General features: G+C 72.7%; 51 protein-coding genes and 1 pseudogene (2 of these 52 only partly in view). 27 read left to right on the top strand and 25 right to left on the bottom strand.

What is annotated here, in order from left to right:
- The 3 genes in view from fdh to nrfD are tightly spaced (each overlapping or abutting the next) and all read left to right on the top strand, a layout consistent with a single transcriptional unit that may run on beyond the window.
- Window positions 1-1381 carry the final stretch of a formate dehydrogenase gene (gene fdh, locus AMY39116_RS0312445; protein ID WP_157358526.1) on the top strand. 1892 nt of this gene lie to the left of the window's left edge, so the window shows 1381 of its 3273 coding nt (coding positions 1893-3273); its start codon lies beyond the left edge, outside the window; the stop codon is at window positions 1379-1381.
- A complete protein-coding gene (locus tag AMY39116_RS0312440; protein WP_020417985.1) occupies window positions 1378-2283 on the top strand; it encodes a 4Fe-4S dicluster domain-containing protein in 906 nt (301 codons plus the stop codon). Before fdh ends, AMY39116_RS0312440 begins: the two co-directional genes overlap by 4 nt.
- Entirely contained in the window at window positions 2280-3221 is a 942-nt protein-coding gene (nrfD, locus tag AMY39116_RS0312435; RefSeq protein WP_020417984.1) for an NrfD/PsrC family molybdoenzyme membrane anchor subunit, read from the top strand. Before AMY39116_RS0312440 ends, nrfD begins: the two co-directional genes overlap by 4 nt.
- On the opposite strand, the gene AMY39116_RS0312430 is transcribed toward nrfD, so the two are convergent.
- Window positions 3199-4020 (bottom strand): MBL fold metallo-hydrolase, encoded by an 822-nt coding sequence (locus tag AMY39116_RS0312430; protein ID WP_020417983.1) that lies wholly within the window; start codon window positions 4018-4020, stop codon window positions 3199-3201. The genes nrfD and AMY39116_RS0312430 overlap by 23 nt on opposite strands.
- A gap of 81 nt (window positions 4021-4101) precedes the next feature.
- Here AMY39116_RS0312430 and AMY39116_RS0312425 point away from each other — a divergent pair, with 81 nt between their 5' ends.
- A complete protein-coding gene (locus tag AMY39116_RS0312425) occupies window positions 4102-4713 on the top strand; it encodes a hypothetical protein (protein ID WP_020417982.1) in 612 nt (203 codons plus the stop codon).
- A gap of 467 nt (window positions 4714-5180) precedes the next feature.
- Here AMY39116_RS0312425 and AMY39116_RS47110 read toward each other — a convergent pair whose 3' ends face one another.
- Window positions 5181-6122 (bottom strand): globin domain-containing protein, encoded by a 942-nt coding sequence (locus AMY39116_RS47110; RefSeq protein ID WP_027935857.1) that lies wholly within the window; start codon window positions 6120-6122, stop codon window positions 5181-5183.
- A gap of 166 nt (window positions 6123-6288) precedes the next feature.
- Entirely contained in the window at window positions 6289-8142 is a 1854-nt protein-coding gene (locus tag AMY39116_RS0312415) for a glycoside hydrolase family 3 protein (protein WP_020417981.1), read from the bottom strand.
- 132 nt (window positions 8143-8274) lie between these two features.
- Here AMY39116_RS0312415 and AMY39116_RS0312410 point away from each other — a divergent pair, with 132 nt between their 5' ends.
- On the top strand, window positions 8275-8799 hold the full coding sequence (locus AMY39116_RS0312410) for a hypothetical protein (protein ID WP_020417980.1): 525 nt from the start codon (window positions 8275-8277) through the stop codon (window positions 8797-8799).
- Here the strand turns inward: AMY39116_RS0312410 and AMY39116_RS0312405 are convergent.
- A complete protein-coding gene (locus AMY39116_RS0312405) occupies window positions 8790-9890 on the bottom strand; it encodes a CaiB/BaiF CoA-transferase family protein (RefSeq protein WP_020417979.1) in 1101 nt (366 codons plus the stop codon). The genes AMY39116_RS0312410 and AMY39116_RS0312405 overlap by 10 nt on opposite strands.
- A gap of 169 nt (window positions 9891-10059) precedes the next feature.
- On the opposite strand from AMY39116_RS0312405, the gene AMY39116_RS0312400 reads away from it, so the two are divergent.
- Window positions 10060-10737, top strand: a complete 678-nt coding sequence (locus AMY39116_RS0312400; RefSeq protein WP_157358525.1) for a hypothetical protein — start codon at window positions 10060-10062, stop codon at window positions 10735-10737.
- A gap of 424 nt (window positions 10738-11161) precedes the next feature.
- Here the strand turns inward: AMY39116_RS0312400 and AMY39116_RS0312395 are convergent, their stop codons facing one another.
- The 3 genes from AMY39116_RS0312395 to AMY39116_RS0312385 are packed head-to-tail and all read right to left on the bottom strand — an operon-like array spanning window position 11162 to window position 12746.
- Window positions 11162-11560 carry a ChaB family protein gene (locus AMY39116_RS0312395; RefSeq protein ID WP_020417978.1) on the bottom strand — a complete coding sequence of 133 codons (399 nt, stop codon included), beginning with the start codon at window positions 11558-11560 and terminating at the stop codon, window positions 11162-11164.
- A 58-nt stretch (window positions 11561-11618) separates the two neighbouring features.
- A complete protein-coding gene (locus tag AMY39116_RS0312390; RefSeq protein WP_020417977.1) occupies window positions 11619-11891 on the bottom strand; it encodes a hypothetical protein in 273 nt (90 codons plus the stop codon).
- 9 nt (window positions 11892-11900) lie between these two features.
- On the bottom strand, window positions 11901-12746 hold the full coding sequence (locus AMY39116_RS0312385) for an SDR family oxidoreductase (RefSeq protein WP_027935854.1): 846 nt from the start codon (window positions 12744-12746) through the stop codon (window positions 11901-11903).
- A gap of 97 nt (window positions 12747-12843) precedes the next feature.
- On the opposite strand from AMY39116_RS0312385, the gene AMY39116_RS0312380 reads away from it, so the two are divergent.
- Window positions 12844-13914 (top strand): NAD-dependent epimerase/dehydratase family protein, encoded by a 1071-nt coding sequence (locus tag AMY39116_RS0312380; protein WP_020417975.1) that lies wholly within the window; start codon window positions 12844-12846, stop codon window positions 13912-13914.
- 1 nt (window position 13915) lies between these two features.
- On the opposite strand, the gene AMY39116_RS0312375 is transcribed toward AMY39116_RS0312380, so the two are convergent.
- The gene (locus tag AMY39116_RS0312375; protein WP_020417974.1) at window positions 13916-14674 is read right to left on the bottom strand and encodes an aminoglycoside adenylyltransferase family protein; all 759 of its coding nucleotides are present in this window, start codon (window positions 14672-14674) and stop codon (window positions 13916-13918) included.
- A gap of 24 nt (window positions 14675-14698) precedes the next feature.
- On the opposite strand from AMY39116_RS0312375, the gene AMY39116_RS0312370 reads away from it, so the two are divergent.
- Window positions 14699-16009 (top strand): M20/M25/M40 family metallo-hydrolase, encoded by a 1311-nt coding sequence (locus tag AMY39116_RS0312370; RefSeq protein WP_020417973.1) that lies wholly within the window; start codon window positions 14699-14701, stop codon window positions 16007-16009.
- Window positions 16006-16506 (top strand): helix-hairpin-helix domain-containing protein, encoded by a 501-nt coding sequence (locus AMY39116_RS0312365; RefSeq protein WP_020417972.1) that lies wholly within the window; start codon window positions 16006-16008, stop codon window positions 16504-16506. Before AMY39116_RS0312370 ends, AMY39116_RS0312365 begins: the two co-directional genes overlap by 4 nt.
- Here the strand turns inward: AMY39116_RS0312365 and AMY39116_RS0312360 are convergent.
- From AMY39116_RS0312360 to AMY39116_RS0312345, 4 genes are all read right to left on the bottom strand, one after another.
- Window positions 16503-16814 carry a superinfection immunity protein gene (locus AMY39116_RS0312360; protein WP_051123519.1) on the bottom strand — a complete coding sequence of 104 codons (312 nt, stop codon included), beginning with the start codon at window positions 16812-16814 and terminating at the stop codon, window positions 16503-16505. The genes AMY39116_RS0312365 and AMY39116_RS0312360 overlap by 4 nt on opposite strands.
- A gap of 127 nt (window positions 16815-16941) precedes the next feature.
- Window positions 16942-17163: a DUF5703 family protein gene (locus AMY39116_RS0312355; protein WP_017982338.1), complete on the bottom strand. Its 222-nt coding sequence runs from the start codon at window positions 17161-17163 to the stop codon at window positions 16942-16944.
- Window positions 17160-18167, bottom strand: coding sequence for a YncE family protein (locus AMY39116_RS0312350; protein ID WP_020417970.1), 1008 nt, complete (start codon window positions 18165-18167; stop codon window positions 17160-17162). Before AMY39116_RS0312350 ends, AMY39116_RS0312355 begins: the two co-directional genes overlap by 4 nt.
- Before the next feature lie 80 nt (window positions 18168-18247).
- Window positions 18248-19210 carry an aldo/keto reductase gene (locus AMY39116_RS0312345; protein ID WP_027935852.1) on the bottom strand — a complete coding sequence of 321 codons (963 nt, stop codon included), beginning with the start codon at window positions 19208-19210 and terminating at the stop codon, window positions 18248-18250.
- Window positions 19211-19548: 338 nt separating this feature from the next.
- Here AMY39116_RS0312345 and AMY39116_RS0312340 point away from each other — a divergent pair, with 338 nt between their 5' ends.
- The 5 genes from AMY39116_RS0312340 to AMY39116_RS0312320 are packed head-to-tail and all read left to right on the top strand — an operon-like array spanning window position 19549 to window position 24726.
- Complete coding sequence (locus tag AMY39116_RS0312340; protein ID WP_020417968.1) at window positions 19549-20385, top strand: undecaprenyl-diphosphate phosphatase; 837 nt, start codon at window positions 19549-19551, stop codon at window positions 20383-20385.
- Window positions 20386-20394: 9 nt separating this feature from the next.
- Window positions 20395-21111 (top strand): histidine phosphatase family protein, encoded by a 717-nt coding sequence (locus AMY39116_RS0312335; protein ID WP_027935851.1) that lies wholly within the window; start codon window positions 20395-20397, stop codon window positions 21109-21111.
- On the top strand, window positions 21108-23153 hold the full coding sequence (locus AMY39116_RS44670; RefSeq protein ID WP_020417966.1) for a M3 family metallopeptidase: 2046 nt from the start codon (window positions 21108-21110) through the stop codon (window positions 23151-23153). The genes AMY39116_RS0312335 and AMY39116_RS44670 overlap by 4 nt, the downstream gene beginning before the upstream one ends.
- A complete protein-coding gene (locus AMY39116_RS0312325) occupies window positions 23153-23878 on the top strand; it encodes a trans-aconitate 2-methyltransferase (protein ID WP_020417965.1) in 726 nt (241 codons plus the stop codon). Before AMY39116_RS44670 ends, AMY39116_RS0312325 begins: the two co-directional genes overlap by 1 nt.
- A complete protein-coding gene (locus tag AMY39116_RS0312320; RefSeq protein ID WP_020417964.1) occupies window positions 23875-24726 on the top strand; it encodes a class I SAM-dependent methyltransferase in 852 nt (283 codons plus the stop codon). Before AMY39116_RS0312325 ends, AMY39116_RS0312320 begins: the two co-directional genes overlap by 4 nt.
- 65 nt (window positions 24727-24791) lie before the next feature.
- On the opposite strand, the gene AMY39116_RS0312315 is transcribed toward AMY39116_RS0312320, so the two are convergent.
- Complete coding sequence (locus AMY39116_RS0312315) at window positions 24792-26240, bottom strand: amidase (RefSeq protein WP_020417963.1); 1449 nt, start codon at window positions 26238-26240, stop codon at window positions 24792-24794.
- A 116-nt stretch (window positions 26241-26356) separates the two neighbouring features.
- Here AMY39116_RS0312315 and AMY39116_RS0312310 point away from each other — a divergent pair, with 116 nt between their 5' ends.
- Genes AMY39116_RS0312310 through AMY39116_RS0312300 form a run of 3 tightly spaced genes read left to right on the top strand, consistent with a single transcriptional unit; the run spans window position 26357 to window position 28549 of the window.
- A complete protein-coding gene (locus AMY39116_RS0312310; protein WP_020417962.1) occupies window positions 26357-26815 on the top strand; it encodes a MarR family winged helix-turn-helix transcriptional regulator in 459 nt (152 codons plus the stop codon).
- Between the two features lie 19 nt (window positions 26816-26834).
- Window positions 26835-28223 (top strand): MFS transporter, encoded by a 1389-nt coding sequence (locus AMY39116_RS0312305; RefSeq protein ID WP_020417961.1) that lies wholly within the window; start codon window positions 26835-26837, stop codon window positions 28221-28223.
- A 32-nt stretch (window positions 28224-28255) separates the two neighbouring features.
- The gene (locus AMY39116_RS0312300; protein ID WP_020417960.1) at window positions 28256-28549 is read left to right on the top strand and encodes a DUF1330 domain-containing protein; all 294 of its coding nucleotides are present in this window, start codon (window positions 28256-28258) and stop codon (window positions 28547-28549) included.
- Between the two features lie 7 nt (window positions 28550-28556).
- Here AMY39116_RS0312300 and AMY39116_RS0312295 read toward each other — a convergent pair whose 3' ends face one another.
- The 6 genes from AMY39116_RS0312295 to AMY39116_RS0312270 form a co-directional block, all read right to left on the bottom strand.
- The gene (locus AMY39116_RS0312295) at window positions 28557-28883 is read right to left on the bottom strand and encodes a YciI family protein (protein ID WP_020417959.1); all 327 of its coding nucleotides are present in this window, start codon (window positions 28881-28883) and stop codon (window positions 28557-28559) included.
- Window positions 28884-28906: 23 nt separating this feature from the next.
- Window positions 28907-29353 (bottom strand): pyridoxamine 5'-phosphate oxidase, encoded by a 447-nt coding sequence (locus tag AMY39116_RS0312290; RefSeq protein WP_027935849.1) that lies wholly within the window; start codon window positions 29351-29353, stop codon window positions 28907-28909.
- A 69-nt stretch (window positions 29354-29422) separates the two neighbouring features.
- The gene (locus AMY39116_RS0312285; protein ID WP_020417957.1) at window positions 29423-30412 is read right to left on the bottom strand and encodes a malate dehydrogenase; all 990 of its coding nucleotides are present in this window, start codon (window positions 30410-30412) and stop codon (window positions 29423-29425) included.
- A complete protein-coding gene (locus AMY39116_RS0312280; RefSeq protein ID WP_020417956.1) occupies window positions 30409-32571 on the bottom strand; it encodes an FUSC family protein in 2163 nt (720 codons plus the stop codon). Before AMY39116_RS0312280 ends, AMY39116_RS0312285 begins: the two co-directional genes overlap by 4 nt.
- Window positions 32568-35663 carry a GH92 family glycosyl hydrolase gene (locus AMY39116_RS0312275; RefSeq protein WP_020417955.1) on the bottom strand — a complete coding sequence of 1032 codons (3096 nt, stop codon included), beginning with the start codon at window positions 35661-35663 and terminating at the stop codon, window positions 32568-32570. The genes AMY39116_RS0312280 and AMY39116_RS0312275 overlap by 4 nt, the downstream gene beginning before the upstream one ends.
- Before the next feature lie 256 nt (window positions 35664-35919).
- Window positions 35920-39735 carry a GH92 family glycosyl hydrolase gene (locus AMY39116_RS0312270; RefSeq protein WP_020417954.1) on the bottom strand — a complete coding sequence of 1272 codons (3816 nt, stop codon included), beginning with the start codon at window positions 39733-39735 and terminating at the stop codon, window positions 35920-35922.
- Between the two features lie 189 nt (window positions 39736-39924).
- On the opposite strand from AMY39116_RS0312270, the gene AMY39116_RS0312265 reads away from it, so the two are divergent.
- From AMY39116_RS0312265 to AMY39116_RS0312255, 3 genes are read left to right on the top strand one after another with little or no spacing between them, the layout of a single operon-like run.
- Window positions 39925-40476 carry a TetR/AcrR family transcriptional regulator gene (locus tag AMY39116_RS0312265; RefSeq protein WP_020417953.1) on the top strand — a complete coding sequence of 184 codons (552 nt, stop codon included), beginning with the start codon at window positions 39925-39927 and terminating at the stop codon, window positions 40474-40476.
- A 38-nt stretch (window positions 40477-40514) separates the two neighbouring features.
- The gene (locus AMY39116_RS0312260; RefSeq protein WP_020417952.1) at window positions 40515-41186 is read left to right on the top strand and encodes a HEAT repeat domain-containing protein; all 672 of its coding nucleotides are present in this window, start codon (window positions 40515-40517) and stop codon (window positions 41184-41186) included.
- Window positions 41180-42166: a HEAT repeat domain-containing protein gene (locus AMY39116_RS0312255; RefSeq protein WP_020417951.1), complete on the top strand. Its 987-nt coding sequence runs from the start codon at window positions 41180-41182 to the stop codon at window positions 42164-42166. Before AMY39116_RS0312260 ends, AMY39116_RS0312255 begins: the two co-directional genes overlap by 7 nt.
- 7 nt (window positions 42167-42173) lie before the next feature.
- Here AMY39116_RS0312255 and AMY39116_RS0312250 read toward each other — a convergent pair whose 3' ends face one another.
- Both AMY39116_RS0312250 and AMY39116_RS0312245 read right to left on the bottom strand, forming a co-directional pair.
- Window positions 42174-43463, bottom strand: coding sequence for a M20/M25/M40 family metallo-hydrolase (locus AMY39116_RS0312250; protein WP_020417950.1), 1290 nt, complete (start codon window positions 43461-43463; stop codon window positions 42174-42176).
- Window positions 43456-44283, bottom strand: coding sequence for a M55 family metallopeptidase (locus AMY39116_RS0312245; RefSeq protein WP_020417949.1), 828 nt, complete (start codon window positions 44281-44283; stop codon window positions 43456-43458). The genes AMY39116_RS0312250 and AMY39116_RS0312245 overlap by 8 nt, the downstream gene beginning before the upstream one ends.
- Before the next feature lie 115 nt (window positions 44284-44398).
- Between AMY39116_RS0312245 and AMY39116_RS0312240 the strand changes: the two genes are divergently transcribed.
- The 6 genes and pseudogenes from AMY39116_RS0312240 to AMY39116_RS42710 form a co-directional block, all read left to right on the top strand.
- Window positions 44399-46204, top strand: a complete 1806-nt coding sequence (locus AMY39116_RS0312240) for an ABC transporter substrate-binding protein (protein ID WP_235716111.1) — start codon at window positions 44399-44401, stop codon at window positions 46202-46204.
- Window positions 46205-46206: 2 nt separating this feature from the next.
- Window positions 46207-47223, top strand: a complete 1017-nt coding sequence (locus AMY39116_RS0312235) for an ABC transporter permease (RefSeq protein WP_020417947.1) — start codon at window positions 46207-46209, stop codon at window positions 47221-47223.
- On the top strand, window positions 47220-48116 hold the full coding sequence (locus tag AMY39116_RS0312230; protein ID WP_020417946.1) for an ABC transporter permease: 897 nt from the start codon (window positions 47220-47222) through the stop codon (window positions 48114-48116). The genes AMY39116_RS0312235 and AMY39116_RS0312230 overlap by 4 nt, the downstream gene beginning before the upstream one ends.
- A complete protein-coding gene (locus tag AMY39116_RS0312225; protein ID WP_020417945.1) occupies window positions 48113-49729 on the top strand; it encodes an ABC transporter ATP-binding protein in 1617 nt (538 codons plus the stop codon). The genes AMY39116_RS0312230 and AMY39116_RS0312225 overlap by 4 nt, the downstream gene beginning before the upstream one ends.
- Before the next feature lie 74 nt (window positions 49730-49803).
- Window positions 49804-51357, top strand: a complete 1554-nt coding sequence (gene mptB, locus AMY39116_RS0312220; protein WP_020417944.1) for a polyprenol phosphomannose-dependent alpha 1,6 mannosyltransferase MptB — start codon at window positions 49804-49806, stop codon at window positions 51355-51357.
- Window positions 51358-51448: 91 nt separating this feature from the next.
- Window positions 51449-52258: pseudogene (locus AMY39116_RS42710) on the top strand (IS481 family transposase); the annotation flags it as partial.
- A 5-nt stretch (window positions 52259-52263) separates the two neighbouring features.
- Here AMY39116_RS42710 and AMY39116_RS0312210 read toward each other — a convergent pair.
- The 4 genes from AMY39116_RS0312210 to AMY39116_RS0312195 are packed head-to-tail and all read right to left on the bottom strand — an operon-like array spanning window position 52264 to window position 55837.
- The gene (locus AMY39116_RS0312210; RefSeq protein ID WP_020417942.1) at window positions 52264-52626 is read right to left on the bottom strand and encodes a hypothetical protein; all 363 of its coding nucleotides are present in this window, start codon (window positions 52624-52626) and stop codon (window positions 52264-52266) included.
- Window positions 52627-52654: 28 nt separating this feature from the next.
- Entirely contained in the window at window positions 52655-53071 is a 417-nt protein-coding gene (locus AMY39116_RS0312205; RefSeq protein WP_027935848.1) for a TIGR03668 family PPOX class F420-dependent oxidoreductase, read from the bottom strand.
- Entirely contained in the window at window positions 53061-53918 is an 858-nt protein-coding gene (locus tag AMY39116_RS0312200; protein ID WP_020417940.1) for an LD-carboxypeptidase, read from the bottom strand. The genes AMY39116_RS0312205 and AMY39116_RS0312200 overlap by 11 nt, the downstream gene beginning before the upstream one ends.
- Window positions 53915-55837 (bottom strand): prolyl oligopeptidase family serine peptidase, encoded by a 1923-nt coding sequence (locus AMY39116_RS0312195; RefSeq protein ID WP_020417939.1) that lies wholly within the window; start codon window positions 55835-55837, stop codon window positions 53915-53917. Before AMY39116_RS0312195 ends, AMY39116_RS0312200 begins: the two co-directional genes overlap by 4 nt.
- A gap of 76 nt (window positions 55838-55913) precedes the next feature.
- On the opposite strand from AMY39116_RS0312195, the gene AMY39116_RS0312190 reads away from it, so the two are divergent.
- Window positions 55914-56237, top strand: the 5' portion of a protein-coding gene (locus AMY39116_RS0312190) for a DUF3090 domain-containing protein (protein ID WP_020417938.1). Its footprint extends 255 nt past the window's final position; the window shows 324 of its 579 coding nt (coding positions 1-324); its start codon is at window positions 55914-55916; the stop codon falls past the right edge of the window.

Genomic DNA, 56237 nt, shown 5'->3' with positions numbered 1-56237 from the left:
CGAGGTGTTCTTCTTCCCGGCGGCCTCGCACGTGGAGAAGTCCGGCACGTTCACCCAGACGCAGCGGATGCTGCAGTGGCGGGACAAGGCGGTCGAGCCGAGGGGCGACCAGCGCAGCGAGCTGTGGTTCTTCTACCACCTCGGCCGGATCCTGAAGGAGAAGCTGGCGACCTCGGCCGACGAGCGGGACCGGCCGCTGCGGGAGCTGTGGTGGGACTACCGGATGGAGCACGGCGACGAGCCCTCCGGCGAGGACGTGCTGCGGCGGATCAACGGCGTCGACCTGACCACTGATCGCGCGCTGAACGGCTACCTGGAGCTCAAGGCCGACGGCAGCACGGCGTGCGGGTGCTGGATCTACAGCGGCGTGTACGCCGATGAGGTGAACCAGGCGGCGCGCCGCAAGCCGCACGACGAGCAGGGCCCGTATGAGTCGGAGTGGGGCTGGACGTGGCCGCTGAACCGGCGGGTGCTCTACAACCGGGCCTCGGCGGACCCGCAGGGCCGGCCGTGGAGCGAGCGCAAGAAGCTGGTGTGGTGGGACGCGGACAAGGGCGAGTGGACCGGGCACGACGTGCCGGACTTCGAGAAGACGAAGCCGCCGGACTTCCGGCCGGAGCCGGGCGCGTCGGGTCCGGACGCGTTGCACGGGGACGACCCGTTCATCATGCAGGCCGACGGCAAGGCGTGGCTGTTCGCGCCGAACGGGGTGCTGGACGGGCCGCTGCCCACGCACTACGAGCCGCACGAGTCGCCGGTGCGCAACCCGCTGTACGGGCAGCAGGGCAACCCGGCGCGCAAGGTGTACGGGCGGGTGGACAACCCGTCGAACCCGTCGCCGCCGGAGGCGCACGGTGAGGTGTTCCCGTTCGTGTTCACCGCGGCGCGGCTGACCGAGCACCACACCGCGGGCGGGATGAGCCGTCAGCTGCCGTACCTGGCGGAGTTGCAGCCGGCGTTGTTCGTGGAGGTTTCGCCGGAGCTGGCGGCCGAGCGCGGGCTGGCGCACCTGGACTGGGCGCACGTGGTGACGAGCCGGGCGGCGGTGGAAGCGCGGGTGTTCGTGACCGAGCGGATGCGGCCGCTGCGGATCGAGGACCGGGTGGTGCACCAGATCTGGATGCCCTACCACTGGGGGCACACCGGGCTGGTGGACGGCGACGTGGTCAACGACCTGCTGGGCGTGGTGCTGGATCCGAACGTGTTCATCCAGGAGAGCAAGGTGGCCACCTGCGACATCCGGCCGGGGCGGCGTCCGCGCGGCCCGGCGCTGCTGGCCTACGTGGAGGAGTACCGCAGGCGGGCGGGGATCACGGTGGAGACCGGGACGCGGATCGCCACGGCGCGTCCGGACAGCGCGCACACGGAGGAGCGGTCATGAGCAACAGCTTCTACGGCCCGCTGGAGGACGTGGCGGGCGATGCCGGGTACTCCGGGCACCCGCCGCGGATGGGGTTCTTCACCGACACCTCGGTGTGCATCGGCTGCAAGGCGTGCGAGGTGGCGTGCAAGGAGTGGAACGGGGTGCCCGACGACGGGTTCGACCTGCTGGGCATGTCGTTCGACAACACCGGGATGCTGGGCGCGAACTCGTGGCGGCACGTGGCGTTCGTGGAGCAGGAGCGGCCGGGGGCGGTGTCGCCGGAGCCGGTGGACCTGGGGTTGCCCTCGTTCGACCTGCCCGGGGCGGGCAGCGGCGCGGAGGCCCGGACGGATTTCCGGTGGCTGATGAGCTCGGACGTGTGCAAGCACTGCACGCACGCCGGGTGCCTGGACGTGTGCCCCACCGGGGCGTTGTTCCGCACCGAGTTCGGTTCGGTGGTGGTGCAGCCGGACATCTGCAACGGGTGCGGCTACTGCGTGTCCGGTTGCCCGTACGGGGTGATCGACCGGCGTGAGGACGACGGCAGGGCGTGGAAGTGCACGCTGTGCTACGACCGGTTGCGGGACGGGCTGGAGCCGGCGTGCGCGAAGGCGTGCCCGACCGATTCGATCCAGTTCGGGCAGCTGGACGAGCTGCGGGAGCGGGCGGCGCGGCGGGTGGACGCGCTGCACGAGGCCGGGGTGACCGAGGCGCGGCTGTACGGGGAGAGCCCGGACGACGGTGTGGGCGGCGACGGCGCGTTCTTCCTGTTGCTGGACGAGCCCGAGGTGTACGGTCTGCCGCCGGATCCGGTGGTGCCGACGCGGGATGCGGGGTCGATGTGGAAGTTCGCCGGCATGGCCGCCTCGGCGCTGGCGGCCGCCGCGGTGTCGGTGTTCTTCGGACGGGGCAGGGGATGAAGGAGCAGGTCGCGGTGCCCAAGGCCGAGTTCCGGTCCTACTACGGGCGGCCGGTGCTCAAGCCGCCGGTGTGGGAGTGGAAGATCCCGGCCTACCTGTTCACCGGCGGGTTGTCGGCCGGGTCGGCGATGCTCGGCGCGGGGGCGGACCTGACCGGCCGCCCGGTGCTGCGGCGGGCGAGCCGCGCCGGGGCGCTGGGCGCGCTGGTGGCGAGCATGTACCTGCTGGTGGCTGATCTGGGGCGGCCGGAGCGGTTCCTGCACATGCTGCGGGTGGCCAAGCCCAGTTCGCCGATGAGCGTGGGCACCTGGATCCTGGTCGCCTACGGGCCGGGGGCGGGGGTGGCCGGGGCGGCGGAGCTGGTGCCGCGGCGGTGGCGGGGCACATGGCCCGGCCGTCTGCTGGGCCGGCTGGCGCGGCCTGCGGGGTTGTCGGCGGCGGCGATCGCGCCCGGGGTGGCCTCGTACACGGCGGTGCTGTTGTCGCAGACCGCGGTGCCCGCCTGGCACTCGGCGCACCGCCAGCTGCCGTTCGTGTTCACCGGGTCGGCCGCGGCCAGCGGCGCCGGGTGGGGCATGGTGTGGGCGCCGGTCGCCGAGGCGGGGCCGGCGCGACGGCTGGCGGTGCTCGGCGCGGCGGCGGAGCTGGTGGCGTCGAAGGTGGTCGACCAGCGCCTCGGGCTGGTTTCGCAGGCCTACACCACCGGCAAGGCGCACCGGCTGCGGAAGTGGTCGGAGTACCTGACGCTGGGCGGCGCGGCCGGTGCACTGGCCGGGCGGCGCAGCCGGGCCGTGCAGGTGGTGTCCGGGCTGGCGCTGCTGGCCGGCAGCGCGTTGCAGCGGTTCGGGGTGTTCGAGGCCGGTGTGGAGTCCACGAAGGACCCGCGGTACGTGGTGGAGCCGCAGCGGGACGCGATCAACCGGGTGAGCGGGCGCTGAGCAGGTTCGCCAGCGAGAAGGACTCGCCGCGGGCGAGCAGCCGCACGTCGGTGGCCGGGTGGCGGCGTGCGGCCTCGGCGAGGAAGTTCGACACCGGCGAGGTGAACTTGCCGTAGTCGTCGAAGTGCACCGGCACCACGTGGGTGGGGTTCATCAGCTCCAGCATCCGGCCGCCCTGCCGGTCGTCCATGGTGACCAGCACGCCGAGGACGCGGGTGCCGCCCAGGTGCAGCACGGCCAGGTCGATTTCGGGGTAGCGGCGGCGGATCCCGGTCAGCTCGTCGTGGATGATCGTGTCGCCGCTGACGTAGATCCGCAGCGTGGCCGCGCCGGGGTGCGGGGTGTACTCCCAGATGCTGCCCATGACCGGCGGCAGGATCCGGTTCAGCGGGCCGCGCGAGTGGCGTGCGGGGACGGCGGTGACGGTGAGCTGGGCGTCGCCGTCGCGGAAGGTGTCGCCGCCCCAGGTGGGTAGGGCGACGGTGGCCTGGAAGCCGCGTTTGGCCAGCCTGCGGGCGGCGTGCTCGGTGGTCAGGATCGGCACGTCGGCGGGCAGGTCCCGGCGGGCGACCCGGTCGAAGTGGTCGCCGTGCAGGTGGGACAGCACGACCCCGTCCAGCGGGGGCAGGTCGGCGACCTGCGCGGCCGGTTCGGTGCGGCGCCGGGACACCAGGCCCTGCCCGAAGTGGGACCACTGGCCGCGGTGCAGGAAGTTCGGGTCGGTCAGCACCGTGAACGGCCCCAGCCGGACCAGGGTGGTGGCGGTGCCGATGAAGGTGAGCGAGTCGGCGGGGAACATCAACGGCCCTTCCGGTCGGTGTCCGGTACGGCTACCCACCACGGGGCGGATGATTCGCGCGCGGCTGGGTAGCCGCCCGGTATGGCACCTCCCGTCGTGCGACCCGTGTTCGGCGCGCTGGCCCGGCTGCGGCACGCGCGCGTGTTCCACCCGCGCGGTGTCCTGCTGCGCGGCACGCTGGAGACCCTGACCCCCGGTGAGCTGCCGCTGCCGCCCTGCGGGCCGGTGGTGGCGCGACTGTCCAAAGGGGCCGGTCTGCCCGGCGGGATGCCCGACATCCTCGGGCTGGCGCTGCGCATCCCGACCGACGACGGGCCGTGGGACCTGACCCTGGCCAGCGCGAGCGCGCGGGTGCTGCTGAGGCCGGCGACGGGGTGGCGGCGGACGGTGTTCAGCAGCCTCGTGCCCTACCGGGTAGCCGCCGGGCTGCGGTGGATCCTCGCCGAGGTGGACGGCCCGGACGGCGCCGCGCTCGACAACGTGGACGCGGTGACGGTCACCTGCTCGGCGGCGAAGCTCACCGGCCCGGCCACCCCGGTCGCGCGGATCGCACTGGACACCCCCCTCGGCGACGGCGAGCGCCCCAGCTTCGACCCAATGCTGCACAGCCCACCCGGCGCGCGGCTCTACCCGGAGTGGCTGTCCCGCCTGCGGGAGCCCGCCTACCAGGGCAGCCGCGCCGGCCGCCGCTGATCCTTGCTCCGCAGAACGCTTCGCCACCCGACCCGGCCAGCCCTGCCCAGGTGCCGCGACCGCGCCGCGCCCATGGTTCCGGCGCGCCAGGATCAACCGGATCCCGCGTGCTCTTCCCGGGATCAGCCGGTTTCCCGCATGCGGAACGCGGCCTCGGCAACCCGCAGCGGCATGCCGAGCGAGTGGCCACCGCTAGGCGGTGCTCCGCACGCCGCTCAACGGACTCCGCTGTGGCGCTGCGACCGCGTTGCGCCGGGCAGTGCGCCCGATGTTGCGGCGCGCGAGGATCAGCCGGGTTTCCGCACGCGGAAGGCGGCTTCGCGGCCCGCAGCGGCATCCTGAGCGCACGGCCACCGCCAGGCGGTTCTTCGCTGGGCGCTCTGCCACTCAACGGACCCCGGCCTGGCCGCACTCGCGTCGCGTCGGGCGTCGTGCCTTGGCGTTCCGGCGCTGTCTCCTGTCCAGGATCAGCCGGTTTCCCGCATGCGGAACGCGGCTTCGGCGACCCGCAGCGGCATGCCGAGCGCGTGGCTGTAGGTGCGCGTCCACGCCAGGCGACGCTCCATCTCCTCGCCCTGCACCGTGCACCGCGAGCCCATCGCCGCCCGGTACGCCTCGCCGGCGGCGTGCGCGGCGGCTTCGGCCTGGCGGTGCGCCTGCGCGGCCAGCCGCCGTCGCCGGGTCTCGGCGCTCGTCAGGATCTCCTCGGCCAGCAGCTGCGCCCGCGTCAGCAACGCGACCGCCTGCTCGTCCACCGTCGGCACGCCGTCGGACGCGTCGCGGGCCCGCAGCCGCGCGACCTCCGCGCGCAGGCGCGTCGCCTCGCGGTCGCGGGTGGCCAGCTCGTCGGCCAGCCGCCGCTGGAAGTCGTGCACCTCGCCGCGGTCGAAACCCCGCCGGTGCCAGGGCGCGCGCCGGAACGGGCGGGCCCGCACGCGGTCCGCGGTCAGCCCGTGCTGCGGACCGGTTCCGGTGTCCGGCGGCGGGAGCAGCACGCTCTGCCGTCCGCGGCCGCGCACCTCGGCGTTGGTCATCACCTCGGCGACGACCGCGTAGGCGCTGGTCCAGTCCGCGGCCAGCTCCGGCGTCCACCGCTCGCCGAGGAAGTGCTCGAGCGTGGCCAGCAGCGCCTGCCCGACCAGCGGGTAGTGCTCCGGGCGCACCCCGGCCTCGCGGTGCGCCCGGCCCAGCCCGCGCAGGTAGGGGACCGCGGCGTCAAGGTCGTCCACGTGGGTGACGATCTGCCCGAGCCCGAAGACGAAGCGCTTTCGCTGCGGCGCGAGCGACACCGGGAACAGGTCCCGCAGTGACGGGCGGAGCAGGAACAGCGTGGCGTAGAACCGGAGCGGGACCTCGTCACCGCGCTCGGCGACGGTGGTCCAGCTCGCCCGTAGCCGGGGGATGTCCACGGCGGTTAGCGCGCCTCTCCGGCGATGACCGGGCGGCGCCGGTCGGTGCAGGCCATTTCGCGCTGGTCCTTCCCTTGACGAATGGCAGGAGCCTAGGACCGGCCATTCGCCAAGGGAAGGGTTTCCAGCAGTGGAAAATAGGTTTCAGGAATCGTGGCGGAACCGGTCAGCCCCGGCGGTAGCGCAGCCCGTACCCGTAGGGGAACAGCGGGTCCTGCCCGTCGCCGACGTTGATCGGCTGCTGCGCGGCGCTGCGCATCCACGTCACCGGCAGCTTCCCGGTCGGGTTGTAGTCGCCGAACAGCACGTCGGCGACGCCGCCGCCTTCGGTGCCCGGCAGCCACGACGCCAGCAGCGCGCCCCAGCCGGGCAGTTCGGCGGCGATGTCCAGCGGACGGCCGGACACCAGCACGACCACCACCGGCACCCCGGAATCCTTGAGTCGCTGCAGGGTCGCCAGGTCCTCGGCGTCCAGCCCCATGCCCGCCGGCCGGTCGCCCATGAACTCCGCGTACGGCGTCTCGCCGACCACCGCGACCGCGACGTCGTAGCTGTCGTCGATGCCGACGCCGTCCCGGTTGTAGGTGACCGCGCTGGAGCGCGCCTTGTCGCGGATCCCTTGCAGGATCGTGGTTCCCGGCGTGATCGGCCCGCTCGAGCCCTGCCAGGTGATCGTCCAGCCGCCGCTCTGGTTGCCGATGTCGTCGGCGTTCTTGCCCGCCACGAAGATCTTCTGCCCGTTCTTGCCGAGCGGCAGCACGCCGCCGTCGTTCTTGAGCAGCACCTGCGACTCGCGCACCGCCTGTCGCGCCAGCGCCCGGTGCTCGGCGCTGCCCACGGTGGGGGTGTAGCGCCGGTCGGTGAAGGGCCGCTCGAACAGCCCGAGCTGGAACTTCTTGGTCAGGATGCGGCGGTTGGCGTCGTCGATGCGGCTCATCGGCACCCGGCCCGCCTGCACCTCGGCCCGCAGCGTGTCGATGAACTTCACGTAGTCGTAGGGCACCATCACCATGTCCACGCCCGCGTTGATCGAGGCCCGGACCTCCTCGGCGGTGAAGCCCTCCTGGCCGTCGATCTTGTCGATGCCCTGCCAGTCGGACACGACGAACCCGGAGAAGCCCAGCTCGCCCTTCAGCACATCGGTGATCAGGTAGCGGTTGGCGTGCATCTTCACGCCGTTCCAGCTGCTGAAGGAGATCATCACCGACCCGACCCCGCGCTGGACCGCGGCGCGGAACGGCGCCAGGTGGATGGCCCGCAACTGCTGCTCGGTGAGCTCGGTGTCGCCCTGGTCCACACCACCGGTCGTGCCGCCGTCGCCGACGTAGTGCTTGGCCGTGGCCAGGACCGATCCCTTGTCGGACAACGACCTGCCCTGCAGGCCGTCGATGATCGTGGTCATCGACGAGGCCAGTTCCGGGGTCTCGCCGAAGGACTCGTAGGTGCGGCCCCAGCGGTCGTTGCGGGCCACGCACAGGCACGGCGCGAAGTCCCAGTCCACGCCGGTGCCCGACACCTCTTCGGCCACGGCGTCGCCGATGCGGCCCACCAGCTTCGGGTCGCGGGTCGCGCCCAGTCCGATGTTGTGCGGGAAGATCGTCGCGCCGTAGACGTTGTTGTGGCCGTGCACCGCGTCCACGCCGTAGATGATCGGGATGCGCAGGGGAGAGGTCAGCGCGGCGCGCTGGAACCCGTCGTACATGTCGGCCCAGGACTGGGCGGTGTTCGGCGTGGGCACCGAGCCGCCGCCGGACAGCAGCGACCCGAGCCGGTGGGTCGCGATGTCGGCGGGGTCGGTGATGGCGCCGCGCTCGGCCTGGGTCATCTGGCCGAGCTTGTCGTCCAGGCTCATGCGGGACAGCAGGTCGGCCACCCGCACCGGGACCGGTTTGCCCGCGTCGAGGTAGGCGGGGCGGTGCTGGACGGGCGCCGCCGACACCGTGGTCGCGCCGGAGACGAGCGCGACGGTGGCGGCGAGCGCGGCGAAGAGGGTTTTCCGGCGAACAGATCGGGGTCTCATCCGTGGTCCTCCTTGACACATCGGATTTGTTGCCGTGGGCAACTTAAGGGCCCTGCTGTAACCTAGCCCACACTTCCGGGACAGGTCCAGACCTCTGTTCGGCCTACGACTTCCGTCGGTAGGTTGGGTTGCATGGCAAGGCCGAACAGCACCGTCGTCGTGCTCGCCGGGGCCGGCGCGGACAAGGTCATGGCCGGGCTCGACGGGCTGGCCAACGTGCACGTGGCGGCGTCGGCGGACGCGGGAGCCCTGGTGTCGCACGCCGCGTACGTGGTGCACGACCGGGACCCGCTCGCCGGGGTCGCGCAGGCGTGGGCCGGGTTCTTCGACCGGCAGGCTCCCGCCGGCGCACTGGAGGTCGCGATCGAAAGCGCGGTCGCCGACCTCCGCCGCGGCGTCACGCTGCTGCCTGACTACTACGTCGTGCTCGACCCGGAATCCCTGCCGCCCACGGGGAAGCACTGGTGGCTGGGCGTGCTCGCGGGGGCCGCGCCCAGCCGGGTCGTCCCGGCCGCGCCGACGGCGTCCGCGGTGCGGGAAGCGCTCTCCCGGCTGCCGTCGGGCCGGTGGTGGCCCGACGACGTGGAGACCTGGCTACGCGACCTGGTCCGCGTGGTGCCGGACCAGGTCGGCCTGCCCCGGCCCGCTCAGGCCTGAAGGCCCCAGTCGCGGATCACGGCTTCGGTGTCCGCGCCCGGCGTGGGCGGCGCCGACGGCTCGCCGCTGGGCGTCCGGGAGAACCGCGGTGCGGGCGCGGCCTGGGTCGCGCCGTTGATGTCCCGCACGGAGCCGCGCGCGCTCAGGTGCTCGTTCTCCGCCGCCTCGGCGAAGGACAGCACCGGCGTCACGCACGCGTCCGTCCCGGCGAACACCGCCGTCCACTCGTCGCGGGTGCGGGAGGCGATGACCTCGGTGAACCGCTCCCGCAGCTTCGGCCACCCGGAGCGGTCGCCCTGCGCGGGCAGGTCCTCACCGTCCAGGCCGAGGCCCTTGAGCAGCTCGGCGTAGAACTGCGACTCCAGCGCCCCCACCGCGATGTACCCGCCGTCGGCGCACCGGTAGGTGTCGTAGAACGGGCAGCCGGTGTCCAGCAGGTTCGTGCCCGGCTCGTCGGCCCACGCGCCCTGCGCCCGCAGCGCCCACACCATCTGCAGCAGCACGCTCGCGCCGTCGACCATCGCCGCGTCCACCACCTGGCCCCGACCGGAACTGGCGCGCTCCACCAGGGCCGCCAGCACCCCGGTGACCAGGAACATCGAGCCGCCGCCGAAGTCGCCGACCAGGTTCAGCGCCGGGATCGGCTTGCCGCCGGTGTCGCGGACCGCGTGCAGCGCGCCGGTCAGGGAGATGTAGTTGATGTCGTGCCCGGCCCGCTTCGCCATCGGGCCGTCCTGGCCCCAGCCGGTCATCCGGCCGTAGACCAGGCGCGGGTTGCGGGCGAAGCAGTCCTCCGGGCCGACACCGAGCCGCTCGGCCACGCCCGGCCGGAAACCCTCCAGCAGCACGTCCGCCTTCTCGACCAGCTGCTCCACCAGCCGCTTGCCCTCGGGGGTCTTCAGATCGGCGGCGATCGAGCGGCGGCCGCGCAGCACGTGGTCCCGCGCCTCCGGCGGCAGCACCTGCAGGCCACCCGATGGCCGCTCGACGCGCACCACGTCCGCGCCCAGGTCGGCGAGGACCATCGCCGCGTGCGGTCCAGGGCCGATGCCCGCCAGTTCCAGCACCTTGATCCCCGCCAGCGGCCCCATCGGCACTGCTCCCCACTCGTCGTCGTGCAAGTGCCCCGGATTGTGCCAGGCGCGGGCGCGCGGCGGATGTGGCGCATTCCACCGCACTACACGGACCGCTCACGAAACCAGGCGCATCATGGAGTCAGGGCGCTCGCGCCGGGGCGCCGCCGTGGTGAGGGAGCTGCCGATGCCCTACCAAGACCTGGGAGCGTTCATCTGGCCCATCATGGTGCTGATCTGGGTGCTGGCCGCCTCCTACTCGCGCGCCGCGATGCACCACCGCTGGCAGACCCGCGCCCACCCCGCACCCGCCCGTCCACCCGGACGGTCCATCGACGCCCCCGACGCGGCCGCGTCGCTGCGCGTGCTGTGGGACGCCGCGCGCGAGCGGTACGCCCGGATCGCGGGGGAGTACGGCGACTACGAGTCCGACCCCAAGCAGGTGCTGCGCCGGCCCGCGCTGGCCGACCCGGCGGTGCCCTCGACCAGCCGGTTCATCGACGCCTTCCACGAGGCGATGGCCCTGCACACCGAGACCTACCCGCCCACCGACCTGGCCCGCAAGTACGTGGAGGCCACCGAAACCGCCGAAAAGGCCTGGACAGCGGCCTGCGAGGCGGCCGACAAGCTGCGCGCATCCCGGTTCACCACCGACGAGCGGGCGCTGATCAACCAGGGCATCAAACTGCTCGAACTCGCCGAGGGCGCGGCCACCCCCGCGGAGCAGGAAGCCGCCTTCGCCGCCGCGCGGCAGGTGCTCGCCAAGCTCGAACGCAGCGCAGGCACCCGCCTCGACTGGCGCGTGCCACGCCCCGCGCGCCAGACCATCGACCGGCTCGGCAGGCCGCCCCTGCCCCCGGCATGAATGTGGCCCGGTCCGAAGAGATCCCCGGCCTCGCACGAGGCTGCCGCCCTCGCTGAGGGCCACGCCCGGCTCCGCCCGCGAAGCACCCCCGGCCGGTCGGTGGGGCTTCCGGTCCAGCAGGGTCGGATGACGGAAGGTCACGGCGCGAGGCGCGCCCAGCGAGGTCCGCTCGGCAGGCCCCCGGCGTGAAGGAGGGCAAGTCCCGCTGTCCCCCGGCGGCTGCAGATCCACGACCCCGGCGTGAGAGGGGCGCGGCGCGCCGAATGCCGTTCAGCGGGCACCACCCGGCGGCATCTCGCCGAGCTCGGCCCGCCACGCGCCGCTCCACGGAGGGCTAGCCGCCGCTGCAGGCGGCCGCCGGCCCACCACCCCGGACATGACGAAGGGCCCGGCGCGCGCCGGGCCCTCCACCAACCAGTACCTGCTACCGGCGAGCCTTCGCGGTCTCCCTGTTGTTGGCCTTCTCGATCGCCTTGACCAGCTCGTTCTTGTTCATCGACGAGCGGCCCTTGATGTCCAGCTTCTTGGCCACGTCGTACAGGTGCTGCTTGCTGGCCGAGGCGTCCACACCACCGGCGGTCTTCGTCGCCTTGCGCCCCGCGCCCCGGGCGGCCTGCTTGTCCGACGGGCCCTTGCGGCCCTTCTCCTCCCAGTGGTCGCCGACCTTCTCGAACGAGTGCTTCAGCGACGCGTACGCCGTCTGGTGCGCGCGCCGCCCCTCGCCGTAGGTCTCCACCGCCGAGTCGTGGGTCTTCACCCACGTGTCCTGTGCCTTCTTCGACGACCGCTTCAGCGTGCTGGGCAGGGCTTCACGTCCAGGCATCGGAGCACCTCCTGTCGCCTCTCGTGCCTGCCCCACGGCTTCCCGGTACGGCCGTACGTCAAACTTCGCCGTCCTCCACCCGCATCGCCTGCTGCTCGGCGCCCCCGGCGGGCCGCTGACGGCCCCGGTCCTCACCGATCTCGGTGCCCTCGGCGTCGACCAGCTCGTTGGACCGGTCCGGCGCCGACACCTGCCCGGCCGCGGCCTCGGAGTCCGGCTCGACCGCCCGGTCCGGGTCGCGCACCCGCCAGCTCACCGGGTCCTCCAGCGGCTTCGGCTCGGCGTCCAGCTCCAGGTTCTCCTGCTGCTCCGACGCTGGCTCCTGCGGCATGTTCCCTCCTCAGCCCGGCATCGTCTCGCCGCCGAGCGCGGCGAGCACCTCACCGGTGTAGTACGACGACAACTGGTTCGACGCGAAGAACACGAACGACGGCGCCAGCTCGTCCGGCTGCGCCGCCCGCCCCATCGGCACCTGCTGCCCGAACTTCTCCACGTGCTCCGGCGACATCGTCGCCGGGATCAGCGGTGTCCACACCGGACCCGGCGCGACCGCGTTGATCCGCACGCCCCGGTCGGCCAGCGCCTGCGCCATCGCGTAGGTCCACGCGATCACCGCGCCCTTGGTGGCCGAGTAGTCGATCAAGGACTTGTTGCCGCGCAACCCGTTCACCGACGCGGTGTTCACGATCGACGAGCCCTCGCCCAGGTGCGGCAGCGCCGCGTGCGTCACCCGGAAGTAGCTGTGGATGTTCACGTCGAACGTGCGGGTCCACTGCTCGTCGGTCAGGTCCTCGGGGGAGTCCAGCTCCTGCTGCGTGGCCACGTTGTTGACCAGGACCTCCAGCCCGCCGAACTCCCGCACCGTCTCGTCCACGACCTTGCGGCACTGCTCGCGCGAGCCGAGGTCGCCGGGCAGCAGCAGGCAGCGGCGGCCCTCCTTGCGCACCAGTTCCGCGGTCTCCTCCGCGTCGTCGTGCTCGTCCAGGTAGGCGATCGCCACGTCGGCGCCCTCCTTGGCGAACGCGATCGCGACCGCGCGCCCGATGCCGGAGTCACCACCGGTCACCAGCGCCCGCTTGTCCCGCAGCAACCCGCGCCCGGTGTAGTCCGCCATCCGGTCCCGCGGCCGCGGCTCCATCTCGTCCGTCACGCCGGGCGGTTCCTGTTGCTGACGTGGCTGTCCCATGCGCACACTCCTTCCTCACCTGCCCCGAGGTGTCCCCGCTCCCGGCGGCACCAAACGCGACGGTTCGCGCCCACGCGCGCCGGGTATCCGCGTCCGCATGAACTCGCCAGCGAGCAAGGGCCTGCGCGTCGTCGTCACCGGCGCCAGCGGCAACGTGGGCACCAGCACCGTCGAGGCGCTCAGCCGCGACCCCGCCGTGGCCTCGATCCTCGGCGTGGTCCGCCGCGAACCGGAGTGGCGCGTGCCGAAGCTGGAGTGGCGCACCGCCGACCTGGCCGAGGACCAGATCGCCCACCTGGTGCGCGGCGCCGACGTGGTGATCCACCTGTCGTGGCTGTTCCAGCCCACCCACGACCCGGCGCTGACCTGGCGGTCCAACGTGCTCGGCGCGATCCGCGTGTTCGAGGCCGTGGCCAGGGAGAACGTGCCCGCCGTGGTGTACTCCTCGTCGGTGGGGGCCTACTCGCCGGGCCCGAAGGACAGCCCGGTCACCGAGAGCTGGCCCACCCACGGCTGGCCCGCGGCCGCCTACCCGCGGGAGAAGGCCTACCTGGAGCGCTACCTCGACGGGTTCGAGAAGGCCAACCCCGGCGTGCGGGTGGTGCGGCTGCGCCCGGCGTTCATCTTCAAATGGGAAGCCGCCTCCGCCCAGCGGCGGTTGTTCGCGGGCCCGTTCCTCCCCGGCAGCCTCGCCCGGCCGTCGCTGATCCCGGTCGTCCCGGACATCCCGGGTCTGCGCGTGCAGGCGGTGCACTCCGCCGACATCGGCGAGGCGTTCCGCCTGGCAGCGATGAAGGACGTGCGCGGGGCGTTCAACATCGCCGCCGACCCGGTCGTCGACGCCAAGGCGCTGGCCCGCCTGCTCGGCGCCCGCACCGTCCCGGTGCCCACGTGGGCGATCCGCGGCGTGGTCGCCGCCGGCTGGTACGCCCACCTGTTGCCGGCCTCACCGGGCCTGCTGGACACCGTCCTGCGGCTGCCGATCATGGACACCACCCGCGCCCGCGACGAGCTCGGCTGGACCCCGCGCCACGACGGCCTGGAAGCGATCGGCGAGTTCCTCGCCGGCCTGCGCGCCGGCGCGGGCATGGCGACGCCGCCGCTGACCCCCGACAACGCCCCGACCCGCATCCAGGAGGTGCGCACCGGCATCGGCAACCGGCCGTGACTCAGCCCCGCAGCCCGTCGATGCGGGCCAGCACCTCGTCGACGAGAGGGCGCACCCGCGGCACCAGGTCGGGGCTCCAGGTCTCCTCCGCGTAGTGGCGCGTCCGGTACAGGTCCCGGGCGTGCGTGAGGACCGGACGGTGTGCCGCGGGCAGGTGCGCGAGAGCCCAGTCCGCCGCGGCGTCCTTGGGTTTGATCTCCCCGGTGGCGAGGGTCACCCACACGCGGGCGAGGGTCAGCACGACGTTGCGCGTGTCGCCGTACAGGTCGGCGACGAGTTCGGGGATGCCTGCCACGCTCGCTCGCACCACGTCCGAATGCGGCACCGGGTCCAGGAGCCGGGCGGGTGGCGGCCCGGCCAGCGGGTGGTCGCCCGCCAGGACCATCGCCAGCACCAGCGCCAGGTGGGGCATCGGTTCCGGCTGGGGAGGCCCGCTCGCCAGCAGTTCCTCCCGCAGCCACTCGCCGTAGAGGAAGTCACCCACCGGCGGGAACCGCCACGGGCTGACCTCGGACCTGACCACCACGGTCAGTTCGACCGGCCGCACCGCGGTGGTCAGCCCGGAGATCTCCAGCAGGCCGTCCAGCAGCGCGCGCCGCTGCCGCTGGTCCAGGCTCCGCCGCGTGACGGCGAGGACGTCCAGGTCGCTGGCCGGGCGGAGACCCCCGAGCACCGCCGAGCCGTGGAGGTACACGCCGAGCAGCTCCGGGCCCGCGACGTCGCGGACGAGCCGGACGGCGCGCTCCAGCTGATCGCCCACAGCGTTGATGATAGGAATGGCGGCGTGAGCATCGAGACCGCGGCCGATGAAGCCGTCACGCTGACCAGCGACCTGATCCGCATCGACACCACCAACACCGGCGATCCGGACACGCTGGTGGGGGAGAAGGCGGCAGCGGAGTTCGTCGCGGAGAAGCTCACCGAGGTCGGCTACGAGATCGAGTACGTGGAGTCCGGCGGCCGCAACCGCCACAACGTCATCACCCGGCTCGCCGGCGCCGACCCCAGCCGCGGGGCGCTGCTCGTCCACGGCCACCTCGACGTCGTCCCCGCGGATGCGTCCGAGTGGTCCGTGCACCCCTTCTCCGGCGCCATCCAGGACGGCTACGTGTGGGGCCGCGGCGCCGTCGACATGAAGGACATGCTCGGCATCATGCTGGCGCTGGCCCGCCACTACAAGCGCGAGAACATCGTCCCGCCGCGCGACATCATCTTCGCCTTCCTCGCCGACGAAGAGGCCGGCGGCAAGTACGGCGCCCAGTGGCTCGTGGACAACCGCCCCGACCTGTTCGAGGGCGCCACCGAGGCGATCAGCGAGGTCGGCGGCTTCTCCATCAGCCTCAAGGACGACGTCCGCACCTACGTGGTGGAGACCGCGGAGAAGGGCATCCGGTGGATGAAGCTGCGCGTGCGCGGCACCGCCGGACACGGCTCGATGATCCACCACGACAACGCCGTCACCAAGCTCGCCGCCGCCGTCGCGCGGCTCGGGCAGCACCGGTTCCCGCTCGTGCTCACCGACTCCGTGCGCGAGTTCCTCGCCGGCGTCACCGAGATCACCGGCTGGGACTTCCCCGAGGACGACATCGACGGCGCGGTCGCCAAGCTCGGCAACATCTCCCGCATGATCGGCGCGACCCTGCGCGACACCGCCAACCCGACGATGCTCACCGCCGGCTACAAGTCCAACGTCATCCCCTCGGTCGCCGAAGCAGCCGTGGACTGCCGCATCCTGCCCGGCCGCATGGAGGCCTTCGACCGCGAGCTCGACGAGATCCTCGGCCCGGACATCGAGAAGGAGTGGATGGAGCTGCCGCCGGTCGAGACCACCTTCGACGGCGCGCTCGTCGACGCCATGACCGCCTCGATCACCGCCGAGGACCCGGGCGCGAAGGTGCTGCCCTACATGCTCTCCGGCGGCACCGACGCCAAGTCCTTCCAGACGCTCGGCATCCGCAACTTCGGGTTCGTGCCGCTCCAGCTGCCCGCCGACCTGGACTTCTCCGGGCTGTTCCACGGCGTGGACGAGCGGGTGCCGGTCGACGCGCTCAAGTTCGGCACCCGCGTGCTGGACCGGTTCTTCCGCGCCTCGTGACCAGCGCGGCGCAGCTCCGCAAAACGGCGCGGTCCCTGCCGGAAACCACGGAGGACGGCGGCGCCTTCACGGTGGGCGGCGCGGTGTTCGCCGCGCTGGTGGACAAGCAGGTGACGCTGCGGCTGCCCGCGTCCGAGGTGGACGAGCTGCTGGCAGCGCACCCGACGGCAGCCCGGGACAGCGGCGGGGTGCGGGTGCCGCTGGCCGACATCGACGGCCGGCAGCTCAACCACTGGGTGTGGCGCGCCTGGCTGGCGCACGCCCCGGAACACCTCGCGGGCACGGCCACCGCGGCGGTGGCGGGCGAGAGCGGCGACCTGCCGCGGGCCATCGGCCGCCCCGCCACCCGCGCGCTGGGCAACGCCGGGATCACCACGCTCGACCAGGTCGCCGCCATGACGGAGGCCGAGCTGCTCACCCTGCACGGCATGGGCCCCAAAGCCGTGCGCATCCTCCGCGAAGCGCTCGAGGAGACGGGCCGCTCACTCGCGGGCTAGGTCCCGACCGGGCGGGGCCCGGCTTCCGCGCGCGCCGCGCCGGCCCAGATCAGCGCGGCGACCCAGCCGATGAGGGACCACCCCGCCAGGAGGGTGAACACCGCGATCGGCCGGACGTCGGCCACACCGCGGCGGCGGGCGAGCAACACCGGCGCGAACCACACCGGGACGCATGTGACCAGCGCGACGATGCCCAGCAGCACCACCAGCGCCACGCCCATCCCGGCGAAGACCGCCAGCAACGCCACGGCCACCGCGACCCCGGCGCAGGCGGCGGTCACGACACGGACAACGGGCGAGGAGGACATGCTGCTCCTTCCAAGGGGCAGCACTGAGATCGACACGAGGGCCCCACCCGTTACCGCTCTTCGCGCGTAGCGCATCCGTCGAGGGGGCGGCTCTGGGCCCGGCGCCCAGCTGCGGGCGCCGCTCGGGTCAGATCAGGACCTCGGGCAGGGCGGTGGCCGGCTGCCGCTTGCGGCGCAGCCACACCCGCCGGGTGCCGTCGGAGTAGAGCCGGACCGTCGAGAGCTCCCACCCGCCGTACTCGGCGTTGATGGACAGCTGCGTGGCCGCGGCCCGCCGGGAGACGCCGGGTGGCAACTGCAACCGGCGGTACTCCCAGTCCTCGTCGACCACCGCCTCCTGGTGCTTCATGGCTGGATCACCTGGACCCCTTCTCCCGCCGCGGAGCCGACGACCACCCGCCCGCTCCGCTCCTCGACGGTAACCGAATCCGGCTGCCGGACCGTCGGGAAACGGTACTTCTCGACCGGTTCGCCGCCGCGCACGTCGAACCCGACGACCTCGTTGCGCTCGGTGAGCGTCACCCACGCCAGCGCGCGCTGCGCGTCGTAGGCGAGGCCGTACGCCCCGCCGGGAACCGGGTACCGCTGCCGCAGCAACAGCGGGCCGGTGGAGAACGCCAGGAGGGCACCGGCGCGGGTGTCGACCACGAGCACCCGGCCGAAGGAGTCCGCGACCGCGTTGGTGGCGCCGTCGCCGGCGCGCAGGCCCTCGGCCACGGTGCCGCCGTCCACGTCCACCGAGAACACGGCGGTGCGCAACTCGTCCAGCACGACGGTGTTCCCGCCGGCCTGCAGCACGTCGTCGGCGCTGTAGAGCTGGCCCTCGATCGTCTTGGTCAGCTGGTCGCCGGTGAACACGTCCACGGCCTTGCGGTCCCGCACCGCGACCACCGTCCGGTCGCCCTCGACCACCGCGCCGGCCGGCTGACCGGCCACGGCCAGGGTGCTCACCTCGCCGCCGGGCAAGGCGATCCGGGCGACCTGCCCGGCCGCGGGGAGCGTGGCCAGCAGCACCCCGCCGGACACGCGCAGGTGCTCGGCCCGCCCGGCGACCGGCACCCGCACCGGGGCGGCCGCCAGGTCAGCGGCCTGGTACAGCAGCACGGCGTCCGGCACGGCGACGGCCAGCGTCCCGGTGGCCGGGTCGGCGGCCAGCGCGGTGATCTCGGGGGAGGCGATCACGGTGCCCGCGGGGGCGGCGGCAGGCTGGGGCGACACGGGCGCCGTCGCCGCGACCGGGTCGGCCACGACCTGCAGCGTGTCGGTGGAGTCACCGGACTTCGACGAGCACCCGCTCAGCACCAGGGCGCAGACCAGCACGACACCGGTCCCGACGGTGGCGGAGGAGCGCACAAGACCTCCGGATCGCATTCCTCTGTTTCCTCCAGCATCCCCTGAAAACCCCGCCGCGTCACGTGCCATCCACCCCACGGTCACTTCGTGCCCCGCTCGGGGTAACCGAACTCGACCGCGCTGACGTCGTCCAGCGCCGAGGAGATCGCGACCGGCAGGGCGATCTCCTCCGCCGCCAGCGACCCGGTCAGCTGCCCGGTGTCGCGCGCCCCGACCACCGGCGCGACCACGCCCGGCCGGTCCCGCACCCACGCCAGCGCCACCACCAGCGGCGACACCCCCAGCCCGTCGGCCGCGGTGGCGACCGCCTCGACGATCCGCGCCGCCCGCTCGGTGCGGTGCTGCTCGACGTAGCCGGCGTACTCGGCCGACGCGCCCCGCGAGTCGGCCGGCGTGCCGTGGCGGTACTTGCCGGTCAGCACCCCGCGGCCCAGCGGCGCCCACGGCAGCACGCCGAGCCCGTGGTGGCGGGCCGCCGGGACCAGCTCGCGCTCCACCCCGCGCTCCACCAGCGAGTACTCGGCCTGCGTGGCGACCAGCCCGGCCGGCCGGGCCGCCGCGGCCGAGGCCAGCTGCCAGCCCGCGTAGTTGCACACCCCGGTGTAGCGGACCTTGCCCGAGGTCACCGCGTGGTCCAGCGCCGACAGCGTCTCTTCCAGCGGCACCGAGTCGTCCCACGCGTGCAGCTGCCACAGGTCCAGGTGGTCCACGCCGAGCCGCCGCAGCGACCCCTCCAACGCGGACAACAACGCGCCGCGGGAGGCGCCCCCGCCGAACGGCCCGTCGGTGCGCCGGGCGACGGCCTTGGTCGCCACGACGATCTCGTCACGCGGCACCAGGTCGCCCAGCAGGCCCCCGAGGATCCGCTCGCTCTCGCCGCCGGAGTAGATGTCGGCGGTGTCCACGAGCGTCCCGCCCGCCTCGACGAACGCGACGAGCTGGCTGGCCGCCTCGTCGGCGTCGGTCTCCGCGCCCCAGGACATCGTGCCGAGCGCCATCCGGGAGACCCGCAACCCCGACCTGCCCAGCTGTCGCTTCTGCATGCACAGAGAGTAGCTGCGGCGCGGAGCGCCACCGTTGAGGGTGGCGGTGGGAGACGGGAGGGGGTAGCTGCGGCGCGCAGCGCCACCGTTGAGGGTGGCGGTGGGAGACGGGAGGGCGTAGCTGCGGCGCGGAGCGCCACCGTTGAGGGTGGCGGTGGGAGACGGGAGGGCGTAGCTGCGGCGCGGAGCGCCACCGTTGAGGGTGGCGGTGGGCGACGGGCGGGCGTAACGAAAGTACTGTAAAGAACTTGACGAAGGCGGCTCATCGAGTGATCCGCGCCGCCGATAGCCTCTCCCACCGTGCGAACGCGACTGATTTCCCCGAAGGCCCGGTGAGCATGGGCTGGTTCGAAGCACTCGTCCTCGGCCTGGTCCAGGGCCTGACCGAGTTCCTCCCCATCTCCTCCAGCGCCCACCTGCGCATCACCGCGGCGCTCGCCGGCTGGGACGACCCCGGCGCGGCGTTCACCGCGGTCACCCAGATCGGCACCGAGCTGGCGGTCATCCTCTACTTCTCGAAGAAGATCGGCCGCGTCCTGGCCGCTTGGTGGCGCTCGCTCTACCAGCGGGAGGCGCGCCACGACCCGGACGCCCGCCTCGGCTGGCTGATCATCGTCGGGTCGCTGCCGATCGCGGTGCTCGGCCTGCTGTTCCAGGACGCCATCGACAGCGCGTTCCGCGACCTGCGCCTCACCGCGACGACGCTGATCGGGTTCGGCATCCTGCTGCTCATCGCCGACCGGGTGGGCCGCCAGTACCGGACGCTGGACCACCTCACCGTCCCGCATGGTCTCGGCTACGGCTTCGCCCAGGCCATGGCGCTGATCCCCGGCGTGTCCCGCTCCGGCGGCACCGTCACCGCGGGCCTGTTCCTCGGCTACACCCGCGCCGACGCCACCGAGTACGCGTTCCTGCTGGCCGTGCCCGCGGTCTTCGCCTCCGGCCTGTACAAGCTCACCGACATCGGTGGCGAGCACAGCCCGCAGTGGGGGCCGACGATCCTGGCCACCCTGGTCGCCTTCGGCGTCGGCTACCTGGTGATCGCATGGCTGATGAACTTCATCAAGACCAAGAGCTACGTGCCGTTCGTGATCTACCGGATCGCGCTCGGCGTGCTGCTCATCGTGCTGGTCGCCACCGGCGTCCTTGATCCGAACGCGGGTCCCGCCATGTAGGTTGGCGGCGTGGCTACCGTGATCCTGCTTCGGCACGGCCGCTCGACCGCGAACGGGTCGGGCGTGCTGGCCGGGCGGACCCCCAAGGTCGGGCTCGACGACACCGGCCGCGCGCAGGCTCAGGCGCTCGTGGAGCGGCTGGCCGGCGTGCCGCTGGCCGAGGTCGTGTGCTCGCCGATGCTGCGCTGCAAGAACACGGTGGCCCCGCTCGTCGCCGAGCGGGGCCTCACCCGCACCGTCGAACCGCGCCTGTCCGAAGTGGACTACGGCGAGTGGACCGGCCGCGAGCTGAAGGACCTGGTCAAGGAACCGCTGTGGCGGGTCGTGCAGGCCCACCCCTCGGCCGCGGTGTTCCCCGGCGGCGAGGGCCTGGCAGGCATGCAGGCCCGCGCGGTCGCCGCGGTGCGCGAGCACGACGCGCGGATCACCGCCGAGCACGGCGACCACGCCGTCTGGCTGCTGTGCAGCCACGGCGACGTGCTCAAGTCCATCCTGGCCGACGCGCTGGGGCAGCACCTCGACGCGTTCCAGCGGATCGTGGTCGACCCGGCGTCGATCTCCGTGGTCCGCTACACCGAGGTGCGCCCGTTCGTGGTGCGCGTCAACGACCACAGTGCGGATCTGGCCGGGGTGGTGCCGCCGGCGCCGAAGCGCGGTAGGAAGAAGAAGACGTCCTCCGACGCGGAGATCGGAGGGTCGACAGGACAGAAGGGCCGCGCTGGATGACACCGGACAACCCGTTCTCGCAGGCGAGCGACCTGCCCTACGGTCTGCCCCCGTTCGACCGGATCGCCGACGAGCACTTCGGCCCGGCGTTCGCGGCCGGCCTGGCCGAGCACGCCGCGGAGATCGAGGCCATCGCAGGCAACCCGGAGCCGGCGACGTTCGAGAACACGATCGTGGCGCTGGACACCTCGGGCCGCCTGCTGCAGCGCGTCTCGTCGGTGTTCTTCAACCTCACCTCCTCCGACACCAACCCGGCGCGGCAGGAGCTGCAGGCCGAGATCGCGCCGAAGCTGGCCGCCCACTCCGACGCCATCCACCTGAACCCGCGGCTGTTCGCCCGCGTCAAGGACCTCTACGACCGGCGCGACCAGCTGGGGCTGGACGAGGAGTCGGCGTGGCTGCTGGAGCGCACCTACACCGACTTCCAGCGCGCCGGCGCCGGGCTCGACGAGAGCCAGCAGGCCAGGTTGCGGGTGCTCAACGAGGAACTGTCCACGTTGTCCACCCGGTTCCAGGAGAACCTGCTGCGCGACACCAACGACCTGGCCGTGCTGGTCGAGGACGCGGCGGAGCTGGCCGGGCTGTCCGACGGCACGATCGCCGCCGCGCGTGAGGCCGCCGCCTCCCGCGGTGTCGAGGGGTACCTGCTCACGCTGAACCTGCCCACCTCGCAGCCGCTGCTGTCCTCGCTGGAGAGCCGGGCGTTGCGGGAACGGCTGTTCACCGCGTCGATCTCGCGCGGCAACCGCGGCAACGACAACGACAACTCGGCCGTGCTGGCGCGGATCGTGCAGCTGCGCGCCGAGAAGGCCGCCCTGCTCGGCCACCCCAACCACGCGGCGTACGTGATCTCCGACGAGACCGCCCGCACCGCCGAGGCCGCCGTCGGGCTGCTGGAGCGGCTCGCGCCCGTCGCCGTGGCCAACGCCCGCCGCGACGCCGCCGAGCTGCAGACCTACCTCGAGCAGGACCACCCCGGCGCCACGCTCGAGCCCTGGGACTGGGCCTTCTACGCCGAACGCGTCCGCAAGGCGAAGTTCGACCTCGACGACGCGACGCTGCGGCCCTACTTCGAGCTGGACCGCGTGGTGCGCGACGGCGTCCTCTACGCGGCGAGCCGGTTGTACGGGCTCAGCTTCACCGAGCGCCACGACCTGCCCGTCTACCACCCGGACGTGCGGGTGTTCGAGGTCTTCGACGCCGACGGCAGCCCGCTGGGCCTGTTCCTCGGCGACTACTACACGCGCGACTCCAAGCGCGGCGGCGCGTGGATGAACACCTTCGTCGACCAGTCGCACCTGCTGGGCGAGCGGCCGGTGGTGGTCAACAACCTCAACATCGCCAAGCCGCCCGCCGGTGAGCCGACGCTGCTCACCTTCGACGAGGTCACCACCCTGTTCCACGAGTTCGGGCACGCGCTGCACGCGCTGGTGTCGGATGTGCGCTACCCGAAGTTCTCCGGCACCAACGTGCCGCGGGACTTCGTGGAGTACCCGTCGCAGGTCAACGAGATGTGGATGCTGTGGCCGGAGGTGCTGGCCAACTACGCCAAGCACCACGAGACCGGTGAGCCGCTGCCGCAGCGCCTGGTGGAGCGGCTGGAGGAGTCGGCCCAGTACGGTCAGCCCTTCGCCACCACCGAGTACCTGGCCGCGTCGCTGCTGGACCAGGCCTGGCACGGGCTGGGCACCGAGGACGCGGTCGGCGACGTCGCCGCGTTCGAGGCCGCCGCGCTGGAGAAGGCCGGGGTGGCGGTGCCGGCGATCCCGCCGCGCTACCGCAGCACCTACTTCGCGCACGTGTTCAGCGGCGGCTACTCGGCCGGGTACTACTCCTACATCTGGAGTGAGGTGCTCGACGCCGACACCGTGGAGTGGTTCAAGGAGAACGGCGGTCTCAAGCGCGAGAACGGCGACCACTTCCGGGCCACGCTGCTCTCCCGCGGCGGCGCCGGTGACCCGATGGGCTTCTTCCGCGACTTCCGCGGCCGGGACCCGGAGATCGCGCCGCTCCTGGCGCGCCGCGGCCTGACCGGCGCGTGATGGAGGTCGGGCGGGAGGCGCAGTACGACGTCTTCGCCGAGGAGTTCCTCGACCACGCGCGGGACGGCTTCTACAACGCGCACCTGGACCGGCCGGCGTGCCTGGGCCTGCTCGGGGACGTCGCCGGTCTGCGGGTGCTCGACGCCGCGTGCGGTCCGGGCCTGTACGCGGAGGAGCTGGTGGCGCGGGGCGCGGCGGTGGTCGGCGTGGACATCAGCCCGCAGATGGTCGAGCTGTCCCGGCGCCGCGTCCCGGCCGGGGAGTTCCGCGTGCACGACCTCGCCGAGCCGCTCGACTGGCTGCCGGACGCCTCGGTGGACCGGGTGCTGTTCGCGCTGGCCGTGGAGTACGTCGATGACCGGGTGGCGCTGCTGCGGGAGCTGCGCCGCGTGCTCCGGCCGGGCGGGGCGCTGGTGCTGTCCCGGCAGCACCCGTTCGGCGACTGGCTCCGGCACGGCGGCAACTACTTCGAGCCGCGCGTGGTCGAGGAGGTGTGGAGCCGCGGCTGGCGGGTCCGCTACTGGCTCTCCCCGCTGGAGCAGACCTGCGAGGAGCTGCGCGCGGCCGGGTTCCTGGTCGAGCGGCTGCTCGAACCCCGCCCGTCACCCGCGGCTGAGGCGCTCGACCCCGAACGGTTCGAACGCCTCAGCCGCGAGCCGACGGGGTTCCTCGCGATCCGCGCCGTGCCGGACCCCCGTCACTGCTGCCAGGGGGAGAGACCGTGACCGACACACCGACCGTCGACTCGTCCAACACCGATCAGTTCCGCTCCTGGGACGGTGGCAATGGAGCGTTCTGGACCGAGCGCGCCGAACGCTTCGACGAGGGTATGTCCGGCTACCACGGCGAACTGTTGAAGGCGGCCGAAATCCAGCAGGATTCCGCGATCCTGGACATCGGATGCGGCAGCGGTCAAGTCACTCGTGACGCGGCCCGCATCGCCCGTGGAGGTTCGGCGCTGGGCGTCGACCTGTCGTCGACGCTGCTGGACCTCGCGCGCGCACTGGCAGCGGAGGAGCGGCTGACCAACGCGGCCTTTGTCCAGGCGGACGCGCAACTCCACGACTTCGGTGAGTCGCGCTTCGACGTCGCTGTCAGCAGGCACGGCACCATGTTCTTCGGCGACCGGCAGGCGGCGTTCGCCAACATCGCACGCGCCATCCAGCCAGGCGGCCGCTTCGTGCAGCTGACCTGGCAGGCGCTCGACCGCAACGAGGGCATCAGGACCTTTCGCACCATCGCGTCCGGGGGCCGTGAGCTTCCACCGCCACCACCCGAGGCTCCGACCCCCTTCTCGCTGAGTGACCCTGACCGAGTGCGTCAGCTGCTCACCGAAGCAGGCTTCGCCGACATCGAGATGACGGACCTGTCCATGCCCATGTACTACGGCCGCGATGTCGAGGACGCGTTCGACTTCATCACCGGCAACTTCGCCTCTGCGCTGCGCCAACTCGACAACGAACGGCGCGCCCACGCCATCGACGCTCTCAGAGCCGACATCGCCGCCCACCTCACCGACCGGGGCGTGCTGTACGGCGCGGCACACTGGCTCATCAACGCCCGGCGCACTTGAACGGACGGCCGACCGGAGGGCCCGCCCGCGCGCCTCGTCCGCGGCGGGCCCTCCGGTGGGGCGCCCTACCGCGGCGCCTGGAAGCCGCCGATCTCGTGCTCCAGCAGTTCGGCCAGGCGCAGCGGGGTGCGGTCCTCGAACATCGGGCCGATGAGCTGCACCCCCACCGGCAGGCCCTCGGGGGAGCGGCCGGCCGGGATCGCGGTCGCGGGCAGGCCGGGCATCGTCGCCACGCCGGCCCAGACGAGCTGGTCGAAGTACGGGTAGCCGGCGCCGTCGATGTCGATGCGGCGTTCCATCGGGTTCGGGCTGTGGTCGTGCGGGAACGCGGGCGTCGGCGTGATCGGGCAGACCACGGCGTCGAACTCGGCGAAGAACTGCCGCCAGCCGCGGCGGTGGAGTTCGCGGCGGTGGTTCGCGGCCAGCCAGTCGTGGTGGCTGAACACCATGGCGCGCAACCGCACGGCGTCGAGGCTGCCGTCGTCCGCGCTCAGCCCGGCCACGCGGGCCCGCAGTTGCTCGTCGTCGATGGGGAACCGCGCGACGGCGCCGGAGATCAGCAACTGCATGTAGAGCGTCGCGGCTTCGGCCAGGTCGGGCAGCAGCCCGCTGTGCCATTCGACGCGGGCGCCGCCGTCGGTGAGCGCGGCGGCCACCCGGTGCACGCCCGCCCGCACCGCGGCCCCGGTCGGGAGGAGCGGATGCTCGTCCAGCACCAGGACCCGGAAGTCGCTCAGCCGCTCGTGACGTGCGGGCGGCAGCGCCACCTGGTGCGCCTTGCCGGCCGTCAGCGGGTCCGGGCCGGCCATGACGTCGAGCAGGAGCGCGAGGTCGCGGGCGGTGCGGGCCATCGGACCGACGACGGCGAGGTCGAGGTCGACCGGCAAGGCCGGCCCCGGCGGCGCGACCATGCCGCGCGGCGCCGCCAGCCCGAGCGTCGGCTTGTGCGCGGAAATGCCGCAGAAGTGCGCGGGGGTGCGCAGCGAACCGGCGAGGTCGGAGCCGATGGACAACGCGCCGAACCCGCACGCCAGAGCCGCCGCCGATCCGCCGGAGGACCCGCCCGCCGTGCGGTCGTGGTCCCACGGGTTGCCGGTGGTGCCGTAGATCTCGTTGAAGGTCTGGATGTCCTGCAGCCCCAACGGCACGTTCGTCTTGCCCAGCACCACCGCGCCCGCGGCCTTGAGCCGCGAAACCTGCACCGCGTCCTCGGCGGGCCGGAACTCCCGGTGTTGCGGCATGCCCCAGGTCGTCGGCAACCCGGCCACGTCGTAGGACTCCTTGACCGTCACCGGAATCCCGAGCAGCGGCCGGTCCTCGCCGCGGGCGCGAGCCCGGTCCGCGGCGCGCGCGGCGGCTCGCGCGCGGTCGAAGTCCGGCACGCAGATCGCGTTGACCGCCTTGTCCTCGCGCTCGATGCGGTCGATGGCCTCGTCGGTCAGTTCCACTGAGGACACCGCACCGGCACGCAACGCGGCAGCCAGCTCCTCGGCCGGCTTCAAGCTCCACTCCATGAATCCGACGCTATCCGCGAGCCGGAGAGGGCACAAAATCCCTTCTCCCACAACGAAAAGGTGGGCTGGACGACAACTTACATAAACGATGTATATAAAGATGCTATGCTTCTGCCGTGAGCCGTCAAGACACCGCTCCCGGCGCGGCTGCCGCCATCGGGGCCGCCCTCTACGGCCTGGCCACCAGCGCCGTGAGACGCCTGCCCCGGGACATGAGCCTGACCTCCGCCGCCACCCTGGCCACCCTGGACCGGACCGGCCCACGGCGCATCACCGATCTGGCCGCGATCGAGGGCGTCACCCAGCCCGCGATGACCGCACTGGTCCGGGTGATGGAGGAGGCCGGCCTGGTCGAGCGACGGGGCGACGCGGCCGACAAGCGGGTCACGCTGGTGTGCCTGACCGAGGCCGGCGCCTCCTACGTCCGGACGCGGCGCCAGGCCGGCGTCAACGCGTTCGAGCGGTTGATCGGCGAGCTGACCGGCGAGGAGGTCGAGGCGCTGGTGGCGGCCCTTCCGGCGCTGAAGCACCTGGCAGAGCTCGAAAGCCGGGACCGCGAAGGGTCGAAAAAGTGACCGGGCAGGCGAGGTCGCGGTGAAGGCGTTCCCGGCGGCGCGTTCCGAGCCGCGGCTGCTGGTCCCCGCCCTGATGTTCATCGCTCTGGTCGTGGCGGCGGTCGGCAGCCTCGGGACACCGCTCATCACCAGCGTGGCGACCTCGTTCCACGTCTCGCTCGACAGCGCGCAGTGGACGCTGACCGTCGCGCTGCTCAGCGGCGCCGTCGCCACGCCCGTCCTGGGCCGGCTCGGAGCCGGCCCGCACCGGCGGGCCACGATCCTCGCCACGCTGGCGATCATCGTCGCCGGCAGCGCGCTCACCGTGCTGCCGCTGCCGTTCGCGTGCCTGCTGGCCGGGAGGGCGGCCCAGGGCGTCGGCCTCGGGCTCACGGCGCTGATGATGGGCGTGGCCCGGGACCACCTCCCCGAGGAGCGCGGCGCGGCCGTGATCGCCCTGATCTCGGTGGTCTCGATCATCGGGGCCGGCGTCGGCTACCCGCTGACCGCACTGCTCGCCGAACTCGGCGGGGTGCGGGCCGCCTACGGCCTCGGCCTGATCGTCACCGCCGCCGCACTCCTGACCGCGTGGCGCTCCATGCCCGAAGCCCCCGCGGGCCGCTCCGCCCGTCTGGACGTGGCGGGCACGATCGTCCTGGCCGCCGCGCTGCTCCTGGTGCTGTTCCTGGCAGGCGAACGGACCCTGTGGAGCCGCCACCTCGCCGTGGCGGCGGGACTCGCCGTCGTCGCGGTGGTGCTGCTCTGCGCCTGGGCCGTCGTCGAGCTGCGCAGCAGGACGCCCCTGGTGGATGTGCGGGCGGTGCGGCACCCGGCGGTCGCCGGGGCGAACCTCGCCATGTTCGTCGGCGGGATCGGCATGTACCTCCTGCTCACCCTCATCACCCGGTACGCGCAGACGCCGCCCGGCGCAGGCTACGGCTTCGGGCTGACGACCTTCGTCGCCGGGCTGGTCCTCATCCCGTTCTCGGTGCTGGGGTTCGTCGCAGGCAAGCTCACGCAGCGGCTGCGGACGCGGATCGCCGACCCCCTGCTCCTGGCCGGCAGCGCCGTCGTGATCGGCGGCGGGTTCGCCCTGTTCGCGACGGCCCGGTCGGACCTGGCCGAACTGTTCGCGGCGATGGGCGTGCTCGGTTTCGGCGTCGGCGGCTTCTCGGCCGCGATGCCCGGCGTCATCCTGGCCGTCACCCCCAAGAGCGAGACGTCGAGCGCCATGAGCTTCAACTACGTCGTCCGCAGCGTCGGCTACTCCCTGGGCAGCGCCCTCGGCGGCCTCGTCCTCGCCGCGGGCACCGGCCCCGGCCTCCTCTTCCCCGACGACAGCGCTTACACCACCGCGGCGCTGATCGGCATCGGCGCCATGGCGATCACGACGCTGACCAGCCTCGCGCTCGCCCGCCGACGCTCATAAGTCAGAGCACCCATCACAACACTGGAGGTTCCATGCCCAAGGGCTACTGGGTCAGCGTCTACCGCACCATCTCCGACCCCGAAAAGCTGGCTGCCTACAACAAACTGGCCAGTCCGGCCGTCCGGGCCGCGGGCGGGCGGCCCCTCATCCTCGGCGGCCGGGTCGTCGCGCACGACGCCGGGATCGCCGAGCGCACCGTCCTGGTCGAGTTCGACAGCTTCGAGCAGGCCGTCGCGGCGCGCGAGAGCGCGGCCTACCAGGAGGCGCTGGCCGTCCTCGCCGACGGCGTCGAGCGCGACTTCCGCATCGTCGAGGGCATCGACTAGCCGGAGGTCAGCCCTGGAGCGGCCACACCTCGACCACCCCGTGCGCCACCGCGCACGGGGTCCCGGCCACCATCCGCGTGGCCTCCTCCAGCGTGTCGGCCTCGATGATCGCGAACCCGGCGACCGGCAGGTCCGACCGCAGGAACGGGCCCGGCGTCACCTGGGTGCCGGCCGCGTCGTGATTGCGCACCTGCACCGGCTCGCCCGCGATCCCCATCTCGACCGCGGCGGCGCGCAACCGGGAGTCGTGCTCGTGGGCGGCCGTCCGCACCTCCTCGGCAGTCCGCTCGTAGCCCGCGCTGTCCCCGTAGCCGATGGTGATGAACTTCCCCATCGGGGCAAGGTAGCGCCGCCCGGTCAGCCGAGCCAGTGCCCGTCGCGCATGAGGGTGCGTCCCGGCAGCTCGTTGGCCTCCCGCCAGGCCTGCACCCGCGTCGGCCGGATCCGGAAGTACTGGTACGGCTGGGTCTCCGCACGCGGGTCGAACCCGGTCCGCGCGGCGAACGCCTCGCACGCCGCCGCGTCCGGCTCGACCGGCTCGGCGACGCCGTCGACGAGGACGACGTCCCGCGTCGGGCCGAGGCCCAGGCGCACCCGGCCGTCGGCCAGCAGGTTCCGGCTGGTGAGCGAGTCACGCGGGGTGGCGACGAGCAACGCGGCGCCGTCCCACAGGTAGGACAGCGGGATCAGGTGCACGCGCGCCTCACCGGAAGACGCCACCCACAGGTCGACGTCGGCCTCCAGCCGGGCGCGGGTGTCGCGCAGCCGCTCGGCGAGCCCGCGCGGCGGATCGATCGCAGTCATGATCACCACGCTGACGCCGGAGGGCCGGCCCCCGTCAGGGAACCGGCCCTCCGCGCACCACCAGGAAAATCAGATGAGACCGAGCTTCTTCACGGCCTCGCGCTCCTCGGCCAGCTCGTTGACCGACGCGTCGATGCGGCCGTGGGAGAACTCGTTGATCTCCAGGCCCTGGACGATCTCGTACTTGCCGTCCTTGCAGACGACCGGGAAGGAGGAGATCAGGCCCTCCGGCACACCGTAGGAACCGTCGGACGGCACGGCCATCGAGGTCCAGTCACCCTCGGGGGTGCCGTTGACCCAGTTGTAGATGTGGTCGATGGCGGCGTTGGCGGCCGACGCGGCCGACGACGCGCCACGGGCCTCGATGATCTCCGCGCCGCGCTTGGCCACGCGCGGGATGAACTCCTCGGCCAGCCACTTCTCGTCGTTGACGGCCTCGGCGGCGTTCTTGCCGGCGACCTCGGCGTGGAAGATGTCCGGGTACTGGCTGGCGGAGTGGTTGCCCCAGATCGTCAGCTTCTTGATCTCGCTGACCGGCGCGTTCAGCTTCTTCGCCAGCTGGGCGACGGCGCGGTTGTGGTCCAGGCGGGTCATGGCGGTGAACCGCTCGGCCGGGACGTCGGGCGCGTGCGACTGCGCGATGAGGGCGTTGGTGTTGGCGGGGTTGCCGACCACCAGGACGCGGATGTCGTCGGCGGCGCCGGCGTTGATCGCCTCACCCTGCGGCTTGAAGATGCCGCCGTTGGCCTCCAGCAGGTCGGCCCGCTCCATGCCCTTGGTGCGCGGGCGCGCGCCCACCAGCAGCGCCACGTTGGCGCCGGCGAAAGCCTGCTTCGCGTCGTCGAAGATGTCGATGCCCGCGAGCAGCGGGAACGCGCCGTCCTCCAGCTCGAGCGCCGTGCCCTCGGCCGCCTTGACCGCCTGCGGGATCTCCAGCAGCCGCAGCTTCACCGGCGTGTCCGGGCCGAGCAGCTGACCGGACGCGATGCGGAACAGCAGCGCGTAGCCGATCTGGCCGGCGGCGCCGGTTACGGTGACGTTGACGGGGGCTTGGGTCATTGCGTACTCCTGCGGACGGAATCTTGGCTTGTGCTGGTGACCCTATCGCCCTCTGCCTGCGCTGACGTGGTGCGTCGCCTCACGTTCTGCTGAACCGATCGAGTCGAATCGGCCACCGGCACCTCGAACGCCCTGCCCAGCGCGACGATCCCGGCCTCCAGGCGGCCCAGGCTGGTGAGCACGGAGCGTGCCTGGGCGTCGTCCGTCTCACGGGTCTCCGGCGCGGCGGTGTTGCGCACCAGCTTCCCGCGCTCGTCGCCGTCGAGGGCGTCACGCAGCACGTCGACGTTGCGGCTGATCCGCTCGATCACCGCGGTCAGCCGGTCGTCGGCGGGCAGCAGGCCCGGTTCGGAGCGGGCCGCGATCTGCCGCGCCCGGAACGCCAGCCGTTCCAGCGTGCTCATCACGTACCAGCCGTAGTCGCGGCGGCTGGCGAGGCTGATCGGGTGGGTCAACGGCTCGATCGTGGTGCGCACCTTCTCCACCGAGCGGTCCAGCTCGCGCGAGAGTTCGATCACGTTCACGTTCTCCCGCCCGGACAGCAGCGCCTCCGCGCCGGCCAGGAACTCGCACAGGTCCGTCAGCGCGTCGTCGATGTCGGACACCATCACGGTGCGGGTGCGCACCGGCACCACCAGGACCGCCGCGATCAGGCCCGCGGCCGCGCCGATCGCGGTCTCGGCCACCCGCACCCACAGCACCTCGACGCTGAACGTGCCGAGCAGGCTGTAGAGCAGGCCCAGCATGCAGGTGATGAAGAAGGCCATCAGCAGCTGCGACACCCGCGCCACGTACACCAGGCAGAACACGCACACCAGGATCAGCACCACCGTGGCGACCGTGTTGCCGGTGACCATCAGCGCCAGCAGCATCCCGCCGAAGATCCCGCCCAGGGTGCCGGTGACGCGGCGGAACCCCTTCACGAACGTCGCGCCCGCGGTGCTGGTGTTGAGGAACACCACGAACACCGTCAGCACCGCCCAGTACCAGCGGGAGTCGGAGATGAACTCGCCACCGAGCACCGCGAGCCCGCCGCCGACCATCGCCTGGATCGCGCTGCGGGTGCGGTTGTCGTAGGCGAGGACCTTCTTGGGCTCCTCTTCGGTCTCCTCCTCGGGCAGTTCGGTCTCGGCCGAGTAGTCCTTCTCGGCGACGCGCTGCGCGTTGACGTCGGCCAGCGCCAGCTCGGCGATCGCGCGGCGCACCTCGTCGCCGGGTTCGGTGCGCTCGGCGAGCCGGCTGCCGGCGACCAGCATCTTGCTGAACTCCTCGGTGTCGCTGATCACCGGCAGGTCGCGGGGATCGCGCTCGATCAGGGAGTCCAGCCGCAGCAGGCTCGCGATCAGGTCGTCGCGGACCGCCTCCGGCAGCGCGCCCTCCTCCGCGGCGCGGCGCACGGTGATCGCGAGCCACTGGCAGGCCAGCTCCACGGCGAGCAGGCGGCGGCGCAGCAGCTGCGTGCCGGTCTCGTCGAACAGGTCGCCGATGGTGTCCTCGATCATCAGGACGGCCTCGTGCAGGCGGGTGTCGGCCTTGCGCAGCTGGTTGATCCGCCACTCGCTGCCGCCGCTGGCCAGGCACGCGGCCGCGGCCCGCACCACGGCGCTGATCCGGGCGCGGAACGCGCGGCGGGCCCGCAGCAGCTCGCCCTCCGGGCGCCGCCGCAGCACCGCGAACCGCATCACGGCGTTCGCGGCGAGCCCGATCGCCAGGGCGAGGATGTATTCGGGCAGCTGGCGCGGGTGGATCGCGAGGAACATCGCGAAGAAGAACATGAAGAACGACAGCGCGCCCATCGCGGTGCCGCGCGGCGCGAACCGCTGCGCGTAGACCGCGAGGAAGATCAGCAGCACGAACAGCACGCTGTCCAGCGGGGGAGCGGTGGCGCCGAACGCGGCGACGGTGAGCGAGGCCGACCCGCACAGCATGACCAGCACGAGCGTGATCGCCTGGTCCTTCGGCGTCTTGTCGTTGACGCTGAACGCCGAGTTCATCGCCGCGATGCTGGCCACCATGATCGTCGGGATCGGGCGGCCGAGCAGGAGCAGCACCAGGATCGACAACACGATCCCGCCCACCGCGATCCCGGCCAGCCGCAACCGCACCAGCCCCGGATCGGCGGCGACCAGCCGGTCCTGGGCCACCTTCCACACCCTCATGCACGGCCCCCGAGCAGTTCCCATTCGGTCAGCGCGGTCCGCCGCCCGGTCGCCGCGGTGATCCGCAGCCGGTAGGCACGGTACGTGCCGGGCTCGGCGATGGAGAACGGGCGGGTCTGCCGCCGCCACCGGAACCGCTCGCCGCGACGCTCGTCCAGCCGCACCCACGACTCCCCGTCGGTGGTGCCTTCCAGCACCCAGTCGCGCGGGTCGCCGCCGCGGGCGGCGGAGGTCAGGGTGTAGAGCTCGACCCGCGCCGGTTCGCCGACGGTGCACTCGATCACCGGGGTGCGCGAGCCGAACGTGACTTGCGTGGCGGTGGTGTCGGCGAACAGCGGGGTCACGTCGGTGCCGTCGTCGCAGCTGCCGGCGCCGGTGACGTCGGCCAGCGGCTGCGCGCCCAGTGACGGCGGTGGATCACCCCAGCCGGTGGGGGTGTCCGTGACGTCGAACTCCAGGTGGCCGGCGGTGACCAGGTCGGCGTGGGGCAGCCAGGTCGAGTGGTGCGGCTTGCCGTCGATCGTCACGCCCCGCACGTAGGGCCCGCGGCCGGGGGCACTGATCGTCACCGTCCGCCCGTTCTCCAGGCGCAGCCGGGCCCGCTCGAACAGCGGCGCGGTCAGCACGTAACCCGGGTTGCCCGGCGCCAGCGGGTACAGGCCCAGCGCGGCGAGCACGTACCAGGCGGACATCTCGCCGTTGTCCTCGTCGCCCGGGTAGCCCTGCCCGATCTCGCTGCCCAGGTAGCAGCGGGTCAGCACCTCCCGGACGATCGCCTGCGTCTTGGCCGCGGCGCCGGCGTGGCAGTACATCCACGGGATGTGGTGGCTGGGCTGGTTCGAGTGCCCGTACTGGCCGAGCCGGACGTCCCGTGCCTCGGTCATCTCGTGGATGATCCCGCCGTAGGACCCCGGGACGCGGCCCGTCTCCGGGGTGGCGAAGAAGGTGTCCAGTTTGGACTCCAGCCCCGCGGGGCCGCCGAGCAGCGCGGCCAGGCCGGCGCCGTCGTGCGGCACGGAGAACACGGTGTTCCAGGCGTTGGTCTCGGGCTGGTCGAAGCCCCACCGGGCCGGGTCGTGGTGCTCCGGCGCCCAGCGCCACCGGCCGTCGTGGTGACGGCCCTGGAAGAACCCGGTGGCCGGGTCGAAGTGGTTGACGTACTGCGCGGCGCGCTGCCGGAAGTAGCGGGCGTCGTCGGTGTGCCCCAGCTCCTCGGCGAGCGCGGCGAGGCCGAAGTCGTTGAGGCAGCCCTCCAGCGCCCAGGACAGGCCCTCGTGCGTGGTCAGCGGCGTGAAGCCGAGGAAGATCGACTCCCGCAGGCCCTGCCGCCCGACGCCGCGGCCGGGCGGGGTGACGGTCGCGTTGCGCAGCGCGGCGTCGTAGGCGGCGTGCACGTCGAAGTTCCGCACGCCTCTGCGGTAGGCGTCGGCGAAGGCGACGTCGGAGCTGGTGCCGGTCATCAGGTTCGCGTAGCCGGGGGAGGACCAGCGCGCGATCCAGCCGCCCTCGCGGAACTGCTGCACGAACCCCTCGATCAGCTCCCCGCAGCGTCGCGGCGCCAGCAACGCGAGCGCGGGCCACACCGTGCGGTAGGTGTCCCAGAAGCCGTGGTTGACCGACATCGGGCCGTCCACGACCTTCGCCCCGGTCCGGGTGCGGGTGCTCGGCCACCAGCGGCGCCGCACCGGGCTGGCGTGCCGGACTCCGCGCGGGGTCTGTTCGTGGGCCGAGTTCGGGTACAGGAACAGCCGGTACAGGCCGGAGTAGAAGGTGGTCAGCTCGTCCGGGGTGGCGCCGTCGATCTCGACCCGGCCGAGCACCTCCTGCCACGCCGCCCGCGCCCGCTCGCGGACCTGCTCGAAGGTGGTGCCTGCCGGGATCTCCTGCTCGAGGTTGCGGCGCGCCTGCTCCAGGCTGATCAGGGAGGTCGCGATCCGCAGCTCGACCTTCGGTGTGTCGAAGGACAGGTAGCCGGTGTTGGGCCAGCGCAGGCGGCGGCCGCCTGTGGCCGCCCGGTCGAAGGTGCCGTACACGAACATCCGGCGCGCGCCGACGGACAGGCGGCTGCGTGCCCACGTGTGCCCGGTGACCACCCCGCGCGCCGGGTCGACGCGCAGGCCGCCGCGCCGGTTGACGTTGTCGAACAGCACCCACCCGCCCTCGCCGGGGAAGCTGAAGCGGATGAGCGCGGCGTGGTCGGTGGGTGCGAGATCGACGGTGATGCCGTTGTCGAAGCGCACCCCGTAGTGGTGCGGCCGGTCGGTTTCGTTGTCGTGGGAGAACGCCAGTGCCCGCGCCTTCCGGTCCGCGGTGACCGGACCGATTCCCGGCAGGAATTGGAAGGGGTGCCGGTCGCCCATCCACGGGCTCGGCTGGTGGCTGACCGCGAAGGCCTGCAGCTCGGGCCGGTTCTGTGCGTTGTTGCGCCGGTGGTACTCGTACAGCCAGTCGAGTGACCCGGCGTCGGTCACCGGGGTCCAGAAGTTGAAGCCGTGCGGCATCGCGGTGGCCGGGAAGGTGTTGCCGCGGGAGAACTCGTTGCTGGAGTGGGTGCCGCGCGTGGTGCGCACCCAGTCGACCGGGTCCCGCGGGCCTTCGGGTGGCGCGTCGGCGATCGCGACGTCGTCGACCCAGCCCGACACCGGCTCACCCGGCGACGGCTCGGCGAGCAGCACGACGGCCCGAGCCCGGCGGCCCGCGGCCTCGCCGAGGGGGTGGTGCACGAGGTTCCACTGGTCGAGGTAGAGGGTCTTGGACTCGCCCGCGTCGAGCGCCGACCCCCCGATCAGGGTGCCGTCGTCCAGCTCGACGGCCAGTGCGACGAAGGTGCTGCGCCAGCTCGGCCCGGCATCGGACTCCGGGAACACCACATAGGACAGTCGAGTGTCCGCGCCGATCGCGAAGTCCACTTCGAACAGCACCTGACGAGCGGGTTGGTCCGCCGTGTAGCGGGCGGCGCGCACCCCCGTGAACCCCACGCCGGGCTTGGCCGCGGGCGCCCGCCCCGGCCCGGAGCCGACGGTCACGACCGCGCCGCAGATGGGCCGCGGATCACCGTCCTCGAACGAGGAGAAGAAGTGGGTCCGGGTCACGTCGCCTACCGTAACCGGCCGCCACGCTCCCTTCCCGCCGAGCAGTTCCAAGCTGGACAATCCGGGCACGTCGGTGGAGCAGGCGCGGCAGTCACGTGCCGCCGAGCGGGGCCGGCCGGGCGGGCGTCCGCGGTGGCGCCGATCCACCAGTGGCGGCGCCCCGCCGGCGCGACAATCACTTGGCACCACCCGCCCCAGCATCTTCTGCCGAGCACCGCCGGCGCGGACCGGGCGCGGCAATCACCGCCCATCCCGCTCACTTCGTGCCGAGCAGTTCCACCTCCGCCAATCCCGCCGCGCCGCCTGTGCTGCTCGTGATCCGCAGCCGGTAGTGGGCGTACGCGCCCGGCTCGGCGATCTTGAACGCCCGCGTCTGCTGCCGCCACGTGAACGTCTCCCCGGAGCGGCTGTCCAGCGGCGTCCAGGTCTGCCCGTCGGCCGAGCCCTCCAGCACCCACGCGCTCGGGTCCCCCGCCTCCTTGGCCGAGGTGAGCGTGTAGAACGTCGCGGTCACCGGGCCGGGGACCGGGCAGTCGACCGTCTCCAGCGGGCGCGCCTGGGTGGCCGAGGTGTTGTCGAACAGCGGCCCGCCGGGCGTCGTCAGGTCCGCGGGCGGCTGGGGCGGCGAGTCGCCCGTCGTGAGCGAGGGCGGGACCTCCGTCGCCCCCCAGCGCGACGGGCTCGGGCCCATCGCGAAGTCCAGCGTGCCACCGGCCGCGATCACGTCGTGCGGCAGCGACGTCGAGTTCCACGTCCGGCCGTTGACCCGCAGCCCCTGCACGTAGACGTTGCGGGCGTTGTTCTTCGGCGCGTTGATCACCAGGTCCCGGCCGCCCGCGAGGTGCACCGTCGCCTTGGTGAACAGCGGCGAACCGACCGCGTACTCCGGGCTGCCCATCCGCAGCGGGTAGAACCCGAGCGCGCTGAACACGTACCACGCCGACATTTCGCCGTTGTCCTCGTCGCCAGGGTAGCCCTGCCCGATCTCGCTGCCGAGGTACAGCCGGGACAGCGCTTCCCGCACCCGGGCCTGCGTCTGCCACGGCTGCCCGGCGAAGTCGTACATGTAGGCGATGTGGTGGGAGGGCTGGTTGGAGTGGCCGTATTGGCCCATCCGCACGTCCCTGGCCTCCCGCATCTCGTGGATCAGGCCGTTGTACGCCCCGGGGAACCCGGCGGTCTCCGGCGTGGCGAAGAACTGGTCCAGCTTCCGCGCGAGCCCGTCGCGGCCGCCGTAGAGGTTGGCCAGTCCCTGCCCGTCCTGCGGCACGGTGAAGGCCATGTTCCAGCCGTTGGTCTCGGTGTAGTCGTGACCCCACTCGCGCGGGTCGTACTCACCGGCCGGGACGCGGAACGTGCCGTCGGCGGCTCGGCCCTGGAAGAACCCGACCGCGGGGTCGAACATGTGCACGTAGTTCTGGGCGCGGCCGCGGAAGTACTCGGCGTTCTCGGCGTACTCGCGGCGGCGCGGGTCGTCCGGCGCGGCCTCGTCGGCCAGCTTCTGCGCCATCATCGCGATGCCGAAGTCGTTGAGGTAGCCCTCGATCGCCCACGACATGCCCTCGCCGGTCGAGGTCGGCGTGTAGCCGAGGAAGATCGACTGCTCCAGGCCCTTGCGCCCGACGTCCTCGTTGGGCGGGGCGACCGTGGCGTTGCGGATCGCCGCGTCGTAGGCCGCCTGCACGTCGAAGCCCCGCACGCCCTTGAGGTAGGCGTCGGCGAAGGCGACGTCGGAGCTGGTCCCGGTCATCAGGTTCGCGTAGCCGGGGGAGGACCAGCGCGCGACCCAGCCGCCGTCGCGGTACTGCTGGAGGAACCCGTCGATCATCCGGCCCGCCACGTCCGGCGTGAGCAGCGCGTAGGCGGGCCAGGTGGTGCGGTAGGTGTCCCAGAACCCGTTGTTGACGTAGATCTCGCCGTCGACGACCTTCGACCCGGTGTGCGTCGGCGTGTCCGGCCCGGCCTTGGGCGAGACCGGGCTCGCATAGGCGGGGCGCGGGCTGCGCGTGGTGCCGACGTTCTCGAACCCGGAGTTGGGGTAGAGGAACAGCCGGTACAGGTTGGAGTAGAGCGTGGTCAGCTGGTCCCGGCTGGCGCCTTCGACCTCGATCACGCCGAGCTTGCGGTCCCACGCGGCCTGCGCGGCCGAGCGGACCGTCTCGAACGCCGTGCCCGCCGGGATCTCCTGCTCCAGGTTGCGCTTCGCCTGGTCGACGCTGATCAGCGAGGTCGCGATCCGCATGCCCACGACGCCGCCGCGGCCCGGGTCGAACTTCAGGTAGCCGCGCACGTGGTCCCGTCCCTCGCCGGGCAGCATGTCCCCGCCGGTGACCGGCCGGTCGAAGGCCGCGTAGACGAACATGCGGCCCGCGCCCGCGGAGTTGCCGCTGCGCACGTCGGTGAACCCGGACAGCGTGCCCGTGGCCGGGTCGAGGGTGAGACCGCCGGCGTCGTCGAAGTTGTCGAAGATCAGGTTCGCGTCGCCGCCGGGGAAGGTGAACCGGAACGCCGCCGCGTGGTCGGCGGGCGCGATCTCGGCCTTGACGCCGTTGTCGAACGTCACGCCGTAGTAGTGCGGTTTGGCGGTCTCGTTGGCGTGGTCGAACGACAGTGCCCGTGCGGCCCGGTTCGCGTCCGGCACGCCGGCGGCGGCCGAGGGCATCACCTGGAAGGTCTGCCGGTCGCCCATCCACGGGCTCGGCTCGTGGGACAGCGACAGCGCTTGCAGCGCGGGGCGGTTCTGCGCGTTGTTGCCCTCCTGGTAGCGGTAGAGCCAGTTCAGCGAACCGGCGTCGGTGACCGGGGTCCAGAAGTTGAAGCCGTGCGGGACCGCGGTGGCGGGGAAGTTGTTGCCGCGGGAGAACGTGCCGTTGGCGTTCGTGCCGCGGGTGGTGAGCACGTGGTCGGACAGGCGGGTGACGCGGGCCTGCGGCGCGGCGGGCCCGAGCGTGATGTCGTCGAACCAGCCGTTGAACGAGCCGGCGCCGTTCGGGTTGTCGTAGGCGATCAGGATCCGCGCGACGGTCTTGCCGCGGGCGACCGTGCCGATCGCCGAGCGCACCAGGTTCCACTGGTTGGCGTAGAGCGACTTGGCCGCGCCCTGCCCGCGGGGGCTGAGCGGGAACCCGTACTGGTCCACCGCGCCCAGGCTGGACAGGTAGGTGCCGTCGGTGAAGGCCAGGTCGACCGAGACGTTCGTGCTCGGGTACTTCAGGTCGTTGCCGGTGAGCTCGGGGAACACCGTGTAGGACAGCTCGGTGTCGGCGCGCACCGGGATCCGCACGTCGAACACCTTGTTGTAGGAGTAGCCGTGCGGCGCGGTCTGGGTGCCGACGTAGTGGAAGGCACGCAGCCCGGTGAACCCGGCGCGCGGTTTGCTGGTGTAGCCGCCGGGCGGGCCGCTGTCCGGGTAGGACCGCATCGCGGGCAGCGGCGGTGGGGCCGGCTGGTCGTCGGCGAGCAGCAGTTCGGCGAGCTGGACGATGTCCGCGCCGCCGTTGGCGGTGATGTCCAGCCGGTAGAAGCGGTGCGTGGCGGTGGCGGCGAGGCGGAACTCCCTGGCCTCGAGCCGGTCGCCGAACGTCTGGCCGCTCTGGCTGTCCACTGTGGTCCAGGTGGTGCCGTCGTCGGAGCCCTGCAGGGTCCAGTCCCGAGGGTCGCGTTCCGGGGCGTCGTTCGCCGAGGTCAGGCCGTAGCGGGTGATGGTGACCGGCTCGGCGAACTCGATCTGCACCCAGCCGGTGGGGGCGAAGGCGAGCCACTTGGAGTCCGGGCTGCCGTCGAGCACGTTCAGCGCGACCTCGCCGGCGCCGGTGTTCTCCCCGCTCGCGGTCGCGCCGGTGGCGCGGCCGCGCACGTCGCCCGGGATGGCCGAGCCGTTCGCGCCGTTCACGCCCGAGGTGAGCGGGCGGCCGTCCGGCCCGGTCTCCACGGTGTCCACCCAGTCCGGCTCGGGCTGGCCGGCTTCGAACGACGACGCGAACCGCACCGGTGCCTCCGCTCCCGCCGGCGGCGCGGCGACCAGACCGGTCATCAGCAGGGCGACGGCCAGCGCGCGAATGGTTCGGACCATGTCAGGCAGCGAAACGCGCGGGCCGGGGCACCGTCAAGCGGCCACGCCAAAGCTGGCCCAAACCGGACAGGGACGGGTGAATCCCGCACCGCGATCGGCCGCCCCAGGTTTAGCCTGATCAGCGCCGCCGTGGAACGCAACGGACCGTTGCAATGCAACGCACCGTCGCGTTGCGGTTAGGGTGGGGCCATGCCGACCGGTGCCGCGCCCCGCCGGGTCCAGGAGATCTTCGCCGCGACCCTCGACCTGCTCACCGAGCACGGCTACGACGGGCTCACCATCGAGGCGATCGCCCAGCGCGCGGGCGTGCACAAGACGACCCTCTACCGCTGGTGGTCGTCGAAGGACGAACTGCTCGCCGCGGCCGTGACCGGCTCGGCGCTGCTGGACTTCCCCATCGCCGACACCGGCAGCCTGCGCGGCGACCTACTCGCCGTGGCCACCCGCCTGTCCCGGCTGCTGACCCGCCCGGCGACCGCGGCGGTGCTGGCCGCCGTGCCGGGTCGCCCGCTCCTCGCCGAAGCGACCAGCGCGTTCTTCACCGGACGGCTCACCCGCGACCACCCGGTCTTCACCAGAGCCGTGGAACGGGGCGAGCTGGCGGCGGACGGCGACGCGGATCTGGTCGTGGACCTGCTCGCGGGCGCGCTGTGGTTCCACCTGCTGCTCTGCGGCGGCAGCGCGGACCGGCGCTACCTGGCCCGGCTGGTGGATTCGGTCCTGACCGGAGTCAGCGCTTGACGTTGACACTGTGACAAGGTCTTCACTGGGACGCGGAGGTGGTTCCGATCAACCCGACACACCGCGACCTGCTCGGCGCCCTGAGCGCCGGGAACCCGTCCACGCGGCTCAAGGCCGCGCTGGCGGCAGGCACGCACCCCGACCCCGGTCACCTCGGCGAGCTCGTGGCCCGCAGCGCGGTCGAGCCGGACTTCTTCGTCCGCGACATGCTCACCTGGGCGCTGACCCGGCTGCCGGCGGAGATCACGGTGCCCCGGCTGCTCGCCGAGCTCACGTCCGGGCGGGCTCAGGCACGCAGCCAGGCGCTGCACACGCTGTCCAAGATCGGGGACCGGAGCGTGTGGCCCGCGATCACCCGCGCGTTGCTGCACGACGCCGACGACGAGGTCGCGCGCAGCGCGTGGCGGGCCGCGGTCGTCCTGGTGCCCGACGAGGAGCGCGCCGCGCTCGCCGACGACCTGGCCGCACAGCTGGGCCGGGGCGACCGGGCCGTGCAGCTGAGCCTCAGCCGGGCGCTCGTCGCGCTCGGCGACGTGGCCGAGCCGGCCCTGCGGACGGGGCTGGCGAACCCGGACCCGGTGGTGCGCGCGCACGCCCGCGCCACGCAGCGGCTCCTGCGTGACCCGGACGCGGGGTTCGCCCTGGACGTCGAGGAGGCGAAGCGGGTGGCCGCGCTCGGCCCGGAACGCGCGGCGGGCACGTCGTGCTGATCGGCGAAGTGGCGCGCCGCTCGGGGGTGAGCACCCGGATGCTGCGGCATTACGACACCCTCGGGCTGGTGCGCCCGACCGGCCGCACGGTCGGGGGCTACCGGGAGTACTCGGACGAGGACATCCGCCGGATCTTCCACGTGGAGAGCCTGCGGTCCCTCGGGCTGTCGCTGCGGCAGATCGGCCGTGCGCTGGCGGATCCCGGGTTCACACCGTCCACACTGGTCGCCGACCTCATCCGGCGGACCGAGGACCGGATCCGGCGGGAGCAGGAGCTGCTGGAGCGGCTCCGCGCGGTCGACGCCTCCGCGCCGTCGGACTGGCCGGACGTGCTGCGCATCGTCGAGCTGCTGCACGGGCTGAACTCGCCCTACGCGGCCCGACGGCAGCAGGCCGCGCTGACCGAGGCCGTGCCGGTGCCCGCCGAACTGCTGGCCGAGGCGGTGCTGGCCGAACCCGACGCGAACGTGGCCGGCGCGCTGCGGTGGGCACTCGCGCGCGCCGGCGGCGACGGGGTGGCCAGCCTGGTGCCCGGTCTGCGGGCCGACGACGTCGAAGTCCGGCGCCGCGCGGTGCTGGCGATCGCGGAGATGCCGGGGGACGAGGCGACCGAGGCGCTGACCGGAGCGCTGGCGGACCCGGACCCGACGGTGTGCAGGCACGCGGCGCTGGCACTGGGCCGCTGCGGCGTCGCGGCAGCGGTGCCGACGCTCGTGGGCATGGTGCTGGACGGTGACGGCGACGTCGAGGCGGCCGAGGCGCTGGGCGCGCTGGCAGTGGACCCCGGGCACGCGGAGCAGGTGATGAGCGCGCTCACCGGCGAACTCGCCGCGCACGCCACGGACTCCGCGGTGCGGCTCCGCCTGACCCAGGCCCTCGCCGAGATGCCACCACCCCTCGCACACCCCGCGCTGCGGCAACTGGTGCACGACGAGGACCGCACGGTCGCCCTCCTCGCCACGGCCCTGCTGGGGGAGTGATGCCCACTCAGCAGTGGGTGAGGAAGTGCTCCAGCACGCGCTTCCCGAAGTGCAGCCCCTCCAGCGGCACCCGTTCGTCCACGCCGTGCGCCATCGCCCGGTACTCGAAGCCCTCGGGCAGCCACAGTGGCGCGAAGCCGTAGCAGGCGATGCCCAGCGGGCTGAACGCCTTGGCGTCCGTGCCGCCGCCCATGCAGTACGGCACCACGACCGCCTCCGGGTCCTGCGACCGCAGCGCCTCGGCCATCGCGGTGAACCACGGGGAGTCCACCGGCGCCTGCACGGCGGGCTGGCGCGCCACGAACTCGCGTGTGACGTCCGGCCCGAGCAGCTCGTCGAGCTGGTCCAGCAGCTGCTTCTCGGTGCCCGGCAGGGTCCGGGTGTCGATCTGGGCCTGCGCCAGGCTCGGGATCACGTTCACCTTGTACCCGGCGTCCAGCATCGTCGGGGTGGTGCTGTTGCGGATGGTCGGCTCGACGAGCTTCGCCGCCGGGCCCAGCCGCGCCATCGTGCCCTCCACATCGGACAGATCCACCTCGACGCCGAGCGCCGCGCCGGTGCGGACCAGGAAAGCCTCCACCGTCGGCGTCAGCGTGACCGGCCACTCGTGCGCGGCGATCCGGTTCAGCACCTCGATCAGCCGCACCACCGCGTTCTCGTGGTTGGGCCGCGAGGCGTGCCCGGCCCGGCCCCGCGCGGTCAGCCGCATGTGGGCGGTGCCGCGCTCGGCCGTGCCCACCGGGTAGAGCCGCTTGACTGAGCCGTCGGCCGCGGGCACGTGGTAGGTGTAGCCGCCGGACTCGCTGATCGCGGCCACGCACCCGTCGAACAGCTCGCGGTGCTCCTCGGCCAGCCAGTGCGCCCCGTACTCGCCGCGGTCCTCCTCGTCGGCCACGAACGCCAGCACCAGGTCGCGCCGCGGCCGCAGCCCGTCCGCCACCGCGGTCAGCACCATCGCGATGAAGTCCTTCATGTCCACCGCGCCCCGGCCCCACAGGTAACCGTCCCGGACCTCCCCGGCGAACGGCGGCACCGTCCAGTCCGCGGCGTCGGCGGGCACCACGTCCAGGTGCCCCTGCACCAGCAGCGCCGGCAACGTGGGGTCGGCGCCCGCGAGCCGGGCGACCACGTTGGTGCGCCGCGGCGCGGACTCCAGCACCACCGGTTCGAGACCGGCGCCGGCGAGCACGCCCGCGACGAACTCCGCCGCGTCCCGCTCGCCCTCGGCGTCGCCGTGGCCGCGGTTGGTGGTGTCGAACCGCAGCAGCTGCGCGCACAGACTCTCGACGTTAGCCATACTTCCCCTGCACCGCGCCCGCGGCGATCGCCGTGACCACCTTGAACGCCTTCATCGCTTCGGTCATTGTTGCCGCGTCGAACCCGACCCGGCGCACACCGGTCTGCTCGACGGTCGGCACCACCGCGGCGGCCTGCGCCAGGTGGCTCGCGTCGAACTCGACCTCGATGCGGTGCGCGGCGGCCGCACCCGGCGCCCGCACCGCACGGTCCATGCTCGCCCGTGCGGCCGCGCTCAGCATCTCGGCGGTCCTCGACGGGGGAAGGCAAATCGCGGCGTAGCGGCTCACGCACTCCTTGACGGCGACCAGCCGCGCGCCCGGCGCGTAGTCGGCGGCGTCCTCGCACGTCCGGTCGTCGCCGGACACCAGCAGCACCGGCACCCCGTGCTCGGCGGCCAGCGCGGCGTTGAGGCGGCCCTCGCCGGCAGGCACCCCGTCCAGCCAAACCCCGGTGATCTGGTTCTCCAGGTAGGTGTGCGACAGCACCCCGTCCTCGCCCGCCCCGGCGTGGTAGCCCAGGAACACCACCCCGTCCACGCCGCTGTCGATGCCCTGCATCATCGACAGCGGCTTGTGCCGCCCGGTGAGCAGGCGGGCCCGGTCGTCCAGGTCCTCCAGCAGCAGGTTGCGCTGCGACGAGTGCGCCTCGTTGACCAGCACGTCGCTCGCGCCGCCCGCGTGCAGGCCGCGGACCACGGCGTTGACGTCCCCGGTGAACAGACGGCGGAAGCGCTGCCACTGCTCGGTGCCGGGGACGACGTCGTCGGTCCAGGTGACGCCGGTGGCGCCCTCCATGTCCGCCGAGATCAAGATCCGCATGGTCCAGACCTTACGTCACGGCTCGGCAACACCACCCGTGAGTCGTTGACTCCACGTGCTTGGAAGTGGTTACTTTCCGGTTTCGGAATCAGCCAGAGAGGTGGGACCTGTGGGGATGCGTTTCCCGAGACGAACGCGGGTGGGCGCGGCGGTGGCCGCCGCGGCGCTGGTGGCGGGCCCGTTCGTGCCCGCGGCGCAGGCGCAGCAGCAGAGCGGCACGGTGCTGCGCGTGGCGCTGGTGCAGGAGATCGACCACCTGAACCCGTTCCTCGCCTCGTTCGCCTCCAGCACCATGGTCGGGCGCATGACCTGGGAGTTCCTCACCCTGCCCTCGGCCGAGGACAACACCCCCGCGCCGGGCCTGGCCGAGTCCTGGTCCACCTCGCCGGACAAGCTCACCTGGACCTACCGGATCCGGGACGGCGTGAAGTGGTCCGACGGGCAGCCGGTCACCGCGAAGGACGCCGCCTACACGTTCACGCGGATCATGACCGACGAGAACGCCCAGGAAGCCAACGGCACCTACGTCGAGAACTTCGAGTCGGTCACCGCCACCGACGACCGCACCCTGGTCATCAAGACGAAGACCCCGCAGGCGAGCATGACCGCGCTGGACGTGCCGATCGTGCCCGAGCACATCTGGGCGAACCAGCCGAACATGACCGACCCGGCCACCGACTCGGTGCCTGTCGTCGGCGTCGGCGACGGCCCGTTCCTGATCACCGAGTACCGGCCCAACGAGCTGGTCCGGCTCAAGGCCAACCCGGACTACTGGCGCGGCCGCGCCAAGATCGACGAGCTGCAGTTCATCAGCTACAAGAACTCCGAGGCCGCGGTCAACGCGCTGAAGAACGACGAGGTCGACTTCGTCAACCGGCTCACCTCGACCCAGTTCGACACGCTGAAGAACGCCGAGGGCATCACCACGAACCAGGCGATCGGCCGCCGCTACCGCGAGATCATCGTCAACCACGGCGCCCAGACCCAGTCCCGCCAGCCGATCGGCGACGGCAACCCGGTGCTCAAGGACGTCCGCGTGCGGCAGGCCATCGCCCGCGCACTGGACCCGCAGACCCTGGTGGACAAGGTGCTCGGCGGCTACGGCCAGACCGGCGGCGGCATCGTGCCCGCCTCCTTCCCGGCCTACCACTGGGAGCCCGCGGCGAACGAGCGCTACAACTTCGACCCCGCGGCCGCCAACGCCCAGCTCGACCAGGCCGGCTACCCGCGCGGCGCCGACGGCACCCGCATCGGCCCGGACGGCAAGCCCATCGAGCTGCGCCTGCTCGGCCGCGCCAGCGAGGACTTCGCCCAGCGCGCCTCCGACTACGTGGTCAGCTGGCTCGGCGCGATCGGCATCAAGGCGACCAAGCAGCTGGTCTCCGACAACGAGGTCGACGAGCGCACCAACAACGGCACCTACGACCTCGCCTTCTCCGGCTGGGGCACCAGCCCGGACCCGGACTACATCCTGTCCAAGCAGACCTGCGCGGCCCTGCCCGCGGTGGCGGGCAGCAGCAGTAGCACCTCGTTCTTCTGCGACCCCGAGTTCGACCGCCTCTACGCCGCCGAGAGCACCGAGTTCGACCCGGCCAAGCGCGCCGACCTGGTGAAGCAGGCCCAGGCCCGCTACTACACCCAGGTGCCCAGCATCGTGCTGGACTACGACAACGTGCTCGAGGCCTACCGCTCGGACAACTTCGCGAGCTTCACCAAGCAGCCCGCGGGCACCGGCCAGATCATGGAGCAGAGCGGCTACTGGGGCTTCTACGGCGCGACCCCGGCCGAGGGCGGCTCGTCCTCCAGCGGCGGCCTGTCCAGCGGCGCCTGGATCGCGATCGGCGCCGGTGTCGTGGTCGTCCTGGCCATCGCGGGCACGGCGGCCGGGCGGCGCCGCAAGTCCGCCGACGACCAGGAGTAGGCGTGACGAACGCGCTCTCCACCGCCGCGGCGGAGCTCGACGAGCCCCGCCGCGGCACCGGCACCGCCCGGTTCCTGCTCGGCAAGCTCGGCGGCGCGATCGGCAGCCTGCTGCTCGTCGTCGCGCTGGGTTTCCTGCTGTTCCGGATGATCCCCGGCGACCCGGTCACCACCCTGACCCGCGACCGGCCCACCAGCCCCGAGCAGCTGGCGCAGCTGCGCGCCCGGCTCGGCGTGGACCAGCCGCTGTACCGGCAGTTCCTGGACTACCTCGGCGGGCTGCTGCACGGCGACCTGGGCACCTCCTACGGCTACAACCGGCCGGTGAGCGCGCTCATCGGCGAGCGGCTCGGACCCACGCTGCTGCTCGTCGGCACCGCCACCGTGCTGGCCGTGGCGCTCGGGCTGTGGCTCGGCGTGCGCGCGGCGTGGCGGCGGGGCAGCCTGTTCGACCGCACCCACACCGGGATCGCGCTGACGCTGTGGTCGATGCCCCAGTTCTGGCTGGGCCTGCTGCTGCTCATCGCCACGCAGGGGGTGTTCCCCAGCGGCGGCATGCGCTCCCCGGACACCCCGCCGGAGTTCTTCCCGCAGCTGCTCGACGTCGCCCACCACCTGGTGCTGCCGTGCGTCACGCTGCTCGCGGTGATCTACGCCCAGTACATGCTGGTCATGCGGTCGTCGCTGCTCGGCGAGATGAACGCCGAGTACCTCACCACCGCCCGCGCCAAGGGCCTGCGCGAAGACCTGGTGCGCCGCCGCCACGCGGTGCCCAACGCGCTGCTGCCCACCGTGACGCTGGTGTTCCTCCAGTTCGGCCTGGTGGTGTCCGGCACCGTCACGGTCGAGACCGTGTTCTCCTGGCCCGGGCTGGGACTGCTCACCTACGAAGCGCTGCGGGTGCCGGACCTGCCGCTGCTGCAAGGAGTCTTCGTGGTCATGGCCGGCTCGGTCATCGTGATGAACCTGATCGCCGAGGTGCTCTACCGCGTGCTCGACCCCCGGGTGCGTGCGCAGTGACCGCCCCCGCCGCGATCGCCTGGCAGCGGCGCCGCGCCGCGGCCGCTTCGGTGTGGCGCGAGTTCGCCGCCGACCGCGGCGGCCTGGCCGGGCTGGGCGTCCTCGTGCTGGTGGTGCTGCTCGCGGTGCTCGCGCCGGTGATCACCGACCCGGCCGGGCTGGACGTGGTCAACGCTCCCGGAAAGCCCTTGCAGCCGCCCAGCGGCGAGTTCCCGCTCGGCACCGACATCGACGGCCGCTCGGTCCTGCTGCTCACGCTGTGGGGCGCGCGGGTGTCGCTGCTGGTCGGGTTCGCCGCGACCATCCTGTCCGTGCTGATCGGCACGCTGGTCGGCATCGCCGCCGCGCACTTCGGCGGCTGGATCTCCGGCCTGCTGATGCGGTTCACCGACTTCTTCCTGGTGCTGCCCTCGCTGGTGCTGGCGATCGCGCTGTCCACCGTGCTGCCGCACGGCGTGCCGACGATCATCGTCGCGGTCGGGGTCACCTCGTGGCCCACCACGGCCCGGCTGGTGCGCGCGCAGACCCTGACCATCGAGTCGCGGCCCTACATCGAACGGGCCCGCGCCCTGGGCGGCGGGCACCTGCACGTCATCGGCAAGCACGTGCTGCCCGGCGTGCTGCCGCTGGTGCTGGCCAACACCACCCTCGTGGTGGGCAACTCGATCATCGCCGAGTCCACGCTGTCCTTCCTGGGCCTTGGCGACCCGTCCGCGCCGTCCTGGGGCCAGATGCTGCAGCGCGCCCTGTCCTCCGGCGCGGTCACCGGCGGAGCGTGGTGGTACCTGATCCCGCCCGGCCTGGCGATCGTGGTGATCGTGCTGTCGTTCACCCTCGCCGGCCGCGCGCTGGAGACGGTGCTCAACCCGCGGCTGAAGGGGGAGCACGCGTGAGCCTGCTGGAGATCAAGGACCTGCGCGTCGCCTACCGGGACGTGGAGGCGGTGCGCGGCGTGGACCTGACGCTGGCGCCGGGGGAGACCCTCGGCGTCGCCGGGGAGTCCGGCTCGGGCAAGTCCACGGTCGCGATGAGCGTGCTGCGGCTGCTGCCCAAGTCCGCGAAGGTCACCGGGGAGATCCGGCTCGACGGCGAGGACGTCACCACCATGCGCTGGGGGCACCTGCGCGCGGTGCGGTGGGCCAAGGCGTCGGTGGTGTTCCAGGGCGCCATGCACGCGCTCAACCCGGTCCGCACCATCGGCGACCAGATCGCCGAACCGATCCGGCTGCACGACCCGTCGGCCACGGACGTCGACGGCCGGGTCGCCGAGCTGCTGGAGTCGGTGGACCTGCCGCCGTCCCGCGCCGGGGCCTACCCGCACGAGCTGTCCGGCGGGCAGAAGCAGCGCGTGATGATCGCGATGGCGCTGGCCTGCCGCCCGCGGCTGATCATCGCCGACGAGCCGACCACCGCGCTCGACGTCATCGTGCAGGCCCAGGTGCTCGACCTGCTGACCCGCCTGGTCGCCGAGCACGGCCTCGGCCTGATCATGATCAGCCACGACCTGTCCGTGCTCGCCGCCACCTGCGCGCGCATCGCCGTGATGTACCGCGGCGAGATCGTCGAAGAAGGCCCGTCCGCCGAGGTGATGCGCTCGCCGCGGCACGAGCACACCCGCGCGCTGGCCGCCGCGTTCCCCACGGTCGGCGACCCGGCCGCCCGCTTCGCACCCGCCACCACCGCACCGCTGCCGCCGGAACCGGACACCCCGCCCGCGCCGGACGTGCTGCTCGCCGCGGAGAACCTGCGCGTCAGCTTCCGCGACCGGCGCGGCGCCCGCATCGACGCCGTCGCCGGCGTGGACCTGCAGGTGCGGCGCAACGAAATCGTCGCGCTCGTCGGCCAGTCCGGCTCCGGCAAGACCACCCTCGCCCGCACACTGCTCGGCCTGCAGAAACCGACCTCCGGCGTGGTCCGCTACGACGGGCAGCCGGTGCCCTCGTCGGGCGCGGCGCTCAAGGCCTACCGGCGGCACGTCCAGCTCGTGCTGCAGGACCCGGCCAGCGCGCTCAACCCGCGGCACACCGTCTACGAGGCCGTCGCCGAGGGGCCCCGCATCCACCGGATGCCCGGCGACGAGCGGCAGATCGTCACCGAAGCGCTGGAGGCCGCGGAACTGCGCCCGGCCGAGCACTTCCTGCACCGGCTGCCGCACGAGCTCTCCGGCGGGCAACGGCAGCGCGTGGTCATCGCCGGCGCGCTCGCCCTGCAGCCGGGTGTGCTCGTCGCCGACGAGCCCGTCGCGTCGCTGGACGCCTCGGTGCGCGGCGAGATCCTCGGGCTGCTGCTGCGGCTGCGCCGCGAACTCGGGCTGGCCGGCCTGGTCATCACACACGACCTCGGCCTGGCGTGGAACATCGCCGACCGGGTGGCCGTGATGTACCGGGGCGAACTCGTCGAGGTCGGCACCGTCGAGGAAGTCCTGCTCGACCCGGAGCACGAGTACACGCGCTCCCTGCTCGCGGCGCTTCCGGGAGGAACGACGCGAGCTTCACTACCGTCCTGAATGCCCGCAAGTCAAGGAAATGACGTTCCCGGCGCGAACCGGCACGGGAACGGTGTGTAATCTCCGTGGACGAAATGGCGACCACCACTGACCCCGCTCCCGGGGCGCCCGCGCAGGCGCACCCGGCCGCGCGCGTGCGCGTGCCCTCGCGGTTCCCGTACCGCACGATCGCGATGGGCACCCTCGGCAGTCTCCTGCTCCTCATCGGCGCGCTCGGGGCCGGTGGCATCCTGATCCGCGACCCGGTCCTCGGGCACGGCCCGCTGTCCTGGGTCCGCTACGGGCACGGGCAGATGCTCGCCAACGCGGTGCTCTACGGCGGGTTCGCGCTCGTGGTGTGGGCGTGGGTCCGGCTGGGCCGCTACATGCTCGCCGGGCGCATCGGCAGCAGGCCGATCCTCGTCGCCGCGGCGTGCTGGATGGCGCCGCTGCTGGTCTCGCCGCCGCTGTTCACCCGCGACGTGTTCTCCTACCTCGGCCAGGGCGCCCAGCTGCTGCACGGGCTCGACCCGTACGCGCACGGCCCGGCCGAGCTCGAGGTGCTGCGCGACGTGGTGCAGAACGTGCACCCGGTCTGGCAGACCACCCCGGCGCCCTACGGCCCGCTGTTCCTGCTGATCGCCAAGGGTGTCGTCGCCCTGACCGGCGACAACGTGATCGCCGGCGTCATCGTGACGCGCCTGGTGCTGCTGATCGGCCTGGCGATGATGCTGTGGGCGCTGCCGCGGCTGGTGCGCCACCTCGGCGGCAAGCTGCCGATCACCGTGTGGCTCGCGGTCGCCAGCCCGATGACCGTCATCCACCTCGTCGGCGGCCCGCACAACGACCTGCTGATGCTGGGCTTCCTGACCATCGGCGTGCTCGCCGCGCTGGAACGCAAGCACGCGGTCGCGATCGTGCTGGTCACGATCGGCATGCTGATCAAGCCGACCGCGGCGGTCGCGCTGCCGTTCCTGGTGTGGGTGTGGGCCAACCACCTGCCCCACCCGAGCCGGGTCCGCAACTTCTTCCAGGCCGGCGCGATCTCGGTCGGCCTGTTCGGGGTCGTGTTCGTGGTCGGCACCTGGGTGTCGCTCGGCTCGTTCAACCTGGGCTGGGTGACCGGCCTGCAGGCGCCGACGCTGGTGACGAACTGGCTGAACTTCCCGACCGGGCTCGGGCAGCTGGCGCACACGCTGGTGAACCTGGTGATCACCGTGCCGGAGTCGCCGTTCGTGACGGTGGCCCGCGCACTGGCGATGCTGACGCTGGCCGCGTTCGGCGTGCGGCAGTGGTGGAAGGCGCGCAACGGCGGCAACGAGGCGATCTTCCGGATGGCCATGACGCTGCTGGCCACCGCGATCCTCGCCCCGCCGACCCTGCCGTGGTACCTGACCTGGGGCTTCGTGATCGCGTCGGCGTTCCCGTGGCGGCGCAGGCACCTGGCCATCGTGGTCGCCGTGGCGTCGTTCCTGGTGCTCGCCTACTACCCGACGGGCGAGCAGGCCCTCTACGACTGGTGGTTCGTCGTGGTGGTCCTGGCGCTGTCGGTCTACGCGGCGGCTTCGCTGCTGCGCCCGGACCCCCTCGGCCTGGTCGGCGCGTGGCGGCGCCAGCCCGAGGTGCCGGACTTCGTCGCCAAGGGCTAGCTGTTGGCGTCATGGACGTTGTTGACGGTGTGGTCAGCGCGTCGGGTTGATCAAGGCGAAGACCTCCGTGTGGGGTGAAGGTCCTTGACGCCTTTCCCGCACAAACGGGCACAAGTGGATCCGCCGGTTCCGGGAGGAGGGCGAGGCCGGGCTGGCCGACCGTCCGAGTCGCCCGCACACTTCACCGACCTGAACGTCTGCGGAGGTGGAGCGCGAGGTCCTGCAGGTGCGGCAGGACCGCCGGCTCGGCCTCGCCAGGATCGCCGGCGTCGTGGACGTGCCGGCCTCGACCGTGCATCGCATCCTGGCCCGTAATCGAATGCCGAAGTTGGCCTGGCTGGACCGTCCCACCGGCGAGCCGATTCGCCGTTACGAGCGGGACCGGCCGGGCGAGCTGGTCCATGTCGATGTGAAGAAACTCGGCCGGCTGCGCGAGGGCGGCGGCTGGTGGGCGCACGGTCGCGGCAGTGATCAGCACAAGGCCGCCCGTCGCGCGCCCCGGGTGGGGTTTGAGTTCGTGCTCTGCGCCGTCGACGATCACTCCCGGCTGGCCTACGCCGAGATCCACCCCGACGAAACCGCTACCACCTGCGCCGACTTCCTCCGCCGCGCCGCCGCCGTGTTCGCCGCCCACGGCATCCCCGCCATCGAACGGGCCTACCGCCGCTCGCACGCCTTCCGCACCGCGGTCACCGACATCGGCGCCCACCAGCGCTTCACCCGCGCCTACCGCCCCCAAACCAACGGCAAAGCCGAACGCTTCAACCGCACTCTCGCCGAAGAATGGGCCTACGCCCAACCCTTCACCAGCTCACACGAGCGCACCGCCGCCCTACCCAACTTCCTCCACCACTACAACCACCACCGAGCCCACACCGCCCTCAACGGCCAGCGTCAGTAGCACAACTAGCCGCCGAGTTCGCCGGTCAGCGACATCGTTCCGCCGCCGTCGGAGCCGGCGCTGGCGCTGCTCGTCAGTGGCTGCCCGTCGACCTCGATCGAGGCGGACAGTTCGTGCTCGCCCGCAGGCTGGATCAGCAGCTGGAGCTGCTGCGTCCCCTCGGCGGGCAGCGTGAACGACTTCGTCCACGGCGGGGTGATGCCCTCGTCCCGCACCGAGTTCCGGCCGTCGGTCTTGTACTCGATCCACGCGATCTGCCCGGTGCCGGTGACCTCGTAGACGATGGTGTGCGGCTCCTCAGGCTCGCCGGAGCAGGCCGCCGCCAGCACGAACGCCGGGACCATCGCCGCCGCGCGCAGGGTTCTCATGCGCCGATCGTAGAGATCACGCCACCGTTCAGCGGCCGGTTTGGCCGGTTCCTGCCCAACCGCTCCACCGGGTCACGCGGGTGCGCACCACCGGGCCCTCCGGCGGCCGCTCCGCGTACTGCGGGTACTTCGCCACCAGCAGCGGCACCGGCCCGGGCTCCTCGACCGTCGCCGTGCCGTCCGCCCGCGCCCACCACAACCTGGTCCAGTCCTCGTCGTAGGCGTCGGCCAGGAAGGCCACCGCCGGGTTTGCCGCGATGTTCGCCAGCCGCCGCAGCGCGTGCGTCGACTTCGGCTTGTGGTCGACCGCGAACACGATCTCGTCCCCGGACACCGCGAACGTCACCGGCACCAGGTGCGGCTGTCCCTCCGCCGACACGGTCGCCAGCCGCGCCACCCGGGCCGCCACGAACCGCGCCCGCGCCTCCGCCGGATTAAGCCGCACCCGCCACCACCCGCAGCGCCTCCGTCTCCAGCACCGCCTCGACCCCGAGCGGCACCGTCAGCGACCCCTCGACGTGCCCGAACGGCACCCCGGCGAGCACCGGCACCCCCAGCGGCGCCAGCCGGTCCAGCATCAGGGCCCGCACCTGCCCGGGGTCGCCGCACTGGGTCCACGTGCCCAGCACGATCCCGGCCACGCCGTCGAACCAGCCGGAGCGCAGCAGCTGCGTGAGCATCCGGTCCAGCCGGTAGACCGGCTCCGTCACGTCCTCCAGGACCACGATCGCGTCCCGCGCGCCGCCCTGCTCGGGTGTGCCGACGCTGGAGGCGAGCAGGCTCAGGTTCCCCCCGGTCAACCGGCCCCGCGCGGCGCCCGTGACCAGCGCCTCGGTTCCGGGCAGCGTCACCGGTCCCGGCTCGAACAACGCGCGGCGCAACCCCGCACCGCCGGCGTCGTCCCAGTAGTCACCGGCGGGCATCGGTGAGAACAGCGTGGGCAGGCCCAGGTGCTGGTGGATCGCCGCGTGCAGCGCCGTCACATCGCTCGAACCCGCGAACACCTTCGCCCCAGCACCGCGCAGCGCGGGCCAGTCGAGCAGGTCCAGCATCCGCTGCGTGCCGTAGCCGCCGCGCGCGGCGAGCACCGCGTCCACCTCCGGGTCCAGCCACGCCTCGGTGAACAGCTCCGCCCGCGCCGCGTCGGTGTCGGCCAGGTAGGAGGCGTGGCGCGAACCCGGCTTGACGAGGTTGCGCACCCGCAGCCCCCACGAGCCGAGCACGGAAAGCGCCCGCTCCAGCCGTTCCGGGCCGACCGGCCCGGCGGGCGCGACGAGGGCGACGGTCTTCACGAGCGCAGCTCCAGCTTCGGCACCCCGGGCGTGGCGAACCCGAACACCTGCCCGTAGAACGACAGCTCGGCCTCCAGCGCGGCGATCATGGTCTCGGCGCGCCGGAACCCGTGCTGCTCGCCCTCGAAGGTCAGGTAGGCGTGCGGGATGCCGCTGCCGGACAACGCGGCGACGAACCGGTCGGCCTGCTCGGGCGGGCAGATTTGGTCGTCGAGCCCCTGCAGGAGCAGCACCGGCCCGGCCAGCCGTCCCGCGTGCCGCAACGGCGACCGCTCCACGTAGCGCTCGTGTGTCTCCGGCAGCGGCCCGACGAGCCCGACCACGTACTGGGACTCGAAGTCGTGGGTCTCGCCGCCGTCGCCGGTCCACTCGGCCAGGTCCAGGATCGGGTACTTGATCGTCGCCGCGCGGTAGGTGGTCACGCTCGTCATGGACGCCGCCGAGGTGTAGCCGCCCGCGCTGCCGCCGCGGATCGCCAGCCGCGCCGGGTCGGCGGTGCCCTCGGCCGCGAGCGCTTCGGCGACGGCGGCGCAGTCCCGCACGTCGACCACGCCCCACTGTTCCCGCAGCCGTTCCCGGTAGGCGCGCCCGTAGCCGACCGAGCCACCGTAGTTGACCGCGACGATCCCGATGCCGCGGCTGGTGAAGTAGGCGAAGTCCAGGTCGAGGTCGCCGGACACGCGCCCGGTGGGGCCGCCGTGGACGTGCACCAGGTACGGCGGGCGCTCGCCCTCGGGCCCCGTGAAGCCGGGATTGGTCGGCGGGTAGACGTAGGCCGGGATCGGCACGCCGTCCGGACCGGGGAACACCCGCTCCCGCGGCACCGGCAGGTACTCGGGCGGCGGCAGCGGGTGTACGGGCGGGGTCAGCTCGGTCACCGCGCCGCTGCCGAGGTCGACGTGCACGACGGCGCTCTCGTGACGCGGTCCGGCGGCGATGCCCGCGACCCCGGTGCCGTGCCGCGCCAGGGTCGCCGCCCAGCTCGTCAGGTGCTCCGCGACCGGCGTGACCGTTCCGCTGTGCTCGTCGAGCACGGCCAGGCGGCCGGAGTCGAGCACGGCGTGCCTGCCGCCGCCCAGCGGCACGAACCAGTTCGACCCGATCTTCCACAGCGGCCCGCCCAGCTCCCGCTCTCCCGGTACGAGCGCCGTGGCCGTCCCGTCGAGCCCGATCCGGTGCAGGTTCCACCAGCCGTCCGGGTCCATCAGCGCCAGCAGCGTGCCGTCCCCGGCCCACTCCACCTGGCAGACCGACATCCCGGGCCCGCCGGCGAGCACCCGGTGCGGGCCGAACCCGCCGGGCCGCACCTCGGCCACGCACAGCTCGGTGGAGTCCCACGGCATGTCCGGGTGCTCCCATCCCAGCCACACCGCGTGGCGGCCGTCGGGCGACAGTTGCGGCGCGGTCAGGAAGTGGTGGGTCGCCGCCAGCGGCACCACTTCGCCGCCGGTGATCGACACCAGGTCGCGCCGGATGTCGGTGCGCCGCGGCCCGGTGCTCGTCTCGCGCACCGCCCACACCGCGCCGTCCGGACCGGGCCGGAGGTCGCCGTACCGGACGCCCTGCGGCACGTGCGGCTCCGGTGTGACCGGAACCACCTCGCCGCCGTCCAGGTCGCGCGCGTACACCCGCTGGTCGTCCCAGTGGGTGAAGAACAGGGTCCGGCCGATCACCAGCCACGGCCGTCCGCCGTACTCGTGCACCCGGTTCCGGGCGTTCCACGGCGGCGGCAGCATCTCCTCCGCACCGTCCTGACCAGCGCGGACGAGCGTCAGCCTGCCGCCCTCGGCCGGCCGGGCCTCGGCCCACCAGACGGCGTCGCCGACGACGTCGAGCCACTGCGCGCCACCGCCCGCGGCGGCGACGTCGGCGGCGGAGATGGGGGAGGTCCAGGTGCCGTACGGCGCGGTTTCAGCCACCGCCGCACTCTAACTAAGATGCAAGCGGGGGCGGCGGATGCCGATCATGAAACGGTGGCATAGGGTCGGGGGTGCCATGGCTCGTGTAATCCACGTCTTCCGCCAGCCCGACCGGTTCGTCGCAGGGACCGTCGGGGAACCGGGCGACCGCACTTTCTACCTGCAGGCCACCGAGGACGTCCGCACGGTGAGCGTGACGATCGAGAAGCAGCAGGTGCAGGTGCTCGCCGAGCGCCTGTCGTCGCTGCTGGAGGAGATCGTCGCGCGGTTCGGCGCCGAGGTGCCCGAGACCGTGCCCGACGACCTCGTCGACGTAGACCCGCTCGAGGTCCCGGTCGAGGAGGAGTTCCGGGTCGGCACGATGGGCCTGGGCTGGGACGCGGAGACCAGTGCGGTCGTG

This window comes from Amycolatopsis sp. ATCC 39116 (assembly GCF_000231075.2).
GTDB classification, from domain to species: Bacteria; Actinomycetota; Actinomycetes; order Mycobacteriales; family Pseudonocardiaceae; genus Amycolatopsis_E; species Amycolatopsis_E tucumanensis.
This window is presented reverse-complemented; position numbering and strand designations above follow the sequence as displayed.

Bases quoted from the DNA above. Each gene is read 5' to 3' on its own strand.
- AMY39116_RS0312265 (WP_020417953.1), top strand. From the start codon at position 39,925: ATGCCGACCGGTGCCGCGCCCCGCCGGGTCCAGGAGATCTTCGCCGCG.
- AMY39116_RS0312340 (WP_020417968.1), top strand. From the start codon at position 19,549: ATGGGCTGGTTCGAAGCACTCGTCCTCGGCCTGGTCCAGGGCCTGACC.
- AMY39116_RS0312385 (WP_027935854.1), bottom strand. From the start codon at position 12,746: ATGGGACAGCCACGTCAGCAACAGGAACCGCCCGGCGTGACGGACGAG.
- AMY39116_RS44670 (WP_020417966.1), top strand. From the start codon at position 21,108: ATGACACCGGACAACCCGTTCTCGCAGGCGAGCGACCTGCCCTACGGT.
- AMY39116_RS0312400 (WP_157358525.1), top strand. From the start codon at position 10,060: ATGCCCTACCAAGACCTGGGAGCGTTCATCTGGCCCATCATGGTGCTG.
- AMY39116_RS0312315 (WP_020417963.1), bottom strand. From the start codon at position 26,240: ATGGAGTGGAGCTTGAAGCCGGCCGAGGAGCTGGCTGCCGCGTTGCGT.
- AMY39116_RS0312210 (WP_020417942.1), bottom strand. From the start codon at position 52,626: ATGAGAACCCTGCGCGCGGCGGCGATGGTCCCGGCGTTCGTGCTGGCG.
- mptB (WP_020417944.1), top strand. From the start codon at position 49,804: ATGGCGACCACCACTGACCCCGCTCCCGGGGCGCCCGCGCAGGCGCAC.
- AMY39116_RS0312240 (WP_235716111.1), top strand. From the start codon at position 44,399: ATGCGTTTCCCGAGACGAACGCGGGTGGGCGCGGCGGTGGCCGCCGCG.
- AMY39116_RS0312295 (WP_020417959.1), bottom strand. From the start codon at position 28,883: ATGGGGAAGTTCATCACCATCGGCTACGGGGACAGCGCGGGCTACGAG.
- AMY39116_RS0312280 (WP_020417956.1), bottom strand. From the start codon at position 32,571: ATGAGGGTGTGGAAGGTGGCCCAGGACCGGCTGGTCGCCGCCGATCCG.
- AMY39116_RS0312430 (WP_020417983.1), bottom strand. From the start codon at position 4,020: ATGTTCCCCGCCGACTCGCTCACCTTCATCGGCACCGCCACCACCCTG.
- AMY39116_RS0312300 (WP_020417960.1), top strand. From the start codon at position 28,256: ATGCCCAAGGGCTACTGGGTCAGCGTCTACCGCACCATCTCCGACCCC.
- AMY39116_RS0312250 (WP_020417950.1), bottom strand. From the start codon at position 43,463: ATGGCTAACGTCGAGAGTCTGTGCGCGCAGCTGCTGCGGTTCGACACC.
- AMY39116_RS0312395 (WP_020417978.1), bottom strand. From the start codon at position 11,560: ATGCCTGGACGTGAAGCCCTGCCCAGCACGCTGAAGCGGTCGTCGAAG.
- AMY39116_RS0312415 (WP_020417981.1), bottom strand. From the start codon at position 8,142: ATGAGACCCCGATCTGTTCGCCGGAAAACCCTCTTCGCCGCGCTCGCC.
- AMY39116_RS0312325 (WP_020417965.1), top strand. From the start codon at position 23,153: ATGGAGGTCGGGCGGGAGGCGCAGTACGACGTCTTCGCCGAGGAGTTC.
- AMY39116_RS0312285 (WP_020417957.1), bottom strand. From the start codon at position 30,412: ATGACCCAAGCCCCCGTCAACGTCACCGTAACCGGCGCCGCCGGCCAG.
- AMY39116_RS0312440 (WP_020417985.1), top strand. From the start codon at position 1,378: ATGAGCAACAGCTTCTACGGCCCGCTGGAGGACGTGGCGGGCGATGCC.
- AMY39116_RS0312390 (WP_020417977.1), bottom strand. From the start codon at position 11,891: ATGCCGCAGGAGCCAGCGTCGGAGCAGCAGGAGAACCTGGAGCTGGAC.
- AMY39116_RS0312360 (WP_051123519.1), bottom strand. From the start codon at position 16,814: ATGTCCTCCTCGCCCGTTGTCCGTGTCGTGACCGCCGCCTGCGCCGGG.
- AMY39116_RS0312380 (WP_020417975.1), top strand. From the start codon at position 12,844: ATGAACTCGCCAGCGAGCAAGGGCCTGCGCGTCGTCGTCACCGGCGCC.
- AMY39116_RS0312345 (WP_027935852.1), bottom strand. From the start codon at position 19,210: ATGCAGAAGCGACAGCTGGGCAGGTCGGGGTTGCGGGTCTCCCGGATG.
- AMY39116_RS0312290 (WP_027935849.1), bottom strand. From the start codon at position 29,353: ATGACTGCGATCGATCCGCCGCGCGGGCTCGCCGAGCGGCTGCGCGAC.
- AMY39116_RS0312355 (WP_017982338.1), bottom strand. From the start codon at position 17,163: ATGAAGCACCAGGAGGCGGTGGTCGACGAGGACTGGGAGTACCGCCGG.
- AMY39116_RS0312245 (WP_020417949.1), bottom strand. From the start codon at position 44,283: ATGCGGATCTTGATCTCGGCGGACATGGAGGGCGCCACCGGCGTCACC.
- AMY39116_RS0312405 (WP_020417979.1), bottom strand. From the start codon at position 9,890: ATGGGGCCGCTGGCGGGGATCAAGGTGCTGGAACTGGCGGGCATCGGC.
- AMY39116_RS0312410 (WP_020417980.1), top strand. From the start codon at position 8,275: ATGGCAAGGCCGAACAGCACCGTCGTCGTGCTCGCCGGGGCCGGCGCG.
- nrfD (WP_020417984.1), top strand. From the start codon at position 2,280: ATGAAGGAGCAGGTCGCGGTGCCCAAGGCCGAGTTCCGGTCCTACTAC.
- AMY39116_RS0312425 (WP_020417982.1), top strand. From the start codon at position 4,102: ATGGCACCTCCCGTCGTGCGACCCGTGTTCGGCGCGCTGGCCCGGCTG.
- AMY39116_RS0312270 (WP_020417954.1), bottom strand. From the start codon at position 39,735: ATGGTCCGAACCATTCGCGCGCTGGCCGTCGCCCTGCTGATGACCGGT.